The organism is Microbispora cellulosiformans (genome assembly GCF_008728085.1).
Classification (GTDB): Bacteria; Actinomycetota; Actinomycetes; order Streptosporangiales; family Streptosporangiaceae; genus Microbispora; species Microbispora amethystogenes.
Genome location: NZ_VYTZ01000016.1, coordinates 1 through 55,486, shown reverse-complemented (window position 1 = coordinate 55,486; position 55,486 = coordinate 1). Strand labels below are relative to the sequence as shown.

Here is a 55,486-nt window from a genome sequence, read left to right as displayed (position 1 = left end):
CTCGGCCGCGGCGTTCACGACCATGCAGCCGCGCCGGTCGCGGTCTGCCGCCGCGTCCTCGGCGTACAGCTCGACCAGGGCGCGTACGGCCGGCAGGGCGGGACCGGGCTGGGACAGCAGCTCCACGAGGCTCGGGTCGCGGGTCTGGACGTACCGCTCCAGGGCCTTCAGGTAGAGGTCGTGCTTGCCGCCGAACGTGGCGTAGATGCTGGCGCGGCCGATGCCGAGATGCTCGACCAGGTCGGCCATCGACGTGGCCTCGTATCCGCGCCGCCAGAACAGGTCGAGTGCCCGCTCCAGCACCGCGCCGGGGTCGAACTCCTTGGTCCTGGCCATGACCCCGACCCTAGAACATTCGAGAACGACCGGTCAATTAAATCGCGACATGGTCGTCCCAGGCGATGCGGTGGTCGCGCAGCCAGGCCAGGGCGTCGCGCTTCTCGACCTGCCGCAGGACCACCGGGAGGAACAGGTCGCGGACGAAGGCCCCGGCGACGCCCGGCGCCTTGCCGTCGCCGTTGCGCTTGCCGTGCGCCACGACCCGCTCGACCCGCTCGCGCCGCAGGCGCTCGAAGGCGGCGAACGCACTCCGCGTGTCCGGCACGTCGCGCAGGCACCTCGCCAGCACCACGGCGTCCTCGACGGCCATCGACGCGCCCTGCCCGGAGGACGGCGAGGTCGCGTGCGCGGCGTCGCCGACGATCACCATGCGGTCGCCGGACCAGGTCGGCACGGTCGGGAAGTCGTAGGTGTTCCAGGCCGGCAGGATGTGCGGCGTCGCCGCGACGATCTCCCGCATCGGCCCGGCATCGCCCACGAACAGGTCCAGGAGCCTCGCCCGCCACTGCTCGGGCGAGATCGCCGCGAGCTCCTCCGGGGAGAGCTCCCGGCGGCTCGGCGGGTTGGCGAACCACCACACCTGCCCCTCCGGATGGATGAGATAGCCGAAGAAGCACCGCCTGCCGAAGACGAAATAGGACACTCCCGGCCGGCCCGGCACCTGGACGCCGTCGGCGAAGCCGCCCGTGTTCAGCAGCCCGACATACCGGGGGCGCGGCGCGTGAGGGTCGATGAGGGCACGGGTGCGCGAGCCCAGCCCGTCCGCGCCGACCAGCAGGTCGCCCTCGGCCTCGCTGCCGTCGGCGAAAATCGCGCGGACACCGTCCCGGGTGACCTGCGCGTCCACGAGCCGCCTGCCGTAGTGGACCCGCACGCCCCGCCGTACGGCCTCGTCGCGCAGCGCCCGGTAGAGATCGGCGCGCTTGAGCGTGCGGCTCGGCTGCCGCACGGTGGCCAGATGCCTGCCCCGCGCGTTGCGGATCTCCATGATCGGCGTGTCCATGCCGAGATCGCGGACGAGGTCGTGCAGGTCGAGCACCCGCAGGGCCTCCAGTCCGTTGACCGCCAGCGTGAGGAAGGCGCCGACCCCGTCGGCTCCCCGGTCGTACGCCTCGAAGACCTCGGCGTCGAGGCCCGCGCGCCGCAGTGCCATGGCCGTGACGGGACCCGCGATCCCGCCGCCGATGATGATGGCTTTCTTGGTCATGCAATGACTATACATATTATGACTATGAGCCGACAAGAATACGATGGAGCCCATGCCTACGCGCCGATCTCCCCTGGCCATGGCGCTGTTGTCGCTGGTCTGCGAGGCGCCGATGCACGCGTACCGGATGCAGCAGATGATCAAGGAGCGGCACAAGGACGACGTGGTCAACGTCGCGCAGCGCAACAGCGTCTACCAGACGATCGAGCGCCTGCTCCGCGACGGGCTCCTGGCTGTACGTGAGACGGCCCGCGAGGAGAACCGGCCGGAACGCACCGTCTACGAGGCCACCGAGACCGGCCGCGAGACGCTGCGGCAATGGATGCACGCCATGCTGTCCACCCCGGCCCGCGAGTTCCCCGAGTTCCCCGCCGCGCTCGCCTTCCTGCCCGTGCTACCGCCCCAGGAGGCGCTGGCGGCGCTGCGGCAGCGGATCGACGCGCTGGAGGCCCGGCTGTCCGCGCTCGACACCGAGATCGCGGACGGCCGGACCTACCTCGCCCCGCTGTTCCTCGTGGAGAGCGAGTATCAGCGGGTTCAGATCGGGGCCGAGCTCGACTTCGTCCGCGGCCTCGCCGACGATCTCGGCGAGGGCCGCCTCGACTGGGACTACCGCATCTGACTCGGCCGAGACCGGGCGCGCTCAGAAGTTCGAGATGACGTGGGTCAGCACCCCCGCGATCGAGTTGGGGTCGCTCGCCTCGTACGCGCGGGCGTGGGTGGCCTCGGCGATCTGCCGCAGCGCGCCGGTGTCGGCCTTGCCGCCGTAGGCGATGGTGAACACGCGTACGGGATTGTCCAGGCCGCCGATGGCGCGCACGAGTTCGTCGAGCGTGGGACCGCCGGCGGTCTCGTTGCGGCCGTCGGTCAGCACGACGACGGCGTTGATGGCCTTGTCGTCGTAGTGGTCGCGCAGCGACTTCACGGCGTCGCCGATGGTCTGGTACAGCGCGGTGGCCGCTCGGGGACGAAGGGCCCTGATGTGCGCTTCGAGGTGCTCGCTGTGAGTCCTGCCGTCGGCGGCCCGGGCGCCCATCTCGGCGATCTCGTCGTCGACGACGTGCGTGCTGGAGAAGTGCCACAGCCCGACCCGGTCACGTTCGGTGAACCCGTCGAGCAGGGGGCCATGCGCCTTCTTGACCAGGTCGAGCTTGCTCGGCTCGCCGGGCGCTCGATTGGGATTGTCCTTGGCGTCGTAGTTCATCGAACCGGAGGTGTCGATCAGCACCAGCACGTTGGCCGACTTTCTCAGCTCCCGCCAGGCGGTCAGGAGCCCGTCCACGAAGTCGGCGGGGGGATCGGCGAGCGGTTTGGGCAGGGGGACGCCCGGGGCGCCGTTCTCCTTGGTGATGTTCTCGGTGAGCTCGTGGGACGGGCCGCGGAACCCCAGCTCGGTGAAGCGGTCCCGGGCGCCCGCCCACGTGGTGAGAACGTGGAGGAAGTCCGCCGCCACGGCGCTCTGCGCGGAGGACAACCCGTTCAACGGGATGTAGGGGTGGTCGGAGTACATCGTGCCGACGTCGCTGCCGTCGCTGGGATCGATGTCGGTGGGATAGAAGGCGACGAGCTGTTCTTTCGGCGCTTCTCTCTTCGCGCAGCCGGGCTCGTCCGACCGGCTGCCGCAGGGGTAACCCTCGTTGTAGGCGACGACGCTGTTCTCCTCGACGGTGACCGCGGAGATGTAGCCGGCCGCGTGCCCGGCGTCGTCGGCGCGGCGCAGGTTGGCGAGGAAGGTCAGGGTCGTGTCGCCGTAGTGGACCACGGCCTTCTCGATGGCCTGCACCTTCTTCCGGTTCTCCCGGTCGGTGAGGTCGCCCGGGACCAGTTCCGCGACGGTGCCGACCCGCGTGTAGAACGCGGCCACGGTGGCGTTCAGGCCCGAGGTGGAGTATTCGGGGTTGGTCTTGCCGAGCGTCAGTGGGTGGTCGTCGTCCCCGGCCAGAGTGGCCAGGTCCTTCCAGCCGATCTTCCTGTCGGGCCAGCCGAGGCCCTGGGCGGTCTTCTTGGGCATGGCGATGGTCAGCGGGCTGGTGACGATCGAGTGGTCCGCGGACTCAGGAAGCAGCTTCAGGGAGTCCTTCCCGGCGGCCCGCTGCCGGGCGACCTGCAGCCACAACCGCGCGGCGGGCGCCCACACGTCCGGGCGCGGGCCGTCGGTCGCGGGATTCCACCCTCGGGCCAGCGCCCGCATGGCGATGCCCGAGTCGACGCTGTCCACGACGACGGTCACGCAGCCGCCGTGGCTGGAGCGTGGCCCATAACGCTGCGCGATCTCCCGGAGGATCGCGGACTTGTCGGTCGAGGAGGCGATCCGCAGCTGTGCGGTGGGCTGCCCGCAGGCCGCGAGCGCCGAGTTCGGCGACTTGGAGTCCGGCGACACCGGGACCACCGATGTGGAGACCCGCGCCGCGGCGTCGTCGCCGTGCGCCCGGAGGCTGATGACGGTGACGGTGACGGCGACCACCACGACCAGCCCGGCCGCGACGCCCGCCGTCCACCACAGCCGCGACGCCCGGCGATCGTCGTCTTCGTCTTCGTCTTCGTCCTCGTCCTCGTCCTCGGGGGAGGCGGGAGGGGTCCAGGAGGCGAGGAGGTCCTCCGCGGTTCCCACCTGCTGTGCGGCGAACTGCTCCGGCAGGCCGGCGGTGCACAGCTCGACGAAGGCCTCCGCGAACCGCCGGCGCTCGTCCGTCCCCTCACCGGCCTTCTCGTTGTCGGCCTTCTCGTTGTCGGCCTTCTCCTTGTCGGCCTTCCCCGCGAGGTCGCGCAGCCGCTCCCACGGCCCGGTGTCCTCGACGCCGTAAAGCTTGAGATACAGCTTCATCGGTTCCAGAGACGGCAGATCCCTGCCGTTGGTCAGCCGGGAGACCCTGCTCTTGTCGTACCGGATGAGGCGGCCGATCTCCTCCAGAGTCCGGTAGCCCTTGTGCCCACGTGGGGGACGCAGGACGAACAGGGCCCACGCGAGCGCCACGAGCGGGCCCCTGTGCGGGTCGAGGTGGGGGGCCGGACGACCCCGGCCGGCCTGCTCAGGGCTCATCGCGCTTCCCGGCCGGGAAGCAGAGGGCCGAACACCTGGCGGATGACGTGCCCGGCGGCGAGGCCGGTGCCCACGACCACGGCCAGCGTGGTCGGCAGGTCGTAACCCGCCGCCAGCAGGACGACCACCACGATCTGGATCACGACGAACACGCCCGCCCGCCAGTTCGGCGACACGGCGGCAGACTCCCGTACGTCGTTGTGCTGTGCCTTGCTCACGACGAACTCCTCAGGTCCGGACTGCGCTGCGGTGAGCCGCGGGCCGTATGCGGCGGCCGGGAGCTGCAACTCCCGGCCGGGCCCGGCGGATGCCTCAAGAGTGGGCCACGGCGCCACCACACACGAGCAGTAAATCGTCAAAAGCAACATGTAGCGGGCGGTTCGCAATATCACGGGGCCCATCCGCCGGCGTCTCCTCGGCCGGTGGGCCTCCGGCCCGCGCCGTGGGCGGCACCTCGCCGTGACGACCGTCCGTCTTCCGGAATCACCGCAGGTCAGGCGGGAGGCGAATTGTTGCGGCCCCGTCGCGCAACAAAGCGCGGACCACATTCCACGACGGCTCGGCGACACTGGGAGCCGGTCCCGGCACGCCGGGACCGGTCACAGCGGAGGTCCTCTGGTCCGGACGCCGCGACGCCGGGGCCGGCCCGCCGCTGCAACGGAGGGCCGGCCCTCCACCCGTTCCGGCAACAATTCCCCGCGCCGCGCCGAGCGTGGACGTGCCGGTACTCGACTGGAGTCCACTCCAGGTTCCTAGGGTGGAGGGCATGGAATACGGACATCTCGGCCGCACCGGCCTGCTGGTCAGCAAGCTCTGCCTGGGGACCATGAACTTCGGTCCGCAGACCACGGAGGACGACTCCTTCGCGATCATGGATCGCGCGCACGACCTCGGGATCAACTTCTTCGACACGGCCAACGTCTACGGCTGGAAGAAGGGCGAGGGGATCACCGAGAACATCATCGGCCGCTGGTTCGCCCAGGGCGGAGGCCGCCGCGAAAAGACGGTCATCGCCACCAAGCTGTACGGCTCGATGGGCGACTGGCCGAACGAGGAGAAGCTCTCGGCGCTGAACATCCGGCGGGCCGCGGAGGCCTCCCTGCGCCGGATGCAGACCGACTACATCGACGTCTACCAGGCCCACCACATCGACCGGGACACCCCGTTCGAGGAGTTCTGGGAGGCCATGGACATCCTCAAGCAACAGGGCAAGATCCTGTACGTCGGCTCGTCGAACTTCGCGGGCTGGCACATCGCCAAGGCCCAGGAGTCGGCCCGGCGCAGGAACACGCTCGGCCTGGTCAGCGAGCAGTCCCACTACAACCTGCTCGTCCGCGCCCCCGAGCTGGAGGTCATCCCGGCCTGCGAGGACTACGGCCTCGGCCTGATCCCGTGGAGCCCGCTCGCGGGCGGCCTGCTCGGCGGCATCCTCCGCAAGATCGACAAGGGGCGGTCCGCGGACGACCGCATCGTCGCACAGCTCGACAAGCACCGCGACAAGGTCGAGGCGTACGAGGCGTTCTGCGACGAGCTCGGTGAGGACCCGGCCAACGTGGGGCTGGCCTGGTTGCTGCACCAGCGGGCGGTCACCGCGCCGATCATCGGTCCCCGTACGGTCGAGCAGCTCGACGGGACGCTGCGGGCACTGGAGATCAAGCTGGACGACAAGGCGCTCGCCCGGCTCGACGAGATCTTCCCCGGCTTCCGGACCGCCCCGGAGGAGTACGCCTGGTGATCAGGGCGCTGATCAGGCGTTGTTGAGCAGCGCGCCGACGATCACGATGAGCACGAGCAGCGCGAGCACCGTGGGCAGCAGCCAGCGACGAGGACGATCCACGTCATGGAGCCTAGCCGCGGACCGCCAATGCGTACGCCTCGACCTGTTCGTACCGCACGGTCGCGCCGGTGTGGCTGCGCACGAGGTGGACCGACGACGCCTCCCAGCGCCGCCCGCCGAAGGCGCCCAGCGCGCCGCCGACCAGAGGGCGCAGGTCGTCGCCGTGGCCTGAGCGGGTCCTTGAGCGGGCCAGGGTGAGATGGGGATGGAACCGCTTGCGGTCCGTCTCCTCCGCCCCGGCCCGCCGCGCGCCGGCCGCCACCGACTGGGCCAGTCTCGTCAGCGCCGGGCCGGCGTCGAGGCCCAGCCAGAAGATGCGGCCCCGGGCCGGGGAGGGGAAGGCTCCGGCGCCGCCGAACGACACGGTCTGCGCGGAGTGCCGGGCCGCCGCCCGGGCCAGCCGTACGCGCAGCTCGGGCAGGACCTCGTCGGGCACCTCGCCGAGGAAGGCCACGGTCACGTGCCACAGGGCGGGATCGACCCAGCGCAGCCCGGGCCACTCGGCCCGTACGGGCTCGACCACCGTGGCGATCTCCGCCAGCGCCTCAGGCGGCGGCAGCAACGCCACGAACAGTCTGCTCACGCGTCGATTCTTCCCTGCGCTCCACCCGGGCCGCGACCATGCGGGTGACCAGCACGGCCAGGCAGACCCCGCACATGCTCAGCGCGCCCGCGGCGGAGACCGCGAGGCGGGGACCGGTCACCTCGGCGAGCCGGCCCACCAGCGGCGCTCCGATCGGGGCTCCCCCGGTGAAGACCAGCACGTAGATGCCCATCACCCGGCCGCGCATCTCGGGTGAGGCGCCGAGCTGCACGATCGTGTTCGCGGTCGTGTTCACGGTGATCATCGCCATGCCCGCCGGGACCAGCAGCAGCAGGAAGGCCGGATAGCCGGGGGCGAGCCCGGAGGCGATCTGGAACAGCCCGAAGCACAGCGCGCCGGCGATCAGGAACCGGCGGCTCGGCTTGACCCGCCGGGCGGCCAGCAGCGCGCCGCCGAACGCCCCGACGGCGAAGGCGCTGGACGCGATGCCGAACGAGGACGCCCCCGCACCGAACACCTGCTTGGCCATCAGCGCGATGCTCGTCGAGAAGCTCTGCGCGAAGATCGCCATGAACGCCACGATCAGCAGAGGCAGCAACAGGTCGGGCCGGCCGCCGACGTACCGCAGGCCCTCCCGCAGCTGTCCCTTGCCCCGCGGCACCGGCTCCGGCGAGCGCAGCTCCGAGGAGCGCATCAGCGCGAGCCCGGTGATCACGGCGGCGAACGACACGGCGTTCAGCACGAAGATCGGGCCGGTGCCCATCCAGTAGATCAGCAGCCCGGCCAGGGCCGGGCCGACGACCCGCGCGAGGTTGAAGGTCGAACTGTTCAAGGCGATCGCGTTGGGCAGGTCGCGCCTGCCCACCATCTCGACCACGAACGACTGCCGCGTCGGCACCTCGACACAGGACACCAGACCGAGCGTGAACGCCATGACGTACACGTGCCAGACCTGGGCCGTCCCGGTGAGGACCAGCGCGCCCATGGTGAGCGCGAGCAGGCCCATGAGCGTCTGGGCGATCATGAGCACCCTGCGCTTGGGATAGCGGTCGGCGATCACGCCGCCGAACATCCCGAACAGCATCGTGGGCAGGAACTGCAGCGCGACGGTCACGCCGAGGGCCGTGCCGCTGCCCCGGGCGAGGTCGAGGACGAGCCAGTCCTGGGCGGTGCGCTGCATCCAGGTGCCGACGTTGGAGACGACCCCGCCGGCGGCGAACAGCCGGTAGTTGTGGTTCCGCAGCGAGCGGAACATGCCGCCTACATCGTCGACAGCTTCTCCAGGATCGGCGCCGCCGCCCGCAGTGCCGCCCTCTCCTCCGGCGTCAGGTCCCTGAGCCGCTGCGCCAGCCAGGCTTCCTTCCTTCGGCGCTCCTCCTTGAGCAGCGCCGCCCCCTGCGGCGTCACGCTGACCGTCACCTGCCGGCGGTCGGTCGGATGCGGAGCGCGTTCCAGCAGGCCCCGGGCCTCCAGCTTGGCGATCACGCGGGTCATCGAAGGCGGCTGCACCTTCTCGTGCTCCGCGAGCTCGCCGGGGGTCATCGCGGTGTGGCGCTCGACGGCGACGAGCGTCGCGAGCTGTGTGGGCGTCAGTGAGTGGTGCGCGGCCTGCTTGCGCATCCTCCGCGTCAGCCGCGCGAGGGACACGCGCAGGGCGGACGCGAGAGCGGCGTCGCTGCGCAAGTTCTGGGTGTTCGTTAGCATGAGTCATTACCTTTGCTAACTATATGTCGCATGTCGCCATTCCTCCAAACGGTCCCCATCTGGGGTGATTCACGTGGACCGACCGTACCGGCACCGGACCGGTGTTGATCACGAGCCCGGCCGTGGAGGACGCAGTCTGTCAGGTGGACGGAGAGGCCCGGCCCCCATACCGGGGACCGGGCCTCCACGAGCCGTGCCGTCGTGCCGTCGTGCAGTCCTGCAGTCGTCAGGCGAAGTCCTCCGGCGTGAACCGCCTCGGCTCCACGAGGACGAGCCAGTTGCCCTGGTTGTCACGCATCACGGCCTCGATCCCGTACGGCCGCTCCGCCGGCTCCTGCAGGAACGTCACCCCCTTGGCCGTGAGCTCCTCGTAGGTCTTCCGGCAGTCGTCCACGGCGAGCCCCAGCCCGCCGGCCTGCCCCTTGTCGAGTTGCCTGCGGTGGAAGTCGGCACCCTCCTCGTCCAGCGGAGGCCCCGGCTTCATGAGCGTGATCTCCAACTCCGGACGATCGGGAAGGCCGACGGTCAGCCAGCGATATCCGTCCAGCGTGACGTCGGTCCTCGCGACGAAGCCGAGGACGTCCACGTAGAAGTCGCGGGCCTCGTCCTGGTCCTTGCAGTAGACGGTGACCAGAGAGACGTTCGTAATCATGCGAAAACGCTACTGCCGCCCCGCTGACCTGGGCTTCTCCAAAATTGCAGAGTCGGAGACGCGGTGCGCGGCGAGGTCGAGCACGCCGGACATGAACAGATAGCAGCCGGGGACGTGGGGGCCGCCGCGTGCCGCCCACCTGTCGCGGTACTCGCTCGGGCTCTCCCCCACCAGCCGCCGGAACTTGGCCGAGAACGACCCGAGGCTGGTGAACCCGACCGCCATGCAGATCTCGGTGACCGTCAGGTTGGCCCCGCGCAGCAGTTCCTGCGCGCGCTCCAGCCTGCGCCGGGTGAGGTAACGCATCGGCGTCTCGCCGTACGCCGCCTCGAAACAGCGGACGAAGTAGAACTTGGAGATCCCGGCGACCGCGGCGAGCCCGTCGAGATCGAGATCGCTCCGGTAGTCGCGGTCGATGCGGTCACGGGCCAGGCGCAGCCGGGGCACCAGGTCCGCCGGCACCGCCCCGCCTCCCCTGAGCGCCACGTCACGACACTACCGCCCCAGCGTCTTGCACCACTCTTTCTAACAACGTTAGATTCAGCCTAATGATGTTAGAAGGGACTGCTTGTGAGCCCGGCTGCCCGTATCGACGCCGAATCGGTCCTGCGCGCCGCGCTGCAGGTCCTCGACGAGGAGGGCGTCGCGGCGCTCTCCATGCGCACGATCGCCGCCCGCCTCCAGGTCAGGGCGGCGTCGCTCTACTACCACGTGCCCAATAAGGCCGCGCTGCTCCAACTGGTCGCCGACAGGGTCGCCGAAGAGGTGATCGCGTCGGTCGTTCCGGGCCGCGGGTGGCGCGACCTGCTCGCGGACGTCGCCCAGGGGCTGCGCCGGACATTGCGGGCCCACCCCGGCGCGGCCGCCGTCGTCGCCGTACGGCACGCGTCTCCGCAGGTGTTCGAGCGGGCCGTCCCGACGGTGCTGGCCGCCATGAACACGGGCCTGCGGGTCACCGACGAGGAGGCGCTGTATCTCGTGCAGTCCCTCTACGTCCTCGTGACCGGCCACGCCCTCGCCGAGTTCGGCGACACCCCCGAGCCGCCGGCCGCGCCCACCGCGTACTACGACGCCTGGTTCGACATCGCCGTCTCGACGTTCCTCGCGGGCGTCGAGGCGCGCTACGGCGCCTGAACCCCCTGCCGTACGGAAAGGAAGCGCCGTGGTCTCCGTCGCGCTCGTCCTGCTTGTCCTGGCCGACGCCTACTTCGTTCTCACCACGCTCGTGGACCTGTTCCCGTTCAACAATGTGCGGGAGGCGAGGCGGTCGGAGCAGGTCGCCGAGGTGGCGATCAACGCACCGGTCATGGCGCTCCCGGCCGTGTTTCTCGCCTGGGCGGCCGGCGCCGGGCTGCCCGCCCTGGCGTACGCCGGCGGGGCGCTGGAACTGCTCGCCGCCCTCAACGGCCTCGCGCTGTGGTGGCTTCCCTACCTGGCCGCCGTGACGGTCCCGTGGGCGACGGCGGGCACCGGGGAGAGCTGGGCCGCGTTGCACGCCCGGACCTACGCCAAGACCGTCATCGTGCTGCCGCGCCGCGGCGATCGCCCGCGCCCCAACCTGGAGCACATGATCCTCCACGCGCTCATGCTCGCGGCCGCGATCTGCACGTTCGCCGCCGCCCGTACGCTCTGAGACGCGAAAGAGGCCGCCGCGGCCGGGTGGTCGCGGCGGCCTCTCGGGACCGAACCGGCGGTCAGCTCAGACCGAGCAGGTTCTTGATGGGCTCCAGGGCGAAGTAGACGACGAACAGCGCCCCGACCAGCCACAGCAGGGGGTGGAGCTCCCTCGCCCTGCCGCGGAAGACCTTGATCACGATGTAGCTCACGAAGCCCGCGCCGATACCGGCGGTGATCGAGTACGTGAACGGCATCAGCACGATGGTCAGGAACGCGGGGATCGCGGTCTCGAAGTCGCTGAAGTCGATCTCCTTGACCTGCGTCATCATCAGGAAGCCGACGACCACGAGAGCCGGGGTCGCCGCCTCGAACGGCACGATCTCCGTCAGCGGGGCGAAGAACATGGCCAGCAGGAAGAGCAGGCCGGTGACGATGCTCGCGAGACCCGTACGCGCGCCCTCGCCGACACCGGCCGCCGACTCGATGTAGGTGGTGTTGGACGACACGCTCGCCGCGCCGCCCGCCGCCGCCGCGAGCGAGTCGACCAGCAGGATCTCCCGGGTGCGCTCGACCGTCCCGTCCTCCTGGACCAGGTTCGCCTGCCGGCCCACGCCGACGATGGTGCCCATGGTGTCGAAGAAGTCGGCGAGCATGAGCGTGAAGACGAACATCACGGCAGCCAGGCCGCCGATCTTGGCGAAGCCGCCGAAAAGGCTGAACTGACCGAGCAGCGACAGATCGGGTAGCTCGATGAACCTGGCCGGCCAGGCGGGCACGTTGAGCGACCAGCCGTCGGGGTTGGCGGGCTGACCCGGAGCCACCTGCGGCCCGATCTTGCCGATCGCCTCCACGATCATGGCCAGCACGGTGGTGCCGATGATGCCGATCAGGATGGCGCCCTTGACCTTGCGGGCGACGAGGAAGGCCGTGATGAGCAGGCCGACGACGAACACGAGGGTCGGCCATCCGGTCAGCGAGCCGTTGCCCAGGGCGCCGAGCTTGACCGGGACGGTGGTGCCGCCCGCGTCGGGTATCCGCCGGACGAACCCGGCGTCGACGAACCCGATCAGTGCGATGAACAAGCCGATGCCGACGCTGATCGCGGTCTTGAGCTGCGCCGGGATCGCATGGAACACCGCCACTCGGAAGCCCGTCACCACGAGGATCGCGATGACGATACCTTCGAGCACCACCAGGCCCATCGCGTCCTCCCACGACATCTGACTGGCGATGCCGAAAGCGAGGAAGGCGTTCAGGCCGAGCCCGGTGGCCAGGGCGAACGGCACCCGGCCGAAGACGCCCATCAGGATCGTGAGGATGCCCGCCGCGAACGCGGTGGCCGCGGCGACCAGCGGGATGTTGGGGTTGGAGCCGTCACCGAGGAACTGGCCCGTCTTGTCGGCGACGGTGCCGATGATGAGCGGGTTGAGCACCACGATGTAGGCCATCGTGAAGAACGTGGCGAAGCCGCCGCGGACCTCCTGGCCGACGGTGGAACCACGAGCTGAGATGGAAAAGTATCGATCGAGGAAATTTGGGGAATTCATAGAGTTCGTTTTCACGCGCGCAGAGTCGCAGGCCCCTACCATCGGCGGGAAGAGCCAGGGGAGCAGCGTTGTCCTTTCGTGACGGGTTTGTCATAAAAATACCGGGTCGCTGCCCTGCCCTTCTAAGCTGGCCTACGTGAGCGAACGCCGGCCGGACCCCCCGCCCCTCAGAACCCGGGACACCCTGACGATCCTGACCGGAACGGTGTTGTGGGCGGTCGCCCTGGTCGTGGTGCTGCTGGTCGTGCGCCCCGCCGACACGCGGCTCGTCTGGACCTGCGTGGCCGGCGTCGGCCTCGGCCTGTTCGGTCTCCTCTTCGTCCGCCGCCGCGACGCCCGCGTACGCGACGCCGCCCCCGCATCCGGCCTGTCCGGATCGGAGCCGCACCATCCCTGACCCGCGGCCCCGTACGGCGGGTGCGCTCAGGGAGCGTCGGTGAGGAGCATCGCGATGCCGTCGAGAAGGCGCTGCAGGCCGAACTCGAACAGCTCGTCGATGTCGAAGTCGTAACCGCTCGCGCTGAGGGCCTCGAACATCGGCAGCCGGCGGCCGGCCATGATCGCCTTGAAGGCGGGCTCCTGGGCGTCCATCCACTCGTCGACGCTCATCCCCGTGATCGCCTCGGCCTCCGCCTCCACCTCCAGGTTGACCGCCGTGCCCCGGACGTGGTTGAACACGGTGATGTACGCGGTGAAGACCGTCCCCAGGTCGAGACCGAGACCGTCGAGTGCGGTGAGCACCCACTCGGTGAAGGGCAGCGCGGCGGCGATCGGCTGGGGCCGTGTCACCGACATGGCCGGCGCGAGCCACGGATGCCGGCGGAACGTCGACCACAGCAGACGCGCGGCCAGTTCGACCCGGCCGCGCCAGTCGCCAGGCGGTTCGCCGGGGAACCGCATCCGGCCGAAGACCTCCTCCATCATCCGCAGCACCAGGGCGTCCTTGTCCGCGACATGGCGGTAGAGGGACATGGTCGCCACCCCGAGCTCGGTGGCCACCCGGCGCATCGAGACCGCCCCGAGCCCTTCCGCGTCGGCGACCGAGACGGCCGCCGAGGTGATCCGCGCCGGGGTGAGCGCGCCGTCCGGGGCGCCCCGCCGCCGGGAACCGGCCGGCGCACCCGGCTGCCCGGCGGAGGGCTCTCCCGCGCCCGGCGACCTGGCGGAAACCGGACCACCGTGAGCGACCTTCCCCTGCGGCGAAACGGCGGCTGACGACCGGCTTCCGGTGTCGACGACGGCGTCGACGACCGTGCCGACGCCGGGCACGGCGCGGACGAGTCCCTCCCGGCGCAGCTCGGTGAGCACCTTCGTCGCGGTCGCCATGGCGACGCCCCATCGCCGGACGATCTCCCGGGTGGACGGCACCCGGTCGCCCGGCCTGAGCTCGCCCGCCTCGATCCGCCTCCGCAGCTCGGCGGCGATCTCCTGGTAGCGTCCCGCGCCCGAACCGTCCACGCCGACCTCCCGCACTAGTGCACCACTGTAGCCCAGCACGCTGCCACGACGGCCCCGACCCGAGCCGATCCCACCTCAGCGCACTAGTGCTCCAAAGATATCTACCCAGCTTATCGCCTTGCCTGCACTATGCGTACGTCGTACAGTGCGGTGTATGCAGAACACCGACATTCTCATCTCCGGCGGCGGCATCGCCGGGCCCGCACTGGCGTACTGGCTGGGCCGGGCGGGTTTCACCGTCACCGTCGTCGAGCGCGCGCCCGCGCCCCGCCCGGGCGGCCAGACCGTGGACCTGCGCGGCGCGGGCCGCACCGTGGCCGCCCGGATGGGCCTGCTCGACCGGGCCCGGGAGGTCTCCGTCGAACAGAACGGCGTCGCCCTGGTAGACGGGAAGGGCCGCTTCACGGCCACCCTGCCGGTCGACGCCTTCGGCGGCGAGGGAATCGTCTCCGAGATCGAGATCCTCCGCGGCGACCTGGCCGATCTCCTCTACCAGGCGTCCCTCCCCGGCACCGAGTATCTGTTCGACGACACCGTCACCGCCCTGGAGCAGGACGACGACGGGGTGACCGTCACCTTCGAGAAGTCCGCGCCGCGCCGGTTCGGGCTGGTCGTCGGCGCGGACGGGCCGCACTCGGCCGTACGCGCGCTGGCCTTCGGCCCCGAGGCGGACTTCGTCCGCCCGCTCGGCGTCTACACCTCGTGGTTCACCGCCACGCTGCCGCTGGACCTCGGCGGCTGGTACCAGATGTACAACGCCCCGGGCGGCCTGGTCGTCTCGGCGCGGCCGGGCCGCCTGCCCGGGGAGATCAAGGCCGGCCTGAGCTTCCGGTCGGGGCCGATCGCCTACGACCGGCGTGACGTCGCCGCGCAGAAGCAGATCATCGCCGACCGCTTCGCGGGCGCCGGATGGGAGACCCCGCGGCTGCTGGCCGCGATGGCGGGCGCGCCGGACTTCTTCTTCGACCCCATGGGACAGGTGTGCCTCGACCGGTGGTCGCGCGGCCGGGTGGCGCTCCTGGGCGACGCGGGTTACTGCGCCACGCCGCTGACCGGCCTCGGCACCAGCCTCGCCCTGGTCGGAGCATACGTCCTGGCCGGCGAGCTGGCCGCGACCGGCGACCACCGGGCCGCGTTGCGCCGCTACGAACAGGTCATGCGGCCCTACGTGACGGAGGCGCAGAAGCTGCCGCCCGGCGGCGCCGGCGGTTTCGCGCCGTCTTCCGCGCTCGCGATCCGGCTGCGGGCCGCCTCGATGCGGTCCATGACCCGCTGGCCCATGCGCGGCATCCTGGCCGCCCAGTTCGCCAAGGCCGGGAACATCGCCCTGCCCGACTACCCCCTCCCCGCCATGCGGTGAGGGGTCAGAGGGACGTGACGGGGTCGAGGTCGGCCTCGGCGAGGAGGAGGGGGACCCGGGCCGGGTCGCGCAGCAGCGCGGCGACGGCAAGGCGGTCGCCCCACTGGCCGGACGCCCAGGCCAGCCCTCTCGCCAGCCCCTCCACGCCGGTGGCGTGGACCACGCCCTCGGAGAACCGCCACGGCACCGGGGTGCCGTCCACGAGAAGCTCGTCGTGCTCGACATACGTCGCGGGGGCGCCGGGCAGCAGCGAGCGCACCTCGGGCGGCACCGGCTTCTCCGCGCCGTGCGAGGTGACCACGCCGGTGACCGTCTCTCCGGCCAGCGGCAGGTCGAGCACGTCCGACAACGCCTCGGCGAGGTCGAACGGCGCGAGCACCAGCGGGCGGTCCTCCACCAGGGGCAGCAGGTCGGGCGCCTCCACCACGACCGGGCCGTCCTCGACGTCCGCGACCGTGACCATGCCCTTCCGCACGGCCCGTACGGCCTCCGGCGGGCCGACGCGGTCCGGGTCGACGGCGGCGAGCGCGATCCACAGCGACCGCAGCTGGGCGCGGTCCACCTCCAGGGACGCGTCGGCCAGCAGGTCGAGCAGCTCCTCGGGGCCGCCGCGCGCGTCCAGCAGCCCGGCCAGGGTCGACCGGACGCCCATCATCGTGAGCGCGTCCTCGTCGATCCCCGCCGGCGCCTCGGCGTACAGGCCGAACAGCAGCGGGTCGCCCGTCGGGAGCCGCAGCTCGACCGGCCTGCGCCCGCCGAGCACCGGGTGCCGCGACAGCCACCAGGCGGTGTACGACGGCACCTCGACGGTCTCCCCCGCCGCGAGCACCCGCATCGGCCGCAGCGCGGCGCGCAGCGGCGGCCGCGACAGCAGCGCGAGCGCGTTCGGCCAGTCCGCGACGTACTCCAGGTCGCGTACGGCGGTGAACTCCCGGACCACCGGGGGCACGTCGAGGTCCGGCAGCAGGTCGAGCACCGCCTCCAGCCACTCGTCCTCGAGATCGAGGTCGTGGTCGCACTCGGCGGGGTCGAGCAGCACGTCGGAGTCGTTGACCACGGCGAAGCCGTCGAGCACCCCGGTCGCCGCGAGCACGTGCGGCCCGTACTTCTCGACCAGGTCGGGCGCGGCGACGCCGAACGGCACCTCCGGGTCGATCAACCCGGCCAGGGAGCCCTGGGCCAGCAGCAGCTCACCCGCGGCGTACCGCTCGCCGTCCGCGCCGCGCAGGGCCAGCTCGGCCAGCCAGGGCGCCTCTCCCGCCGTCAGGCCGGCCGCGTCCACCAGGGCCAGCACGGCCTGGGCCACCGGCTCGGGGTCGGCGCTGTTCAGCGACTCGGCCACGGCCGCGTGGGTGAGCGGGTCCTCCAGCACCGTACGCGGAGTCGCCTCGGCCGCACCCAGTCGCAGCAGCAGCGGGTGGACGGCGTCGGGGTGGACGATCCGCAGCCCGAGCGGGGCCAGCAGGGCGGGGTCCAGCGAGCCCGGGCCGGACCCGCCGCCCGCACCGCCGGACAGGAGGGTGGACGACAAAGCCCCGGACGAGGCGGTGGACGTGGCGGCGCCGCCGTCCGGTGACAGCACCAGCGTGCCGCGCGGGCCGCGAACCAGGCGGCCGTCGGCGAGCGGCACGGGGATCGCCCCGATCGCCTCCGGGTCGTCGGCGGGCAGCGCCTTGTACAGCGACCGCCACCACGCCGGGTCCTTGTCCTCCACGGCCTCGCCGGACAGCATGTCCACGACGTCGGCCAGCTCGACCCGGCGTACGCCGAGCGTGGTCAGGGCCGGATGCCGGGAGGCCCACCCGGCGGGCAGCAGCCCGGGGACGATGCCGGCGATCTTCGCCAGGAACTCGGCCGGGCCCTCGACCGCCCGCGCCTCGTTGCCCGGAATGACGCCGCCCGAGACGCCGCCGGCGTCGTCGGAGATCGACGGCAGCAGCGGCGTGTCCGGCAGCGCGGCGATGATCTCCCGCCTGATCGCCGCGTCGAGCGCGCCGCTGCCCATGAGGCCGGGGACGAGATCGAGCAGGGCGGGGGTGGCCGGAAGCTCCCCCAGCAGCCGCACGTACGCCTCGGCGGCCCTGGCGACCAGGAAGTCGGTGAGCGGCCCCGGCGCGACGTGCCGCCGGTCGGTGGTCATCGGGAACGACGCGATCAGCAACGCGGGCAGGTCGAGCGGCTCGTCGCTCGGCGTCGGCGCGTGGACCACCCGGGGGACGCCGTCGCGGCGGCCGGCGGGGACGGCCCAGCGGACCTCCCAGTAGGGCCGGGCCCGCTCCTCGGTCGGCCGGTCGGCGAACAGTTCGCTGACCTGCGCGGGGGTGAACGTGCCCGACTCGGCGACGACGTGCCAGCCCTCGGCCGAGATCGTACGGCTCCGCCCGTCGACCTCGATCTCGACGGTCTCCAGCGCCGGCATCGACAGCGGCAGCGCCGGCCCGGCCTCCTCCAGCATCCGCCGTACGGCCTCCTCGGCGGCCTGGTCGCGCAGCGGCAGCCGGACGAGCGTGTCGTAGCCCTCGGGGACGCCCGGGGCGTCGTCGCCGAACGGCAGCCGCAGCAGCGGGACGTGGCCCTCGCGGCCCTTCAGCTCCCCCGCCAGCGCCGGCGTGGCGGCGACCAGCGCGGCGGTCTCCGCACGCGACCAGCGCACTCCCCGGATCTCGCCGGACGGCAGCCGGGAGGCGACCGACGGCTCGTCGGTCACCGACACCACGGCGGCGAAGCCGACGCCGAACCGTCCGGCCGCTCCCGTCTCGTCCTTCTTGCCGGAGACCCGCAGCGTGCTCAGGCCCTCGACGCCGGCCTCGTCGAGCGGAGCGCCGGTGTTGGCGGCGAGCAGCACGCCGTCGGCGAGCGTCAGCCGCAGACGGCCGGGCACGCCCGCCCGCAGCGCCGCGTCGGCGGCGTTCTGGGCGAGCTCCACGACCAGCCGGTCGCGGTAGCCGCCGAGGGCGAAGTCCTCCTCGGCGTTGGCGTCCTCGCGGAAGCGGGCGGGCGAGGCCGCCCAGGCCGCGAGAACCGTGTCACGCAGGCGCGCGGTGTCGAACATGATCAGGCGTGGCCCAGGGGTTCGGAGCTCGCCTCATCGGCGGAGCCGGACTCGGTCAGGTCGTATTCCAGGTCGTCGAGGATCGGCGGCGCGGCGTCCGTGACCATGGAGGGCACGGTGGTCGCCTCGGAGTGGGCGCCGCAGCCGTGGTCGGCCGACACCACCCGGCCGTCGTCCGGCGCGTACTCATTGGCGCAGACGCCGAAGCCCAGCCCCAGCGTCCCGGCGAGCGGCCAGTAGAAGCCACAGGTGGAGCATTGCGCGGGCGCGGCGTGCGCGATGGGGGCGTGCGGGCCCGGCTCGCCGGACCGCCAGCGGTGCGCGGCGAGGTCGCGGCCGAGGGCCGACAGGACGCGGGCCCGGCCCAGGCCGAGCTCGAGGACGGCCTGCGCGTCGATCGCCTCGTCCGGGGAGGCGAACCCGGGCACGAGCCGGTCGTCGTCGGCCTCGGTCGGCAGCAGGTCGCCCACGCCGAGGTCACCGGGGAGCAGCCGCTCGTTCCACGGCACCCAGCGGGGGGCGAGCAGCGCGCGGGCTCCGGGCAGGAGCACGGTCTCGCTCACGGTCACCACGCGGGCGCGGGAGGCCCGGGTCACGGTGACCGCCCAGCGCCAGCCCAGGTAGGCCCGGTCAAGGCACTCGAAGTAGTGGGTGACGACCCGGTCGCCCTCGTTGTCGAAGCCCAGGTGCTCTCCCACCTCCCCCGGGCGCGCGATCTCTTCCGCCGCGCCGCGGGCGAGGCCGACCGCCGCCGCACAGGCCTGGTCGACTGGAGTGCTACGGATTCGGGTACGACTCACACTCTCCATTTTCACCCACGCCGGGAGCGGACCGCACCGGCTTGATGGGCAAATCATGAGAGGACCCTCGGGGCCTATGGTGAACATTTGGGCGAACGTTATGCATGTTGTGGGCGCGCCCGCCCGGGCGACCCGCCGGCTCACGCACGCCCAGGGAGCGGACCGCACCGGGCTCGGCCGCCTGATCGAGCTGACCGCCGCCCACTCGGCCGGGGACGCGCTGGTCACGGTGGCCCTCGCCGGGGCGCTGCTGTTCCGGCTCCCGGTCGGCCAGGCCCGCGGGCAGGTCGCGGCATATCTGCTGGTCACGATGCTGCCGTTCACGGTCGTGGCGCCCTTTGTCGGGCCGGTGCTCGACCGGCTGCGCTCGGGCCGCCGCTACATCATGGCGGGCACCCTGCTCGCGCGGGGCCTGCTGTGCTGGGGCATGGCCGGCGCCGTGCACACCTCCGACGCCGTCACGCTGTTCCCGTCCGCGCTCGCCGTCCTGGTGTTGTCGAAGGCCTACAACGTCTCCCGTGCGGCGATCATGCCGAGCCTGCTGCCCGCCGACATCCCCCTGGTGACCGCGAACGCCCGGGTGGCGTTGTTCGCGCTGGTGTCCGCCGGGGCCGGGGCGGGCCTGGCCACCGGCCTGTCCGCCGCCGCCGGGCCCGACTGGGTGCTGCGCGCCGCCGTGCCGGTGTTCCTGCTGTGCGGGGTGTTCGCCGTACGGCTCCCGCGGCACGTGGACGCGCCCGACCCCGAGGACGACGAGCCGCGCCCGCGCTGGCGCACACTGCTCGGCCTGCGCCCGGACGCGGGCCGGGCGGCGCATCCTGGCGCGGAGCCGGGCGTGGGCGAACGCGCGGGCGCGGGCCGTGCGGCGCATCCTGATGCGGAGCCGGGCGTGGGTGAATGCGCGGGCGCCGACACAGGTGCGGGGCCGGGCGTGGGATCCGTGGTGGGCTCGGTGGTGGGCGAGGCCATGGGCGCCAACGCCGCGATCCGGGTCCAGTCGGGCTTCCTCGTGTTCTTCCTGCTGTTCCTCGTCCAGGACGGCCACCTGCGCGGCCTCGACCCCGCGGTGGCGCTGGCGCTGCTGGCGGCCGCCGCGGGCGCGGGCGGCCTGGCGGGGGCGGCCGCCGGATCCTGGACCCGGTCCCGCTCGCCGCAACTGACCGTGTTGGCCACCCTCGCGCTCGCGACGGTCGCCACCGTCGCGGCGGCGTTCGTCTTCACCATCTGGACCGCCGCCGCCGTCGCCCTCGTGGGCGCGTTCGCCCAGGGCCTCGGCAAGCTCGCCTTCGACGCGATCGTGCAACGCGAGATCGGCGAGGAGGTGCGCTCGTCGGCCTTCGGGGTCGCCGAGACGCTGCTGCAGATCGCCTGGGTGTCCGGCGGCCTGCTCGGCCTGGTGCTCTCCCTGTTCGTGGCCGGTCCCGCCGGGCTCGGCGTGATGTCCGCGGCCCTCGCGCTGGCCTTCGGCCGCCTGCTCACGCTGCGCCGCCGAAGGCTCGCCGCCCGGCCCGCCGCCGCCTAAGCCCGCCGCCTAAGCCCGCCGCCTAAGCCCGCCAGAGCACAGCAGCCCCGCCAGAGCCACGCCTGAGAAGAGCGCCGCAGGTCCCAGCCCGAGCCTGCGGCCCGACGCCCGGCCCCTCGGCCGCACCTCGCGCCCGTACGCCCTACGCGTCGAGGTCGTCGGCGACCGCGCGCAGCACGGTCGCGACCTTCTTGGCGTGCGGCACGTCCGGGTGCTTGCCCCGCTGGTAGGAGTTCGAGATGTCGTCGAGCAGCTTGATCAGGTCCTCGACGATGACGACCATCTCGTCCGGCTTCTTCCGCTTCGCCTTGGGCTTCACGGTCTTCGCCAGCGTCGGAGGCTGGTCGATCACCCGCACCGACAGCGCCTGCTGCCCCCGTCGGCTCTCCGCCACCCCGAACTCGACCTTCTGCCCGGGCTTGAGGGCCTCGACGCCTTTGGGCAGCGCGGAGGAATGGACGAAGACCTCACCGCCGTCGTCGCGGGTGAGGAAGCCGAAACCCTTGTCGGCGTCGTACCACTTGACCTTGCCACTCGGCACAGGGGTGACCTCGTTCAGACTGTCGTGAAGGTGATGGATGTAGGTTATGCCCACAGACAGGCCCCGTGGACCCACTAAGGGGCCACTGAAGCGTCGCGTCTCCGGATTCCCGTGGATCTTCCGTCAACCCCTGCCGCGCGGGCGGTCCCGCGATCCCCAAGAGGCGTCCCCCTACCATGGAGACGATGACGGGCACCGACTTCAGCGAGTGGCTGCGCGGCCGTTCCGACGAGCACCTGCGAGCGCTCGTGACGGCACGGCCCGAACTCGTCACGCCCGTTCCCGCCCACCTCGACGGCCTCGCCGCCCGCGCCTGCAGTCCGTCCGCCCTCGGCCGGGCCCTGGACCGGCTCGACCGCTTCCAGCTCGCGGTGCTGGAGACGCTGGCGCTGCGCGAAGGCCCTTCCTCCCGCGCGGCCCTGTTCTCCATGATCGTACGCGCGGCGCCCGGCACGGCCGCCGAGGAGGAGATCGGGGCCGCCCTCGACGCGGCGCTCGACACGCTGGTCATCCGCGGCCTGGTCTACGGGCCGCCGGACGCCCTGCTGCCCGCGCCCGGAGTGCCCGCGGCCCTCGAGCCCCCGGCCGCGCTCGGCCCGCCGGCCGCCGAGGTCTTCCGCCACCATCCGCCCGAACGGCTCGACGTCCTCCTGCGCGACATCGACCCCGCGTACGACGGCGGCGGGCAGGCGGACGCGGGCAGGCCGGCCAGGCAGCGGCTCTCGGCGCTGCTGTCCGACCCCGCGACCGTCGCGCGCCTGCTGGAGGAGGTGTCTCCCCAGGCGAGGGCGGCGCTGGACGAGCTCGTCTGGGGTCCGCCGAGCGGGCGGCTGCCGAGCGCCCGCCGGGAGGTCGACACCGCGACCGCGCAGTCGCCCATCGAACAGCTGCTGGCCCGCGGGCTGCTGGGGGCGACCGGGGAGGAGAGCGTCGCGCTGCCCCGGGAGGTCGCCCTGGTCCTGCGCGGGGGCCGGGTGCACCGCGACCTGTCCCCCGGGCCGCCCGCCCTGGACGGGCCCGTGCGCGACCAGGAGCTGGCCGACCGGACGGCCGCCGGGCAGGCGTTCATGTTCGTCCGCATGGTGGAGGAGCTGTGCGAGCTGTGGAGCGTCGACCCGCCCGGCGTGCTGCGCGCCGGCGGCCTGTCCGTACGGGACCTGCGGCGCGCGGCCCAGCTTCTCGACCTGCCGGAATGGGCGGCCGGGCTGGTCGCCGAGGTGGCGCACGCGGCCGGGCTGGTCGCGGCGGGCGAGGGTGAGTGGCTGCCGACCGGCGGCTACGACGGCTGGCGGATCAAGGCGACCGAGGACCGGTGGGCCGTGCTCGCCGCCGCCTGGGCCGCGATGGACCGCGCGCCCGGCCTGATCGGCGAACGCGACGACCGGGACCGCCCGCTGAACGCGCTCCACCCCGACCTGCGCCGGTCCGGCGCGGCCCAGACGCGGGCGCGCACGCTCGCCGTGCTGGAAGCGGCGCCGCCCGGCCTCGCGCCGACGCCCGAGTCGGTGCTCGCCCGGCTCGCCTGGGAGCAGCCCCGGCGCCGGTCCGCGCCACGGGAGCCGCTCGTCCGGTTCGCCCTGCGCGAGGCCGAGCACCTCGGCGTGACGGGCCTCGGCGTGCCGGCCGCGCACGGCCGCGCGGCGGCCCGCGGCGACGGCCGGGCGGCGGCGGACCTGCTCGCGCCGCTGCTGCCGCAGGCGGTCGACCACGTGCTGTTGCAGGCCGACCTGACGGCCGTGGCGCCCGGGCCGCTGACCACCGACCTCGGCCGGCGGCTCGCGCTCACGGCCGACGTCGAGAGCAAGGGCGGCGCGACCGTCTACCGCTTCTCCGAGCAGTCGGTCCGCCGGGCGCTCGACGCCGGGCACTCCGCCGGCGACCTGCTCGCCATGCTGGAGCGCCACTCGGCCACGCCGGTCCCCCAGCCGCTGGCCTACCTGGTGACCGACGTCGCCCGCCGCCACGGCCGCATCCGGGTCGGCGTGGCGTCGTCCTACGTCCGCTGCGACGATCCGGCCCTTCTCGACGAGGTGCTCGCCGACAAGCGGGCCAACCTGCTGCGGCTGCGGCGGCTCGCGCCCACCGTGCTCGCGTCCAAGACGTCCCGGGCGGCGCTGGTCGACACGCTCCGGGCGATGGGATACGCGCCGGTCGCCGAGTCGCTGGAGGGCGACGTCGTCGTCGCGCGGGCCGACTCCCGGCGGACCGAGGGGCCGCCCGCCGCCCGCGCGCCCGCGAACCCCGGTCTCGGCTCCGAGGCGGCCGCCGGGGCCGTACGGGCGATGCGCGCGGGAGACTCGGCGCACCGGTCCCGCCGCCCGCCCGCCGAGACGCCCGAGGGGCAGGTGCCTCGCTCCCCCAGCACCGCGACGATCAGCGCGCTGGAGGAGGCCATCCGGCAGGGGTCGCGGGTGTGGATCGGCTACACCGACTCGCAGGGCCACGCCACCAGCCGTATCCTCGAACCGGCCCGCATGGAGGGCGGTTACCTCACGGCGTACGACGAGACCCGGGCGACCGTCCACCGCTTCGTCCTCAGCCGCATCACCGGCGTCGCCGGCTACGACTCCGAGCGGTCCGAGACGCCCGGGGAGCGCGCCGCCGGAGTCGACTGAGGGGCGTCCCGCGACACGGCGGGCGACCCGGTCTCGGTGAAACGGGACTCATCGGGCCTGGTCTCTTGTTGGATAAGGGACAGCCGTACCAAGGGAGCAGGCATTGAGTGACGGGCCGCTGATCGTTCAGTCGGACAAGACGCTGCTGCTGGAGGTGGATCACCCGAGGGCCGGCGAGTGCCGCAAGGCGATCGCCCCGTTCGCCGAGCTCGAACGCGCTCCCGAGCACGTCCACACCTACCGGGTCACCCCGCTCGCGCTGTGGAACGCCCGCGCCGCCGGGCACGACGCCGAGCAGGTCGTCGACGCCCTCATCGGGTTCAGCCGCTACCCCGTGCCGCACGCGCTGCTCGTGGACGTCGCGGAGACCATGGCGCGGTACGGCCGCCTGCGGCTGGAGAAGCACCCGGTGCACGGCCTGGTGCTCACCACCAGCGACCGCGCGGTGCTGGAGGAGGTGCTGCGGTCCAAGAAGATCCAGCCCCTGGTCGGGGATCGTCTCGGCGCCGACTCGGTGGCCGTGCATCCCTCCGAACGCGGCAACATCAAGCAGACGCTGCTCAAGCTCGGCTGGCCGGCCGAGGACCTGGCCGGATACGTCGACGGCGAGCATCACCCGATCGACCTGCGCGAGGACGGCTGGGAGCTGCGGCCGTACCAGAAGGAGGCGGCGGACGCGTTCTGGCACGGCGGTTCCGGCGTCGTCGTGCTGCCCTGCGGCGCGGGCAAGACGATCGTGGGCGCGGCGGCGATGGCGCACGCGCGGGCGACCACGCTGATCCTGGTCACCAACACGGTCTCGGCCCACCAGTGGAAGCAGGAGCTGCTGCGGCGCACCTCGCTGACCGAGGACGAGATCGGGGAGTACACCGGCACCAAGAAGGAGATCCGCCCGGTCACCATCGCCACCTACCAGGTCATGACCACCCGGAGGCAGGGCACCTACCGGCACCTCGAACTCTTCGACGCCCGCGACTGGGGGCTCGTCGTGTACGACGAGGTCCACCTGCTGCCCGCGCCGATCTTCCGGATGACCGCCGACCTCCAGGCGCGCCGCCGTCTCGGGCTGACCGCCACGCTGGTGCGCGAGGACGGCCGGGAGGGCGACGTCTTCTCGCTCATCGGGCCCAAGCGGTACGACGCGCCCTGGAAGGAGATGGAGAACCAGGGCTACATCGCCCCGGCCGAGTGCGTGGAGGTCCGGGTGACGCTCCGCGACGACGAGCGACTGGCCTACGCGATGGCCGAGAGCGACGAGCGCTACCGGTTCTGCTCCACCACCCCCGCCAAGATCAGGGTCACCGAGGCGCTGGTGCGGCGGCACGAGGGCGAGCAGGTGCTGGTCATCGGGCAGTACATCGACCAGCTCGACGAGCTGGGCGAGCACCTCGACGCGCCGGTCATCAAGGGAGAGACCAAGGTCAAGGAGCGCGAGCGGCTGTTCCAGGCGTTCCGCGACAAGGAGATCCAGGTGCTGGTGGTCTCCAAGGTCGCCAACTTCTCCATCGACCTGCCCGAGGCGGCCGTGGCGATCCAGGTCTCCGGCACGTTCGGCTCACGCCAGGAGGAGGCCCAGCGGCTCGGCCGGGTGCTGCGCCCCAAGGCGGACGGCGGAGGCGCGCTGTTCTACTCCGTCGTGAGCCGGGACACCGTCGACCAGGAGTTCGCCGCGCACCGGCAGCGCTTCCTGGCCGAGCAGGGATACGCGTATCACATCATTGACGCCGACGACGTGGGCCAGGAGGACCCGGCGAGGTGATCTCGCCGGGTGGGCGCCGTGTCCCGGGGCGCGTTTCCCCGGGACCACGTCCACGGTGAAGATCGGCCGTCTGGAGCCGAACGGTGAAGATCGAACGGTGAAGATCGACGGGCACCTGTCAGATCCAGGAAATGCCTGCGGGCCGTGTCACCACATCACCCCCTCGCTCCTATACCGACATCGCGGTGCCGTGATGGCGGCAATACCCACTCAGTACGGCGAATCACGCAATATGCGCATTTTTCACCTTGTCCCTGGTTTGTCGCAAAAAAGCGGAGAGTGTTACCAATTCTCCGGTGAGTGAGCAAATCGCTACCGAACGCGGTTATATAAACGCGACACACAGCAATAAATCACCCCGGCATCACCGCGCCTGAGCAGCGCAACGCGCAGCACGTAAGGCAGCACCGTGCCGAGCACGCTCAGCAGCACCGTGCCGAGCACGCTCAGCAGCACGGTGCCGAGGCACGCTCGGCAGCACAGCGCCCGGCATGCTCGGCGGCCACAGTGGCCAGGCGCCTCACAGCACCGTGTCCGGCGCGCCGGAGACGCCAGGCAGGCATCCGGGGCACAGCGCCTCAGAGCCTCCGTCGGTCCGGGCGCCCGCGGCTCAGCGGACGGCCAGGCCGCCGAAGAACAGCACCGCCAGCGCCGCGATCCACGCCGCCACGGCCACGCCGTACAGGGACTCGCGACGGGCGAACCAGGCGAACCCCGTCGTCCCCGCCGCGACGAGCGCGACCAGTTCGGACAGCGAGGCCACCGACGCCAGCCGATCCGCGCAGTCCGGCGCCGGTTCCAGACCGGCGCAGAAGGCCAGCCGGCTCCAGCCGCCGAAGACCGCGAAGCCCCACAGCGTGGCGAGCAACAGGCTCACCGCCGCCGGGATCGCGGGAGGAACCCAGGTGCGCGTCACCCGCGTAGAGATACCCAGGCAGGCGAACGGCGACACGCTAGAGAAATACCGTTTCGGCATCTGGGCGCCCGTCGCTAAGCTCTTGTCCTTCCGCCTCTCGTCCTTCCCGTCCGCAGCCTGTCCGCTGCCCGTCTTCAGTCCTGTCCTCGGTCCTGTCTTCGGTCGGTCCTTGTCGTGTCCTCGTCGTGTACGGAGGAGTTTTCCGCATGCCTGAGAATGTGCTCGAAGCCGAGCGCGCCCATCTCGCGGCCTCCCGCGCCGCGTTGCGGGCGATGCGCGAACACGCGCAGTCGCTGTCCGCGGACGCCGCCGCCGACTGGGTGTCGCAGCAGGTGCTCCAGGGCCTGCTCGACCAGCGCGTGGCCGCCCTGGCCGACCACCCCGACACACCGCTGTTCTTCGGCCGCCTCGACCGGACCGCCGGCGACGACCTGCCGGACACCATCCACGTCGGCCGCCGGCACGTGCACGACGACAACAGCCGGCCCCTCGTCATCGACTGGCGCGCGTCGATCTCCCGCGCCTTCTACCAGGCGAGCCCGTCCGACCCGATGGGCGTCGCGTTGCGCCGCCGGTTCGGCTACCGGGGCGGCGACCTCACGGCGTACGAGGACGAACCGCTGGACGGCCGGGCGCTCGGGCAGAGCAGGCTCCTCACCGAGGAGATCGAGCGCCCCCGCACCGGCCCCATGCGCGACATCGTCGCCACCATCCAGCCCGACCAGGACGAGATCGTCCGCGCGGACCTCGGCGTGACCGTCTGCGTGCAGGGCGCCCCCGGCACCGGCAAGACCGCCGTCGGCCTGCACCGCGCCGCCTACCTTCTGTTCACCCACCGCGAGAAGCTTGCGAGGTCGGGCGTGACGATCGTCGGCCCCAACCGCGCCTTCCTCGCGTACATCTCCTCGGTCCTCCCGGCTCTCGGCGAGGTGAAGGTCGACCAGACGACCGTGGCGGGCGTCCTCGGCGAGCACGCGCATCCCGAGGACCCGGCGGTGGCGGCCGTGAAGGGTGACGCCCGGATGGCCGAGGTCCTGCGCCGCGCCCTGTGGCTGCACGTCGTCAAGCCGGTCGAGGGCGTGCTCGTCACCAAGGGCGTGAACCGCTACCGCGTGCCCGACCACGAGGTCCGGGAGATCGTCGCCTCGCTGCGCGGCACGACGCGATACGGCCCGGGCCGCACGATGCTGGCCCAGCGGCTCGCGCACGCCGTGCTCGTGCAGATGGAGCGCCGCGGTGAGTCGCCCGACGACCGCACGCAGGACGCGGTGGCCCGCTCGAAGCCGGTCAGGGCCGTCCTCGACGCCGTCTGGCCCAAACTGACTCCTCAGCAGGTGCTGCACCGCCTGCTGTCGGACGCCGAGTTCCTCGCGAAGGCCGCCCGGTCGGATCTCACCGCGGAGGAGCAGGAACTGCTCCTGTGGCGCAAGCCATACAAGTCGCACCGGTCGGCGAAGTGGACGGCCGCCGACGCCGCCCTGCTGGACGAACTCGGCGACCTCGTCGAGCGCACCCCGTCCCAGGGCCACCTGGTGGTGGACGAGGCGCAGGACCTGTCGGCCATGCAGCTGCGCGCGCTCGGGCGGCGCTGCCGCACCGGTTCGGCGACCGTGCTCGGCGACCTCGCCCAGGGCACCACCCCCTGGTCGGCGCGGTCGTGGAAGACCGTGCTCGACCACCTCGGCCAGCCCTCGGGGGAGGTCACCGAGCTCACGCTCGGCTTCCGCGTGCCCCGCGAGATCCTCGACTTCGCCGCGCGGCTGCTGCCCTCCGTCGCGCCCGATCTCGCCCCGCCCCGCTCCCTGCGTCCCGGCGCCGGATCGCTGTCCGTACGGCATGTGCCCGACGTCGCCGCGGCCCTTCCGGAGGCCCTGCGGCGGACGCTCGACCGCGAGGGCTCGATCGGTGTTATCGCGGCGGACGCCGCCGTACCGGCCCTCTCGGCCGCCCTGGACACCGCAGGCGTGCCGCACGCGGTGCTCGGCCCCGACGCGACGGGCGACGACCGGGTGCTGCTGGTGCCGGCCACACTCGCCAAGGGACTGGAGTACGACCACGTGATCGTGACCGAGCCCGCCGGCATCGTGGCCGCCGAGGACCGGGGGCTCGCCCGCCTCTACGTCGTCCTCACCCGGGCCGTGACGTCCCTGACCATCCTGCACGCCCACGATCTTCCCGAGGAGTTGATATGAGATGAGCGAGGTCATCCTGCGGTACGGCGGTCTCGACGACGTCGAGGCCGTGCTGCGGTTCTGGCTGGAGTCCGCGGAGAACACCGACCGGCACGACGACGCCGCCAAGGTGACGGCGCTGGTCGAGCGTGACCCCGAGGCGCTGATCATCGCCGAGATCGACGGCCGCGTGGTCGGCACGCTGATCGCGGGCTGGGACGGCTGGCGGGCGAGCCTCTACCGGCTCGCCGTCGACCCGGCGGAGCGGCGCAAGGGCATCGGATCACAGCTGATCCGGGCCGCCGAGGAGCGGTTCCGGAAGTACGGCGCGTTCCGGGTCGACGCGATGGTCCTCAACGACAACGCCCTGGCGCACCACGCCTGGTCGGCGGCGGGATACACGATGCAGACCGACTGCGCCCGCTGGGTCAGGCGCCTCAGCTGAGCCGCGGGGATCGACGTCAGGCGGTGACGGCGGAGCCCGGCCGCCCGTGGGACCCGAGGCGCGCGGGGAAACGGGGGCGCACAAGGAAAAGGGCGGCTCCCCCGAGGGGGAACCGCCCTTCCTGGTGAAGCGGGAGAGCAGGACTCAGAAGTCCATGTCGCCGCCGCCGGGCATGGCGGGGGCCTTCTCCTTCTCGGGCTTCTCGGCGATGACGGCCTCGGTCGTGAGGAACAGGGCCGCGATGGACGCCGCGTTCTGCAGCGCCGAGCGGGTGACCTTGGCCGGGTCGATGATGCCCGACTCGAACATGTTGACGTACTCGCCGGTCGCGGCGTTGAGGCCCTCGCCCGCGGGCAGGTTGCGGACCTTCTCCACCACGACGCCGCCCTCGAGGCCGGCGTTGACGGCGATCTGCTTCAGCGGCTCCTCGAGCGCCTTGCGGACGATCGCCGCGCCGGTCGCCTCGTCGCCGTTGACCTCCAGCTTGTCGAACGCGTTGGCGCCGGCCTGCAGCAGGGCCACGCCACCGCCGGGGACGATGCCCTCCTCGACCGCGGCCTTGGCGTTGCGGACGGCGTCCTCGATGCGGTGCTTGCGCTCCTTGAGCTCGACCTCGGTCGCCGCGCCGGCCTTGATGACGGCGACGCCGCCGGCCAGCTTGGCGAGACGCTCCTGGAGCTTCTCGCGGTCGTAGTCGGAGTCGGTGCGGTCGATCTCGGCGCGGATCTCGTTCACGCGGCCGGAGATCTGCTCCGCGTCACCGGCGCCGTCGACGATCGTGGTCTCGTCCTTGGTGACGACGATCTTGCGGGCGCGGCCGAGCAGGTCGAGGGTGGCGTTCTCGAGCTTGAGACCGACCTCCTCGGAGATGACCTGGCCGCCGGTCAGGATCGCGATGTCCTGGAGCATGGCCTTGCGGCGGTCGCCGAAGCCGGGGGCCTTGACGGCCACGGACTTGAACAGCCCGCGAATCTTGTTGACCACCAGGGTCGCCAGGGCCTCGCCCTCGACGTCCTCCGCGAGGAGGACCAGCGGCTTGCCGGACTGCACGACCTTGTCGAGCAGCGGGAGCAGGTCCTTGTTCGCCGAGATCTTCTGGTTGGCGATGAGGATGTAGGCGTCCTCGAAGACCGCCTCCATGCGCTCGGGGTCGGTCACGAAGTAGCCGGACACGTAACCCTTGTCGAAGCGCATGCCCTCGGTGAGCTCCAGCTCCAGACCGAAGGTGTTGCTCTCCTCGACGGTGATGACGCCTTCCTTGCCCACCTTGTCCATCGCCTCGGCGATGAGCGCGCCGATCTCCGGGTCGGCGGCGGAGATGGAGGCGGTGGAGGCGATCTGCTCCTTGGTCTCCACGTCCTTGGCGAGCTTCGACAGCTCCTCGCTGACGCGCTCGACGGCGGCCTCGATGCCCTTCTTCAGGGACATCGGGTTGGCGCCGGCGGCGACGTTGCGCAGGCCCTCGCGGACCAGCGCCTGGGCGAGCACGGTGGCCGTCGTCGTGCCGTCACCGGCGACGTCGTCGGTCTTCTTCGCGACTTCCTTGACCAGCTCGGCGCCGATCTTCTCCCACGGGTCCTCGAGCTCGATCTCCTTGGCGATGGAGACACCGTCGTTGGTGATCGTGGGGGCGCCCCACTTCTTCTCCAGCACGACGTTGCGGCCCTTGGGGCCGAGGGTCACCTTCACGGCGTCGGCGAGCTGGTTCATACCGCGCTCGAGACCGCGCCGGGCGTCCTCGTCAAACGCGATCATCTTGGCTGCCATTAGGCTAGACCTCCCAGTAGCAGGGTGTCTTCAACGGACCGAGCCGACGCCCGCGACGGCGTGGACCCGCTATCCCTGCGCGAGCCCCATCGCCCCGATCCCGGTTGTTGTCACTCTCGACCTCAGAGTGCCAAACAAGTATTTAGCACTCTACCCCCGAGAGTGCAAGCGGAAGCCACTCTGACCAGCTTGGACGAGGTTCCCGAACACCCTTACGAGGACAAACGAGGACCGACGGGCACGGACGAGCCGAAGGCCCGGTCCGCGGATCGCGGACCGGGCCTCCAATGGTCGCTTGACGGGATCAGGCGACGGCCCGTACGGCCTCCGCCTGCGGGCCCTTCTGCCCCTGCGTGATGTCGAACTCAACCCGCTGACCCTGCTCGAGGGCCTTGTAGCCGTCCATCATGATTGCCGAGTAATGGACGAACACATCCTTCCCACCGTCTACCGCGATGAAGCCGTAGCCCTTGTCCGCGTTAAACCATTTGACGGTGCCCTGCGCCACTTCCGACTCCTCTTGCTGGGCTGGGGACCACACCCAAGAAGCCCCCGGTTTCGTCGATCGTCTTCGACCATACCCGTGTCAAGGCGTAGAACAACAGAGTCAATCCGCAAACTACTACGTCGCGTTCGCTCAAAGCGGTACAGACGATTATTCACTTTTCTACCGAAAGGTTGAGCGCTTCACCTTTCGCCGCCGCGACGCCCCACTTCCCCGGTGAAAGAAGCGCATGTCAGGTGCACGGCGGCGGTGCCGCGGCTCAGCCCCCGGCGACGGCGGGGATGACCGAAATCTGTACCCCGTCCGGCGTGGCGGTGTCCAGCCCATCGGCGAAACGGACGTCCTCTTCTCCGACATAGACGTTGACAAAACGCCGAATCTTGCCCGTCTCATCCAGGATTCGACCTCCGATGCCCGGATAGTCCGCATCCAGCTTCTGCAGGACCTCGCGGAGCGTTCCCCCCTCCCCGCTTACCTCCGCGACGCCGTTGGTGTACGTCCGCAGAATCGTCGGAATCCGCACGGAAACGCTCATTGCTCACTCGCTTTCGTTGCTGCCGATGGGCCTGTGATAACGCTTTCAGTTGGCGAATGCCGCACGGAAGGCGTCGAGGGAGGGACGGATGACCGCGGACGGGCGAGCCTGCGCGGCCACCGCGTCAAGTGTCTTGAGACCGTCGCCGGTGTTCAGCACGACGGTTTCGGCCTCGGGGTCGAGGCGCCCCTCGCGCACGAGCTTGCGCAGCACGCCGACCGTGACGCCGCCCGCGGTCTCGGCGAAGATGCCCTCGGTCCTGGCCAGCAGGCGGATCGCCTCGACCACCTCGCCGTCGTTCACGTCCTCCACCGCACCGCCCGTGCGCCGGGCGATGTCGAGCACGTACGGGCCGTCCGCCGGGTTGCCGATGGCCAGCGACTTGGCGATGGTGTCGGGCTTGACCGGCTGCACCACGTCCTGCCCGGCCTTGAAGGCGCGGGAGACCGGCGAGCAGCCCTCGGCCTGCGCGCCGAAGATCCGGTACGGCCGCTCCTCGACCAGGCCGAGCTTGATCAGCTCGCGGAAGCCCTTGTCGATCTTCGTGAGCTGCGAGCCGGAGGCCACCGGCACGACGATCTGCTCGGGCAGCCGCCAGCCGAGCTGTTCGGCGATCTCGTACGCCAGCGTCTTGGAACCCTCGGCGTAGTAGGGCCGGAGGTTGACGTTGACGAATCCCCACTTCTCGCCCAGCTCGTCGCCGATGAGCTCGGAGCAGAAGCGGTTCACCTCGTCGTAGGTGCCGTCGATGCCGACCAGCCGGCCGCCGTACACCGCGGCCATGGTGACCTTGGCCGCCTCCAGGTCGGCGGGGATGAACACGCAGGAGTCCAGCCCGGCCCTGGCCGCCGCGGCGCCCACCGCGCCGGCGAGGTTGCCGGTGGACGAGCACGACAGGGTGTGGAAGCCGAAGGCGCGCGCGGCCTCGACCGCGATCGCGACGACCCGGTCCTTGAAGGAGTGGGTCGGGTTGCCGGAGTCGTCCTTGACGTGCAGCGACCGCAGCCCGAGCTCGGCCGCCAGCCGGTCGGCCCGCACGAGCTTGGTCCAGCCGGGCTGCAGGTTGGGCTTGTCCGCCACCCCGGCGGGGACGGGAAGCAGGGAGCGGTATCGCCAGATGTTCGTCGGGCCCGCCGCGATGTCCTCCCGGCGGACCTCTCCGAAGTCGTACGCCACCTCAAGGGGGCCGAAACACTCCGTACAGGCGAAGACCGGGCCGAGCTCGTAGTGAGCGCCGCACTCCCGGCAGGACAGACCGGTGGCGGGGCCGAAGTCGGTGGTGGTGGGGGCCGCAGTGTTGCTGTGCGCCATGAAGCGAGGCCTTTCCCTCATCTTCGCTCGCGACCACCCTGGCCGCGAGCCGGAATTGGCACCTGTCCCGGCCGGGCCTCGTGGGCACGAGTTCGACACCGGGGAGGTTGCCGGGGCTTCGCAGGGCCGGTCCCTCCACCCCTCTGGATGAGCATCTTCAGTTGTGGGACCTTCGAAAAAGGTCCTCCAGCACTGTACCCCGGCGTCCCCTGTGTCCGTTCCGTTGTCTCAGATGGTGAGAAGGTTTGTATCAGCCGTAGGCCTCGCCGAGCGCGCTCTGCACGTATTTGCGTGCCTGGTGTATCCGGGACTTGACGGTGCCGAGGGGAATGCCGAGCTGCTCGGCGACCTGGGAGTAGTCGAGCTGGCAGATGTCGCGCAGCACGAGCGCCTGGGCGAGGTCGGGCCGTTCGGCCTCCAGCGCCTCCATCGCGTCGAGCAGGTCGAGCCGCGACCCGGCGATGACGCTCACCCGCCGCGGGTCCGGCCGCTGCTCGGGCAGCTCCTCCGCCTGCTCCGACGAGCGCCGCTTGAGCGACCGGTAGGTCGTCCTGGCGCAGTTCACGGTCACGATGTGCAGCCACGTGCTGAACTTGGCCCGGCCCTCGAACCGGGCGATGTTGCGGGCCACGGCGAGCAGCGTGTCCTGCGCCGCCTCTTCCGCGTCCTGCCGGTACGGTAGAAGCCGCTCGCAGTGCCGCAGCACGTCGGGCTCGATGCGCCGCAGCAGCTCGCCGAGGGCGCGGTGATCTCCCCGGGCGGCCGATCCGGCCAGCTCCTCGGTGACGTCGTCCAGTGCCATCCCGTTCCAGCCCTCCCGCGATCGGTTGACATCCTATTGATGGAGGTCCGCTTTTATTAATCTTCCGGCATGCGCGCCCGCTCTGATCGAGGGGAAACCCCAATGAGCAGCTCCGTTCTGATCGCGTCCAACCGGGGCCCGGTGTCCTTCACCCTGTCGGAGGACGGCGGCCTGACCATGCGCAGGGGCGGCGGCGGGCTCGTGTCCGGGCTGTCGGACGTGGTCAGGGACACCGACGTGCTGTGGGTCTGCGCGGCGCTGTCGGACGGCGACCGCGGGGCGGTGCGGCAGGCGCCGGGGGGCCGGCTCGACGAGGCGTTCGACACGGGGCCCATCCGCATGCTGGACATCCCGCCCGCGGTCTTCCACCGCGCCTACAACGCCGTGGCGAACTCGACCCTGTGGTTCGTCAACCACCTGCTCTACAACACGCCCTTCTCCCCCGAGTTCGGCACCCGGTTCGCCCGCGAGTGGGAGTCGTACCGCACCTACAACGGCGCGTTCGCGCTGGCGCTGGCGGAGGAGGCCACGGCCCGGGCCCGGGTGATGGTGCAGGACTACCACCTGACGCTCACCCCCGCGATGCTCCGGGTCGAACGGCCCGACCTGCGCATCGCGCACTTCTCGCACACGCCCTGGGCCCCGCCGGAATACTTCGCCCTGCTGCCCGAGGACGTCGCGGCGGAGGTGCTGTCGGGCATCCTCGGCGCCGACCACGCCGGCTTCCTCACCGCCCGCTGGGCGCGCGCCTTCATGGACTGCTGCGCCGCCCTGCTCGGGGCCCAGGTGGACCACGCGGACCGTACGGTGACCTGGGCCGGCAGGATCACCCGGATCGGCGTGCACCCGCTCGGGGTGGACGGCGAGGCGCTGCGGGCGCGGGCGGCCGAGCCGGACGTCGAGTCGCACATGGCGGCGATCAGGGACCACGTCGGCGACCGCAGGCTGATCGTGCGGATCGACCGCACGGAGCTGTCCAAGAACATCGTCCGCGGCCTGCGGGCCTACCAGGCGTTCCTGGCGGGGCATCCCGAGTGGCACGGACGGGTGGTCCACCTGGCCTTCGCCTACCCCTCCCGGCACGACCTGCCCGAGTACCGCGAGTACACGGCGGCCGTGCAGCGGTGCGCCCAGGAGATCGAGGACGAGTACGCCACGGAGGACTGGGACCCGCTGATCCTCAACGTCAACGACGACTACCCGCGCTCGCTCGCGGCGTACCGGCTGGCCGACGTGCTGCTCGTCAACCCGGTCCGGGACGGCATGAACCTGGTAGCCAAGGAGGGCCCGATCCTGTCGCCCCGGTGCGCGCTCGTGCTGTCCCGCGAGGCGGGCGCGGCGGCCGAGCTCGGCGCCGACTCCCTGCTGGTCAACCCGTTCGACGTCACCGCCACGGCGGCGGCGCTGCACGAGGCGCTGACGCTGCCCGAGGAGGAGCGCCTCAAGCGCGGCCTGCGGCTGCGGGAGGCGGCCACCGCGCTGCCGCCCCGCCGCTGGTTCGACGACCAGATCGCCGCGCTGCGCTGACCGGCCGCGCCGGAGGCGGTGGTCAGCCCCGAGTGGTCAGCGCCAGGTGGCCTTCTTGAGGATCCCGTCCAGGCCCGGGGTGTTCCACTGGTCGACGATCAAAATCTTCGACGTGGGCAGATACCATTCGCGCTGGCTGTAGCGCATCTTCACCCTGAATTTCTTGTCGACGCAGGTCGCCGCCCATGCGTGGTAGTCCGCCCGGTGACCCGCCCCGACCTTCCGCAGGCCCTTGCCCGCGAGCTTCATGGTGCCCTTGTACAGGCGCACGGTCCTCGGGCAGACGCTGACGTCGGTCGCGGGGTCGAACCCGTACCTCGGGTTGTAGTACTGGAACGTGTGGTTGCCGATCTTGAGGGCCTTCGGGCCCAGCACCCAGAAGCCGTGGCATCCCGCGTCGCGGAAACCGAAGTCCATGGTGCCGAGGCTGGGACACGAGCCGGTGACGACGCGGGTCCAGTCCGAGCCGGCCTGGACCGCCTTCCACGACGCGGGGATGGTGAGGGTCAGGCCCTTGCGCAGGTGGACCTGCTTGGTGCCGCTCGCGGACGCCGCCGAAGGAGCCGCCAGGGTGGTTGTCAGCACGGCCAGACCGGCCGCCGTGGTCGCAATGGTCTTTCCGATCATGTCTTGTACGGTATTCCCTGCCACTTGGAGACGGCTTGCGGAGCGGTGCCTGGCCAGATCAGCGCCAGCACAGGTCAGTGCCAGGTGGCCTTCTTGAGGATCCCGTCCAGGCCCGGGGTGTTCCACTGGTCGACGATCAGGATCTTCGACGTGGGCAGGAACCACTCCCGCTGGTGGTAGTGGGCCTTCACCTTGAACGTCGTCATCGTCACGCACGTCCCCGCCCAGTCGCGGTAGTAGGCCTTGTGCCCCGGCCCGACCTGGCGCAGCCCCTTCGCGCCGAGCTTGGACTGGCCGATGTAGAGGTTCTTCCGCACCGGGCAGGGCCCGACGTCGGTGGCGGGATAGAACGGCCCGTCCGGCGTGTACGCCTTGAACAGCTCATGGCCGATCTTGATGGCCTTGGGACCCAGGACCCAGAAGCTGTGGCACCCCGAGTCGCGGAAACCGTAGTCCACGGTGCCGCGGGTGGGGCACGAGCCGGTGATGACGCGGGTCCAGTCCTTGTGGGCGGTGTCGACCCGCCACGACGCGGGGATGGTGAGCGTGAGGCCCTTGCGCAGGTGCAGCTGCCTGGTGCCGCCGAGGTCGCTCGCGGAGGCCGCCGCGGGAGCCGCCAGGGTGGCGGCCGCGAGGGCGGCGGTCAGCACGGCGAGCCCGGCCGGGATCGTCTTCCGGTTCATGCCACGGACGTTAGACCTGCCCGCTTGCAGACCGCTTGCCAAGCGATTCGACCAGGTCGCCGAGAAGGGCCACGACGCCGTCGGGGCCGTCCACCACCAGGTCGGCGCGTTCCGCCAGCGCCGTCACCTCGGTGGACCCGCTGCACACCCGCACGCCGGGCAGGCCTGCCTCCTCGACAGCGGCGAAGGCTGCGAGGTCGCCGAGGTCGTCGCCGACGAACATGACCGAGCGGGCGCCGCGCTCGGCGAGGAAGGCGGAGAGGGCCTGGCCCTTGTCCATGCCGGCGGGCCGCAGTTCCAGCACCATGCGGCCCGGCTCCACCGCGAGCCCGGCCTCCGCGGCCAGCGCCGCGACCGGTTCGCGCAGCGCCTCCAGGGCGGCGGCGGGGTCGGCGCACCGCCGGGTGTGCACGGCGACGGCGTGGCCCTTGTCCTCGATCCACGCGCCCGCGAGGCCGGCGGCGATCACGGGCAGCCGGGCCCGTACGAGGTCGAGCCCCGGCGGCGGTGGCGGGGCCGTCACGCGGCCGTCCTCCCAGCGTTCGAGGCCGTAGTGGCCGAGGATCACCAGGCCGGGCACGTCCCCGAGCGACGGCCCGCCGGGCACCTCTCCCAGGCCGATGGCCGTGAGGGGAGGCCGGCCCGTGACGACGACCACGGCGCGTACGAGCGGGGCGAGCGCGGCCAGCACGCCCGGCACGGCGGGGTGCACGCGGGCGGCGGCGGGGTCGGCGACGATCGGGGAGAGCGTGCCGTCGTAGTCGAGCCCGATCACGGCGCCTGCCGGATCGGCGACGATCGCGTCGAGTCCTGGGTGCGCGGGCAGAGTCATGGCCTCGTTCCGGAGAGGTGGGCGGGACGCCCGGGCGGTGCCGGGCGGACGACCGATGATCGGAGCCCCGGCTGTCTCGTCCGGGGACGCGGCTGTGTGGAAACCGGCGGGGGTAGCCACGGCAGGGGGTCTCAGGAGTGCATGCCGAACCTGCGGGCGGAGCGGTCGCGCCGCCGGCCGGCCCTCATCCGGCGCAGCCGCTTGACCAGCATGGGGTCGTGCTCCAGCGCCTCCGGCCGGTCGATCAGCTCCCCGAGTAACTGGTAGTACCGGGTGGCGGAGACGTCGAAGGCCTCCCTGATCGCCTGCTCCTTGGCGCCCGCGTACCGCCACCACTGACGCTCGAACGCGAGCATCTCGCGGTCGCGGTCGGAGAGGTCGAGCCCGTCGCCGCCGGTCGGTTCGGTGTCCATCCGCTCCTCCTCGATCGGCCGCGAGCCCGCCCCTCATGGTAAAGGGACGCACGACGTTGGACGACCCTGGGTGTGCAGAGGGACGGAGGCCGACGTAGTGTCACGTGGTGTGAGCTCTGTAATCACGCTTCTGACCGACTACGGGCTGGAGGACGGCTTCGTCGCCGCGTGCCACGGCGTGATCGCGGGCATCGCACCGCAGGCTCGGATCATCGACGTGGGCCATCTCGTTCCCGCCGGGGACGTGCGGCGCGGCGCGGCCATCCTGGCGCAGACCCTGCCCTATCTCCCGGCCGGCGTCCACCTCGCCGTCGTCGATCCCTCCGTCGGCGGCAACCGCCGCCCGGTCGCGGTCGAGGCGGGCGGGCGGGTGTTCGTCGGCCCGGACAACGGCGTCCTGTCGTGGGCCGTCCGGGCCGCGGGCGGCGCCGACGCGGCCTACGAGATCACCAACAGGGAGCTGTTCCTGGCCAACGTCTCGCCGACCTTCCAGGGACGCGATCTGTTCGCACCAGTGGCCGCGCACCTGTGCGCCGGCCGGGCGGTGGCCGACGTGGGGCCGCCGATGCCGGTGGACCGCCTGGTGAGCCTGCCCGCGCCGACCTGCCGTCTGCGGGACGGCGCGGCGGAGGGCGAGGTGCTGTCGGTGGACCGGCACGGCAACGTCCAGTTCTCGATCACCGCGACCGACCTGGCCGAGATCGGCGTACGGCTCGGCGACACCCTGGCCGTGTGGCTGGGGCGCCGCCAGGTCGCGGTGCCGTACCGCGAGACCTTCACCGCCGTGCCGCCCGGCGACCTCGTGGCGTTCGCCGACTCCGCCGGCCTGGTCGCGATGGCGATCAACGCCGGGGACGCCGCCGACCGCCTGGGCCTGCCCCCGGGCGCGCACGTACGGCTGTCGCCCGGGCGCTGACCCGGCGGCGGGGCTCCTATTCGGCGTTGACCACGTCGCGGACCTCCGCGAAGTGGCAGGCGCTCGGATGCGCGCTGCCCGGGCGGACCTCCAGCGCGGGCTCCTGCTCGGCGCAGACGTCCTGCGCCTTCCAGCAGCGGGTGCGGAAGTGGCAGCCCGACGGCGGGTTGGCCGGCGAGGGCGGGTCGCCCTGCAGGATGATCCGCTGACGGGTCTCCCGGCCCTCCGGGTCGGGCACCGGCACCGCCGACAGCAGCGCCTGCGTGTACGGATGCGTCGGGTTGTCGTAGATCTCGGTGTCGTTCCCGAGCTCGACGATCTTGCCGAGGTACATCACCGCGATCCGGTCGGAGATGTGGCGGACCACCGACAGGTCGTGCGCGATGAAGATGTAGGCGAGGTTGAACTCGTTCTGCAGCCGCTCCAGCAGGTTCATCACCTGGGCCTGGATCGACACGTCGAGCGCGGAGACCGGCTCGTCGCAGATGATGATCTCCGGCTGGAGCGCCAGGCCGCGGGCGATGCCGATGCGCTGGCGCTGGCCGCCGGAGAACTGGTGCGGGTAGCGGTTGATGTGGTCGGGGTTGAGGCCCACGACCTCCAGCAGCTCCTGCACCCGCTGCCGCCGGCCGCCCTTCGGCGCGACGTCCGAGTGGATCTCGAACGGCTCGCCGACGATGTCGCCGACCGTCATCCGCGGGTTCAGCGAGGTGTACGGGTCCTGCATCACCATCTGGATGTTGCGGCGCATCCGCTTGAGCTCGGCGCCCCTGGCGGTGGTGATGTCCCTGCCGTTGATCCGCACCGAGCCCGACGTGGGCCGCTCCAGTGCCATCAGCAGCTTGGCCAGCGTGGACTTGCCGCAGCCCGACTCGCCCACGACTCCGAGCGTCTCGCCCCTGCGCAGGTCGAAGGAGACGCCGTCCACCGCCTTGATGGCGCCGACCTGCCGCTTGAAGACGACGCCGTAGTTCAGCGGGAAGTGCTTCACCAGGTCGCGGACCTCGAGGATGGACTCAGTTGGAGCCGTCATCGAGAACCTCCCTCCAGTAGTGGCAGGCGCTGCCGCGGGTGTCGCTGACCGTGTACAGCGGTGGGGCGTCGGTCACGCAGTTCTCCTTGCGGTACGGGCACCGCGGGTGGAAGGCGCAGCCGGTGGGCATGTCGAGCAGGTTCGGCGGCATGCCCTTGATGGCGTACAACTCCTGGCCCTTGAGGTCCACCCGGGGGATCGACTCCAGCAGGCCCTTGGTGTAGGGGTGGGCGGGAGCGCGGTACCCGTCGAAGACCGAGGCGTTCTCGACGATGCGCCCGCCGTACATGACCGCGATCTTGTCGGCCACGTCGGCGACGACGCCGAGGTCGTGGGTGATCAGGATCAGGCCCATGTCGCTTTCCTGCTGCAGCTCCGCCAGCAGTCCCATGATCTGCGCCTGCACGGTCACGTCCAGGGCGGTGGTGGGCTCGTCGGCGATCAGGATCTCCGGGTCGAGCGCGATCGCCATCGCGATCATGATGCGCTGCCGCATGCCGCCGGAGAACTGGTGCGGGAAGTCGTCGACCCTGGACTTGGCGCCCGGGATCCTGACCCGGTCCATGAGCTCCACGGCCTTCCTGCGGGCGTCCCGCTTGGACATGCCCTGGTGGACGCGGAACATCTCGCCGATCTGCCAGCCCACGGTGAACACCGGGTTGAGCGCGGACAGCGCGTCCTGGAAGATCATCGCGATCCGCCGCCCGCGGATCTGGCCGCGGGCGTCGTCCGGCATCGTGAGCAGGTCGGTGCCGTGGAACCGGACCTCCCCCTTGGGGATGCGCGCCGGCGGCATGTCGAGGATGCCCATGATCGCCTGCGCGGTGACCGACTTGCCGGAGCCCGACTCCCCGAGCACCGCGAGCGTCTCGCCGGCGTCGACCGAGTAGGAGACGCCGTTCACGGCCCGTACGACGCCCTGGCGGGTCTGGAACTCGACGTGCAGGTTGTCCACGGCGAGCAGGGGTTCGTCGCCCGCGCGCTCCGCCGGGAGCAGATGCGTGTCGACAGATGGGTTCTTCACTTGCCGCCCCTCTTATCGAAGCTTCGGGTCGAGCGCGTCGCGGACGGCGTCACCCAGCATGACGAACGCCAGCACGGTGATGCTCAGGAAGATCGCGGGGAAGATGAGCGGTTCCGGCGCCTCCAGGAACCGGCGCCGGGCGTCTCCGATCATCAGGCCCCACGAGATCGTCGGCGGCTGGACGCCCACCCCCAGGAAGGACAGGCCGGCCTCGGCGGCGATGAACACGCCGAGGTTGAGGGTGGCCGTCACGATCACCGGGGCGATCGCGTTGGGCATGATGTGCCGCAGCATGATGCGCCCCGGCCCCGCACCCAACGCCCGGGCCGCGGTGACGTAGTCCTGGTTCTTCGCCGAGATGACCGCGGCCCGCATGATGCGCAGGATCAGGGGCCAGGCGAGCACGGCGAGCGAGAGGACCACGGTGAAGGCTCCGGCGTTCTCCCGGCCGATGGCCGACAGGAACAGCAGCGCGCCGAGCACCGAGGGGATCGCGAAGAAGATCTCGGCGAGCCGCGACAGCAGCACGTCGACCCAGCGGCTGTAGTAGCCCGCCAGCAGTCCGAGCCCGCCCCCGACGACGGCGCTGATCAGCGAGGTGGCGATGCCGACGATGACCGAGACCCGGGCGCCGTAGATGACCCGGGAGTAGGTGTCGCAGCCGAGGTTGTCGGTGCCGAACCAGTGCTTGGAGGTGATGCCCTCCCGCGCGTTGCTCAGGTCGCACGTGGAGGGGTCGTAGGCGTTGACGGAGGAGAACAACGACGGGAAGGCCGCCATCAGGAGCAGGATCAACACGAGGATCGACCCCAGGATGAAGACCTTGTTCCGCCGGAGGTCGTGCCAGGCGTCCGACCACAGGCTGGCCGGCCGGCGGGCCTTCTGCGGCCTGGCGTCCTTGTCCTTGGCCGATTCGGCCACAGTCGCGTTACTCATAGCGGATCCGGGGGTCGAGGACGGCGTACAGCAGGTCGACGATCAGGTTGGCCAGGACGTAGACCAGGACCAGCACCGTCACGATACCGACCACCACCGCGTTCTCGCGCAGGTAGACGGACTGGAAGAGCTGCTGGCCGATGCCGGGCAGGTTGAAGATGGTCTCGGTGATGATCGCCCCGCCCATCAGCGTGCCCAGGTCGGCGCCCAGATAGGTGATCAGCGGGATGAGCGAGTTGCGCAACGCGTGCCGGCCGAGCACCCGCCGGCGGGACATGCCCTTGGCCACGGCGGTGCGGATGTAGTCGGCGCGGAGCGTCTCCATCAGGCTCGTCCGGGTGAGCCGGGTGAGGTAGGCGATCGAGAGCCCGGCCAGCACCAGGCCGGGCACGAGGTAGCTCCGCATGCCGTCCTGGATCCCGGCGACGGGGAAGAAGTCGACGCCGGTGTTCTGCTTCAGCTTCACGCCGAGCACGAGCTGCAGGACGAACCCGCTCACCAGCGTCGGGATCGAGACCAGCAGCAGGGTGACCGCGAGCACGGCCTGGTCCTGCCACCTGCCCCGGCGGAGCGCCGCCCACAGGCCCAGCCCCACGCCGATGACCGCCTCGAACACGAGGGCGGTGATCGCGAGCTGGAAGGTCACCTGGAACTTGCCCTCGAACAGCGAGGACACCGGCACCCCTCGGAAGGTGGTGCCAAAATCACCGGACAGGATGTCGCGGATGTAGTACCAATACTGGACGAGCAGCGGATCGTTCAGGTGGAACTGCTCGCGCATGCGCGCCACAAGCTGGGGGTCGAGACGCCGGTCCCCGCCCAGGGCCGCGATGGGATCACCCGGCAGCGCGTAGACGGTGGCGAAGAGCAGGAACGTGGTCCCCACCAGTACAGGGATCGCCTGCAGTAGGCGTCTGATCACGTAGCGACCCATGAGGTCTCCCGGTCATGAACAGGGGCAGCCCATTCTGTCGTCATGGACTGCCCCTGAGGATGGTCGACTACCGGGGGGAGATCAAGGACCACCCCCCGAATAGCTCGTCGGTCAGGCCCGCTCGACGTTGAAGACGTCGATGCGCTCGAACGGGTCGATCTTGACGTTCTTCACGTTCGAGGAGAACGCGCCGTTCGTGGTGTAGAAGTAGATCGGCACGTACGCCATCTCCTTCAGCGCCAGGTCGTCGGCCTGCTGGTAGAACTGCACGCCCTCGTCGAGGGACGCGGCCGAGTCACCCTTGTTGAGCAGCTCGTCGAACTCCTTGTTGGAGTACTGGACGTAGTTGGAGCTGCCGCCGGTCCCGAAGATCGGGCGGAGGTAGTTCTCCGGGGACGGGTAGTCCATGATCCACGCCATCCGGAAGGCGCCCTTGACCTTGCCGTCACCGAGGTCGTTGAGGATGTCGGCGAACTTCTCGTACGGCTTGACGTTGACCTCGACCTGGAGGTTGGTGCGGATGTTGTTGGCCACCGCCTCCATCCACTCCTTGTGGGCGCCGTCGGCGTTGTAGCTCAGGTCGATGGACTTGACGTCCTTGCCGCCGTTGGACTCCCAGAGCGACTTGGCCTTCGCGGGGTCGAAGGTGCACGCCTCGCCGCAGGCGCCCTTGCGGTAACCGGCGACGACCGGGCTGATGTTGTCGTCGGCCGGGACGCGGGTGCCGGAGAAGACCTTGTCGGTGATGGTCGCCCGGTCGATCGACATCGAGATCGCGGTGCGCAGCTCGCGGCTCTTGGCGTACGCGTCACCGGTCTTGATGTTGAACCCGAGCCAGCCGATGCCCGAGGACGGCTGCTCGATGTAGCGGTCGCCGAACTCGGCCTTCGCGCCGCCGATCTGCTCCGGCGGCAGCTGGTCCATGATGTCCAGGTTGCCGGCCCGCAGGTCGTTGTACGCGGTGTTCAGGTCCGTGTAGATCTTGTACTGGAGCGCGTCGACCTTGGCCTTGCCCTCCTTGAAGCCGTCGAAGCGGACCATCTCGACCGTCTGGTCGGTGCCGCGCTTGTACGGCTTGCTCATCTTGAAGGGGCCGTCACCGATCGGGTTCGAGCCGTAGTCGGCCTTCATCTTGCCCTCGGACTCGAAGGCGGCCTTCGGCAGCGGGTAGAAGGCGGTGTAGCCCAGCATCGTCGGGAAGCCCGAGTAGGGGTGGGTGAGCTCGACCGAGATGGTCTTGTCGTCGACCGCCTTGAGTCCCGACAGCGTGGTCGCGGTGGGCTCCGCGGCCTTCTTCGGGCCCTCCTCGCCGTCCGGGTCCTGCGGGTTCATGGCGTCGTAGCCCTTGAACACCGAGAAGAAGTAGTTGGACTGCTGCTGGTTCGGCCCGTAAGCCGTGAAGTTCCAGGAGTCCACGAAGTTCTGGGCGGTGACCGGCGTGCCGTCGTGCCAGGTGTAGCCGTCCTTGAGCTTGATCGTCCAGGTGGTCTGGTCGGTCGACTCGATGGACTCGGCGATCCGGTTGACCGGCTTCTTCTGGTCGTCGTAGTCGACGAGGCCGATGAAGAGCGCGTTCAGCACCTCCGCGCCGCTGGTCTCACCGGTGTTGCCGGGGATCAGGTCGTTCTGCGGCTCGGCGATCTCGATGCGGACCGGCTGCGCGGCGGAGCCGGAGCCTGAGCCGGAGTTGTCGGACCCTCCACCACCGCCACAGGCGGCCACGGCGAGCGCCAGCAGCGCTGCTCCGGCGGTAATCCTTACGCCCCTAGTCACACGCATAGTGGATCTTGGTCCTCCCTCTAGGATGGGCGTTCACGCTGGTGTGACCCCGGGTTTGCGGGCACCGTCAAACCAGCTGACGTCCTGCCAGTCGTCCGGAGCATCCCTTACCGCTCGCACCAGAGGTATCTCTGGCGCGTTGCAGTTCGGTCACACGTGCGCGAGTCGGGCGTCACACACGCAGTCCCGCGAGCCAACCCTAAACGCCCAGCAGGGCACTAAAACCCCCTTTAGCGTACATTCACCAGCGGAGTGCGAGTCCTTGACCCGCGGTGTCGGCGACACTCCTTCCCCGGTCCTCCTGTCACGATGTCCTGGGCTACCTTTGACCAGTCGCAGCCACGTCCGGTGCGACAGCCGTCCCACCGACCTCCATCCAATAGAGTCACTGCCATGAGCCAGCCGGAATCCGCGGTCGCGGAGGCCCAGGGTGGCGGCCGAGCCCCGGAGTCGCTGGCCGCGCTCGCCGAGCGTCACGGACTACGACGCGCCATCGCACGCCCCAGCATGCCCGCCTACCTGCGCCAACTGTGGGACCGGCGGCACTTCATCCTCACGTACGCCACGTCGCGCAACGTGTCGAAGTACTCCGAGTCGATGCTCGGTCAGCTCTGGCAGGTGCTGACGCCTCTGCTCAACGCCGCGGTCTACTGGCTGATGTTCGGCGTGATCCTCGGGCAGAGCAAGTCGATCCACAACTACCCCGCGTTCCTCATCACCGGGGTCATGGTGTTCACCTTCACCCAGCGCACGGTGATCAGCGGCGCCAAGTCGATCTCCTCGAACCTGTCCCTGATCCGCGCGCTGCACTTCCCCCGCGCCTCGCTCCCGCTCGCGTACACCATGCAGGAACTGCAGCAGCTCGGCTACTCGATGGGCGTGCTGCTCCTGCTGGTGCTCGTCACGGGGGAGCCGATCACCTGGCTCTGGCTCCTGGTCCCGGTCACGCTGGCGATGCAGACCGTGTTCAACATCGGCCTCGGCCTGTTCATGGCCCGCGTCGGCGCGTTCATGCGGGACATGAACCAGCTCCTGCCGTTCATCACCCGCACCTGGCTGTACGCCTCGGGCGTCTTCTACGCGATCGACGACAAGACCCGGGAGCTCCCCGACATCCTCCGCTGGGTGCTGGAGTTCAACCCGGCGGCCGCCTACATCGAGTTCATGCGCGACCTGCTGATCTACCAGCGTTTCCCGGAGCGCTGGGCGTGGGTGACTTGCGTATTCTGGGCAGTGTTCGCGGTGATCGTCGGCTTCTGGTACTTCTGGCGGGCCGAGGAGAGGTACGGCCGTGGCTGAGCTGACCGAGGAGCTGTCCCAGGTGGCGCCCCAAGACCCCAAGACGCAGACCCCCTCCGAGACCCGGGAGCCCGAGTCGCACGACTCCACGACCGGGACGCCGACCGTCATCGTCGACGACCTCCACATCGTCTACAAGGTGTACGGCTCGGCCGGCGACGCCGAGAAGGGCAACGCGGCCAACGCGCTCATGCGCCTTCTGCGGCGCCAGGGACGGCCGCAGATGAAGGAGGTCCACGCCGTCAAGGGCGTGAGCTTCGTGGCCCACCACGGCGACGCCATCGGCATCATCGGGCGCAACGGCTCGGGCAAGTCGACCCTGCTGCGCGCGATCGCCGGTCTCCTGCCGCCGCACAAGGGCGCCGTCTACACCAACGGCCAGCCCTCCCTCCTCGGCGTCAACGCGGCCCTCATGAAGGAGCTGACCGGCGAGCGCAACATCATCCTCGGCTGTTACGCCATGGGGATGACCCCCGCCGAGGTCCGCGAGAAGTACGACGAGATCGTGGACTTCTCCGGCATCGGGGAGTTCGTCCAGTTCCCCATGTCGACCTACTCGTCCGGCATGGGCGCCCGGCTGCGCTTCGCCATCTCGTCGGCCAAGACGCACGACGTGCTGCTGATCGACGAGGCGCTCGCGACCGGCGACCGCGAGTTCAAGCGCAAGAGCCAGGACCGCATCAAGCAGATGCGCCAGTCCGCCGGCACCGTCTTCCTGGTCGCCCACAACCTCGACGTGATCGAGGAGACGTGCAACCGCGTTATCTGGCTGCACAAGGGGAAGATCAGAATGCAGGGCGACCCCCAGGAAGTCCTGGAGGCGTACAACAAAGCCTGAGAGAAACGGAGGGGTGACCGTGCCGACGCCGCCACCGATCCCGTACGACCACCTGCCCGAGGTGCCCGCGCTGACCGTCGAGAGCGACGACGTGCGGGACGGCGAGAGGCTGCCCGAGGCCCACGTGTTCGACGACTGGGGCATGGGCGGGCAGAACGTCTCCCCGCACCTGCGCTGGTCGGGCGCCCCCGAGGGCACCCTGAGCTACGCCGTCACCTGCTTCGACCCGGACGCCCCCACGGGCAGCGGCTTCTGGCACTGGGTGCTGTTCGACATCCCGGCCTCCGTCACGGAACTGCCGGCCGGAGCGGGCAACGGCCCCGACTTCAAGGGCCTCCCCGAAGGCGCCAGGCACGCCCGCAACGACTTCAGCACGAAGGAGTACGGCGGCGCGGCCCCTCCGCCCGGACACCCGCACCGCTACCTCTTCGCCGTGCACGCGCTGAGCGTGGAGTCCCTCGGCGTGGACGGCGACACGCCGCCCGCCGTGGTCGGCTTCAACGTCACGGCCAACACGCTCGCCCGCGGCTACATCGCACCGGTGTACGAAACCTGATGCAGGAGGGCCCGGCGTTCCACTATGATTCGAACGGAGATTCGACATAGCGGAGGGCCGGGATGAGCGACCTCGCGTCGGCGATCGACAGTCTCGCCGCCGAAGATCCCTCGGAGCTGCCCGTCGGGCTGGTCGCCGAGCAGCTCATCGACCTGCACTGGCAGATGGCCCGCCTGCAGGCCCAGATCGCCCGGCGCACCTACCTGCGCGTCTCCTCCGAGTCGCCCAACTGACGCGAACGGCCGGCGCCCTCAGCGGGTGCCGGCCGTTCTCCGCGGCCGAAGCCGGAGTGTTCGATTCGTGGGTCAGTTGCCGTACCCGCGCATGCGCCCCGACGGGACGGCGCCGGACACCAGGCCCGGGGCGGACGACACCGCGCCCGACAGGGCCGCGTCGGCGGTGACGGCCACGGAGGAGGCGGCCTGGGACGCCGTGGCGGCAGCCGCACCGGTCCCCTGCGCCGGCACGCTCGTGACGGTCCCCGTGGCCCCGACGACCGCGCGGACGTCCGCGTTCACGCGGGCCGCGGCGTCGACGGCCGTCGTACGGGTGCCGCTCGTGAGGCCGCCGGCCGGGTCGGCGCAGGCGCACGGAACCAGCGTCAGCAGGCCGCCCGCGCTGCCGGCCGTCGCCGCGGCGGCGCCGTTCAGGTTGAGCAGCGCCTTGAGCCTGGCGGTGACGTCGAGCGCGGCGCTCACGTCGGCGCCCGCGGCGGCGACGGCCGCGGCCGAGGCGTCCACGGCGTCGGCGGCCCGGCCGGACGTCGTGACGACCGGCCGGCCGACCTGGGCGGTGAGAGCCGCGGCGGCCTTCGCCTTGGCGCTCACGGCCGCGTCCACGGTGGCCGTGGCGTCGACGACCGCCTGAAGGGCGGCGCGCAGGTGCGCCTCCAGTGCGGCGACCACGGTGGCGTCGACGGTGACCGTCGCGTCGGCGGTCGCGGCGGCTGCGGCGTTGGCGGCGGCGTCGGCCGCGGCATCCGCCGTGATGTCGGCGGCGATATCGGCCGCGATGGCGGCCGCGGCGTTGATCTGCGCGTTCGCCTTCGCGGTGAGAGCGGCCGTGGTGGTGCCGGCGAGGTCCGCGACGGCGACGAGGTCGGCCCGGAGCGCGGCGGTCACGTTCACCGCCACCTGGGCGGCGGCGTCGGCCTGCGCGACGGCGTCACCCGCCGCGGCGCTCGTCGTGCTGCTCGTCGTGCCGCTTGCCGTTCCGCTCCTCGTGCCGGCCACCGCACCGGCGACCACGCCGGCCCGCAGGTCGGCCAGCAGGCTCGCCACCGCCGCGACCCGGGTGTTCGTGCACTTGACCGCGCACCCCTGGGCCTGCGCCGGCGCGGCGACCATGCCGGCGACGCCGACAGCGACGGCGACGACGGCTGTCCTAACCAGTCGTTTCATTTGACTTGCCCCCGGTTCATATTCCTTTTCACGAGAGTGGGAATGACGAACCCAAGAACCCCCGTGCGTCGGCGGGCACGCCGACAAAGACGTCGGCATTTCTATCACCGGGGTTCGCGGCGGAAGGCCCGGTGAAGTGGGGGATCCAGGCCGGACGACGCACCGGAAAATTCCGGATATCGAGCATCGGACGACCACTTCACGGTCGCCCCAATCCCCTCGCAGCAGAAAGCTACGGTAAACACCGCGCCCGGTCGCGGCGGGGAATTTTTCCGCGCGCTTTTGGCGACGCGCGCGTGGCGTCCGTGACAACCTCCGCCTGGCGCCCCCGGCGGGCGCCGGTCCGCAACCCCTCGGACCCGCTGTTCCCGACCGGCGCTATCGCGACATATCTCGTTAAGAGCTACGCTGTCGAGGTGACCTACCTCACCCCGTACGCGGGCGACGACCCCGCGCAGCGCGCCTCCGACGCGGACCGCGACAGGATCGCGGCCGTGCTCGGCGAGGCGCTGGCCACCGGCCGCCTGACGAGCCTCGAACACGCCGACAGGCTCGACGCCGTCTACCACGCCGTGACGCTGGGCGAGCTCGTGCCGCTGATCAGGGATCTGCCGGACGTGTCCGGCCAGGCGTCCGCGCTGCCCACCGACCGGCTCCGGATCTCGGCGGTGTTCAGCAAGATCATACGGCGCGGGCGCTGGATCGCCGGGCGGCACACCGAGCTCACCGCGGTCTTCGGAGCGCTGATCGTCGACCTCGACGAGGCGGTCCTGCCCGGCCGGGAGGTGACGCTGGAGGTGAACTCGTTCTGCGGAAAGATCATCATCACCGTCCCCCCGAACGCCAGGGTGATCGACCAGGGCGGCACCGTGTTCTCCAAGCGCGCGATCAGCGGCGGGGACGGCGCCGAGGACGGCCCGCTGATCCGCCTCACCGGCAATGCGCGCTTCGGCAAGATCGTGGTGTACCGGGGGACGCGCCGCTGACGGCCTACGATTCGGCCATGCAACCCACCGGCCGTGCGCTGCCCGTGGCCCTCGACGCCATGGGCGGCGACCACGCGCCCGGCGAGATCGTCGCGGGAGCCGTGCGGGCGGTGCGCGAACGCGGCGTGCCCGTCGTGCTCGTCGGCCATCCCCGGGTGCTCTATCAGGAGCTGGCCGGGCACGACGCGGTCACCGAGATCCCCATCGTCCGCGCCGAGGAGGCGCTGGCGATGAACGAGGGGGCGCTGGCGAGCCTGCGGCGCCCGCGGTCCAGCATCGCCGTCGCGTGTCACCTGGTCCGGCGTGGCGACGCCTGCGCGGTGGTGTCCGCCGGTTCGACCGCCGGCGTCGTCGCCACCGGACGGCTGCGCCTGCGGGCCCAGCAGGGCGTCGTACGGCCCGCCATCGCGGTCGGCCTGCCGACGCTCCCCCAGCCCACCGTGCTGCTCGACGCGGGGGCCACGGCGGACGCCAAGCCGGAGATGCTGGTGCAGTTCGCCCACCTCGGGGTGGCGTACGCCGAGGCCGTGCTCGCCACGCGGCGTCCGCGCGTCGGCCTGCTCACGATCGGAGCCGAGCCCGAGAAGGGCAACAAGCTCGCCAAGCGCGCGCACGAACTGCTCGACGCCACCCCCGGCATCGACTTCGTCGGCAACGTCGAGGGGCACGACCTGCTCACCGGGAAGGCCGACGTCGTCGTCACCGACGGGTTCACCGGCAACGTCGCGCTGAAGACGGTGGAGGGCACCGTACGGTACGCCTTCGACCAGTTCCGGGAGGCGATCTCGGACAGCCGCCTCGCCCGGATCGGCGGGATGCTGCAACGGGCCCGGCTGCGCGAGCTGGCCGGCCGGCTCGACCCCGAGGCGCACGGCGGGGCCGTGCTGCTCGGGCTGAACGGCACGGTGGTGATCGCCCACGGCTCGTCGCGGGCCCGCGGCGTGGCCGCCGCCTGCGAGCTCGCGGCCCGCCTGTCGGCCCAGGGGGTCGTCGCCAGGATCGGCGAGCGGATCGCCTCGGGCAACCGGTCGCACCGCCGCCGCTGACCGTGCGGGCGACCGTCAGACGAGCGGCGGGCTGACGGCCGATTCTGGCAGGCGGGCGTGAGTCGCGCGCCGATAAGCTTGACGCATGACCGACCCGCAGCTCGTGCTCACCGAGCGGGTCCAGCAGGCGCTGGGCTCCGCCTTCGGCTCGGAGTACGCCACCGAAGACCCGCTGATCAGGCCCTCACAGTTCGCCGACTACCAGGCGAACGTCGCGCTCAGCCTGGCCAAGCGGCTCCGACGTGCGCCACGGGAGGTCGCCCAGGCCGTCGCCGACCACCTCGACACCTCCGACGTGAGCGTCGAGGTCAGCGGGCCCGGGTTCCTCAACCTGACGCTGCGCGACGGCTGGATCGCCGAGCAGGCCGGGCAGCGGCTGCTCGACGACCGCCTCGGCGTGCCGCAGGCGGCTCCGCAGACGGTGATCGTCGACTACTCGGCGCCGAACGCCGCCAAGGAGATGCACGTCGGTCACCTGCGCACCACGATCGTCGGCGACACCCTCGCGCGTACCCACGAGCACGTCGGCAACCAGGTGATCCGGCAGAACCACCTCGGCGACTGGGGCACGCCGTTCGGCATGCTCATCGAGCACCTCCTCGACATCGGCGAGGAGCAGGCGCTCGGCCGCCTGGCCGCCGGCGACGGCAACGCCTTCTACCAGGAGGCGCGGCACAAGTTCGACACCGACAAGACGTTCGAGGAGCGCTCCCGCCGGAGGGTGCCGCTGCTGCAGGGCGGCGACCCGCCGACCCTGCGCCTGTGGCACGAGTTCATCGAATACACCAAGCGTTACTTCAACAAGGTGTATCGCGCGCTCGGCGTCACGCTGACCGACGACGACATCGCGGGCGAGAGCAAGTACAACCCGATGCTCGCCGACGTCTGCGACGAGCTCGAGCGCATGGGTGTGGCCGAGATGAGCGAGGGCGCGCTGTGCGTGTTCCCGCCCGGCTTCACCGGCCGCGACGACCAGCCGCTGCCGCTCATCGTCCGCAAGAGCGACGGCGGGTACGGCTACGCCACGACCGACCTCGCTGCGATCCGCTACCGGGTCCGCGACCTCAAGGCCGACCGCGTCCTGTACGTCGTGGGCGCGACCCAGTCGCTGCACTTCCAGATGGTCTTCGCGGCGGCCCGGATGGCCGGCTGGCTGCACGACGAGGTCAGGGCGGAGCACGTCCAGATCGGCAGCGTGCTCGGCAGCGACGGCAAGATGTTCAAGACCCGCAGCGGCGAGTCGGTCAAGCTCACCGACCTCCTCGAAGAGGCGGTCGTCCGGGCCGAGGCGGTCATCGCCGACCGCGGCTACGAGCCGGAGGCCCGGCGGCAGATCGCCCGCCAGGTCGGCATGGGCGCCGTCAAGTACGCCGACCTGTCGGTCAGCCACGACAGCGAGTACGTCTTCGACTTCGACCGCATGCTCGCGCTGACCGGCAACACGGGGCCGTACCTCCAGTACGCCACGGCCCGCATCCGGTCGATCTTCCGCAACGGCGGGATCGACCCGGAGTCGGTCACCGGCCCGATCGTGCTGGGTCACCCGGCCGAGCGGGCGCTGGCGCTGCAACTGCTCGGCTTCGGCACGGTCGTCGCGGCCGTCGCCGACCTGTCCGAGCCGCACCGGCTCTGCAACTACCTGTTCGACCTCGCGCAGGCGTTCACCTCGTTCTACGAGGGCTGCCCTGTCCTCAAGGCCGAGGACGAGTCCGTACGGCAGTCGCGCCTGGCCCTGGCGGCTCTCACACTGCGCGTGCTGCTGCGCGGCCTCGACCTGCTCGGCATCGAAGTGCCCGAGCGGATGTGAGGGGCGTGCCCGAACCCGCTCCGGCGTGCCTTACCCCTCGTCAGCGCGCCGAGCGTCTAGTCTGGCGCGGGCAAGGGAGTGCCAGCCGATCCCTCGGGGAGCGTTCCGCGTGAGCATGGATCTGACCACGAGCCCGGACCCCGGAAACGTGGCCGACGCCACGGAGTTGCACCGCTACGCCGAAGCGCTGCTCGTCAGCCTGGCGGCCGACGGGACCACGCCCGAGCTGCCGCCGGGCGTCACGGACGTGCCGGGCTACTGGCTCGCGCCCGCCGTCGAGACCCTCGTGCTGATCCTGTCGGGCGGGGACGCGCTGGAGCCGCTGGCCCTCGCCTCCCAGCTCGACGAGCGGCGCACCGCCCTGTTCCTGTGCCTCGCCCTCGCCGTCTGCGGCCAGGGCGACCGCATCCACGCGTCCTGGCTCGGCACGGCCTTCGGCGACCTCTCCGAGGAGCATCCGGTGGCCCCCGGGCAGCGGGCCCTGTGGCTCGCCGCCGCGCGGGGGGCGTACGGGCCGGTCGGCAAGATCTTCGTGCTGCGCAAGCTGGACGCGGTAGACGTGCCGGCCGGCGACGACCGCTGGCTGAAGGCCATCGTGCCCGGCCGGCCGGAGACGTCCGTGCCCCCCTCACTGGAGCCGTTCCCCGAACTGGCGAAGGTCGCCGAGATCGAGCGCTCCCTGCGGGCGTCGGTGACGCTGCAGCGCCTCCGTGAGTGCTGTGACGCGATCACCGCCACCCGGCAGCCCGGCGAGGTCACCAAGGTCGTACGCGGCACCGTGTGGGCCGACGACGAGCCCCTGGCCGTGCTCCGGGCGCTGATCGGGCAGGGCGGCCCCGACGGGCCGCTGAGCTCGCTCACCGGCCATCTGCTGGAGGACCTGCGCCCCGACGCCGATCCGCACCTGGCCGCACTCGCCCTGCACGTCGCGGCGCCCGCCGTCCGGGCCGCCGCCGAGGCGCTCGTCGACGTGGTGCGCGAGCCCCCGCCGGACGCGCTGGACGTGCCGATCCTCGGCTACCCGGTGCGGCTCCGGCCGGAGGGTCCCGACCAGGGGTCGATGGCGGCGGCCGAGCAGCGCCTCGTCACCGAGTGCGTGCCCAAGCGTGGCCGGCCCTGGCCGGCGTACCTGCTCCTGGTCGTCGCCGCCGCCGTCTTCGTCTGGGGTTTCGTGGTCAACCCGCCGCTGGCCCTCGGCGGCCTGGTGATCGCCGCGGTGGGCGGGCACCTGCTGTGGCGGCACCGCATCCAGGAGCACTCGGACGTGAGGTACGTCCAGTCACGGGCCGGAAAGCTCGGCGATCTCGCCGACAAGGCCGTCTGGGCCCTGCACGAGTACGCGAGGGAGTCCGAGGAGCGGGCCACCATCGCCGCCCGCGACCTGACGGAGATCACCACCATCCTGCGCCGGGGCCCACGGGCCGCCTGACGCCGTTCCGCCGTACAGCCGAAGGGCCCTCTCCCATGACGGGAGAGGGCCCTTCGGTCCGATTCACGGGAGCCGGGCGCCGGTTCAGGCGCTGGAGACCTCCACGTTCGCGGGGGTGATCAGGAACACCTTGTCCGCGATCCGCTCGATGCGGCCCTCACAGCCGTAGGCGAGGCCCGCGGCGAAGTCGACCATGCGGGTGGCCTCCGCGGTCGACATGCCCGCCACGTCCATCACCACGGTGTGGCCCTCGCGGAAGTGCCGGCCGATCGTCAGGGCGTCGTCGTACTTGTGCGGGCGGACCATCACGATGTGGGCAGGGTCGGCATTGGGCTGCCAACGCTTGGCGGCGCGCTCGGCCGCCGGCATCCAGTCGTCCTCGTACTCGTCCTCGTCGGTGTAGGCCTCGTCGTACTGCTCTGCCCCACCCAGGCCAAGGTAGCTTGCCACCTTGCGCACAGCCCCCATCGGCTCGTCCTTTTCCGGCTTGTCCTTTTCCGGGCTTGTCCCAACACACGGGACCGTAATCGACGATTCAGCGATCCCCCACCGACACGCCCGGCCGTTTAAGGGTTGTTGGTTGGATAATGTAGAGGCCGAGTGCGTATGTCTTCATCGTCAATTCTGTTTCAGCCCTTCCAGGGTAACTCTCGAACCCGCCTACCCCACGGAACCCTTCGCAAACATTTTTCCCGGTCATCAGGAAGGACGTCGTTCCCTCAGTAGATCACAACGGACGCCGCCGATGAAGGGTTCCGGAAATAAGATCTTGCTGGTAGAGCCGCCGTGGGCGGGTGCCGGAGACGCGAATCGAACCTCCGGCGAAGGTGATCGAATTGTGTGGCGGACACCTCGTCCGAGGGCCGGGAATTCGCATTTCGAAAATATTTGCGAGAACGGTCGCGGGCGTCCACACCACCGCAGGCCGCAGCCCGGGGCCGGCCGGACGGCCTCCGCTGGGAGATCCTGGGAGTCGGCCCAGGAGCCGACGACACGCATTGCCACACGAAGAGTTAGAGGCGCACAGACGGCCTTAGGTTCCCGGAGGGCCCGAACTTCCCGAGGTTCGCGGAGGACTCGAACTTCCCGTCTCCGCCTCGTCCAGCCCCCGCAACCGATTCCCGCTGCCGGGTACCGCCGTCGGCCCTGGGCCGGCCACCGCCCGCGGGGGTGGGAGGCACGGGTGGCGGTGACGGGGACAGTGGCAGGCCGCACCACGGCGAGCCCCGGGCCGCAGAGAATCCGGGCACAAAAAAAGGGGGGCCATCCCGACCGGGATGGCCCCCCTCAAAAAATTGTCCGGCGGCGTCCTACTCTCCCACACCGTCCCCGGTGCAGTACCATCGGCGCTGGCGGGCTTAACTTCCGGGTTCGG

Annotated in this window: 53 protein-coding genes, 1 rRNA gene and 1 riboswitch (1 of these 55 cut by a window edge); of the genes, 21 read left to right on the top strand and 33 right to left on the bottom strand. The window is 71.1% G+C overall.

The features are described from left to right. A protein-coding gene (locus F5972_RS31375) for a TetR/AcrR family transcriptional regulator (RefSeq protein WP_150938805.1) crosses the window boundary here: on the bottom strand, positions 1 to 336 show its 5' portion. Its footprint begins 246 nt before the window's first position; only the first 336 of its 582 coding nucleotides appear in the window; its start codon is at positions 334 to 336; the stop codon falls past the left edge of the window. 37 nt (positions 337 to 373) lie between these two features. Next, the gene (locus tag F5972_RS31370; protein WP_150938803.1) at positions 374 to 1,546 is read right to left on the bottom strand and encodes an FAD-dependent monooxygenase; all 1,173 of its coding nucleotides are present in this window, start codon (positions 1,544 to 1,546) and stop codon (positions 374 to 376) included. 52 nt (positions 1,547 to 1,598) lie between these two features. On the opposite strand from F5972_RS31370, the gene F5972_RS31365 reads away from it, so the two are divergent. Next, positions 1,599 to 2,168 (top strand): PadR family transcriptional regulator, encoded by a 570-nt coding sequence (locus tag F5972_RS31365; protein WP_225312057.1) that lies wholly within the window; start codon positions 1,599 to 1,601, stop codon positions 2,166 to 2,168. 21 nt (positions 2,169 to 2,189) lie between these two features. Here the strand turns inward: F5972_RS31365 and F5972_RS31360 are convergent, their stop codons facing one another. Both F5972_RS31360 and F5972_RS31355 read right to left on the bottom strand, forming a co-directional pair. Beyond that, positions 2,190 to 4,586: a substrate-binding domain-containing protein gene (locus tag F5972_RS31360; protein ID WP_150938801.1), complete on the bottom strand. Its 2,397-nt coding sequence runs from the start codon at positions 4,584 to 4,586 to the stop codon at positions 2,190 to 2,192. Further along, entirely contained in the window at positions 4,583 to 4,804 is a 222-nt protein-coding gene (locus tag F5972_RS31355; RefSeq protein WP_150938799.1) for a hypothetical protein, read from the bottom strand. Before F5972_RS31355 ends, F5972_RS31360 begins: the two co-directional genes overlap by 4 nt. 548 nt (positions 4,805 to 5,352) lie before the next feature. On the opposite strand from F5972_RS31355, the gene F5972_RS31350 reads away from it, so the two are divergent. Continuing rightward, complete coding sequence (locus tag F5972_RS31350; RefSeq protein ID WP_150938797.1) at positions 5,353 to 6,321, top strand: aldo/keto reductase; 969 nt, start codon at positions 5,353 to 5,355, stop codon at positions 6,319 to 6,321. A 112-nt stretch (positions 6,322 to 6,433) separates the two neighbouring features. On the opposite strand, the gene thpR is transcribed toward F5972_RS31350, so the two are convergent. The 5 genes from thpR to F5972_RS31325 form a co-directional block, all read right to left on the bottom strand. Beyond that, positions 6,434 to 7,006, bottom strand: a complete 573-nt coding sequence (gene thpR / locus F5972_RS31345; protein WP_150938795.1) for an RNA 2',3'-cyclic phosphodiesterase — start codon at positions 7,004 to 7,006, stop codon at positions 6,434 to 6,436. Further along, positions 6,969 to 8,222: an MFS transporter gene (locus tag F5972_RS31340; protein ID WP_150938793.1), complete on the bottom strand. Its 1,254-nt coding sequence runs from the start codon at positions 8,220 to 8,222 to the stop codon at positions 6,969 to 6,971. Before F5972_RS31340 ends, thpR begins: the two co-directional genes overlap by 38 nt. A 5-nt stretch (positions 8,223 to 8,227) precedes the next feature. Next, a complete protein-coding gene (locus tag F5972_RS31335; protein ID WP_150938792.1) occupies positions 8,228 to 8,671 on the bottom strand; it encodes a MarR family winged helix-turn-helix transcriptional regulator in 444 nt (147 codons plus the stop codon). Positions 8,672 to 8,897: 226 nt separating this feature from the next. After that, a complete protein-coding gene (locus F5972_RS31330; protein WP_150938790.1) occupies positions 8,898 to 9,323 on the bottom strand; it encodes a VOC family protein in 426 nt (141 codons plus the stop codon). Between the two features lie 9 nt (positions 9,324 to 9,332). After that, the gene (locus F5972_RS31325) at positions 9,333 to 9,809 is read right to left on the bottom strand and encodes a helix-turn-helix transcriptional regulator (protein ID WP_225312056.1); all 477 of its coding nucleotides are present in this window, start codon (positions 9,807 to 9,809) and stop codon (positions 9,333 to 9,335) included. Between the two features lie 84 nt (positions 9,810 to 9,893). On the opposite strand from F5972_RS31325, the gene F5972_RS31320 reads away from it, so the two are divergent. Together F5972_RS31320 and F5972_RS31315 are read left to right on the top strand one after the other, a co-directional pair. Continuing rightward, on the top strand, positions 9,894 to 10,457 hold the full coding sequence (locus F5972_RS31320) for a TetR family transcriptional regulator (protein ID WP_150938788.1): 564 nt from the start codon (positions 9,894 to 9,896) through the stop codon (positions 10,455 to 10,457). 28 nt (positions 10,458 to 10,485) lie between these two features. Beyond that, positions 10,486 to 10,956: a hypothetical protein gene (locus tag F5972_RS31315; RefSeq protein WP_150938786.1), complete on the top strand. Its 471-nt coding sequence runs from the start codon at positions 10,486 to 10,488 to the stop codon at positions 10,954 to 10,956. Positions 10,957 to 11,017: 61 nt separating this feature from the next. Here F5972_RS31315 and F5972_RS31310 read toward each other — a convergent pair whose 3' ends face one another. Continuing rightward, the gene (locus F5972_RS31310; RefSeq protein ID WP_150938784.1) at positions 11,018 to 12,529 is read right to left on the bottom strand and encodes an NCS2 family permease; all 1,512 of its coding nucleotides are present in this window, start codon (positions 12,527 to 12,529) and stop codon (positions 11,018 to 11,020) included. Between the two features lie 94 nt (positions 12,530 to 12,623). Between F5972_RS31310 and F5972_RS31305 the strand changes: the two genes are divergently transcribed. Continuing rightward, positions 12,624 to 12,884: a DUF2530 domain-containing protein gene (locus F5972_RS31305; protein ID WP_225312055.1), complete on the top strand. Its 261-nt coding sequence runs from the start codon at positions 12,624 to 12,626 to the stop codon at positions 12,882 to 12,884. A gap of 26 nt (positions 12,885 to 12,910) precedes the next feature. On the opposite strand, the gene F5972_RS31300 is transcribed toward F5972_RS31305, so the two are convergent. After that, complete coding sequence (locus tag F5972_RS31300) at positions 12,911 to 13,945, bottom strand: TetR/AcrR family transcriptional regulator C-terminal domain-containing protein (protein ID WP_150938780.1); 1,035 nt, start codon at positions 13,943 to 13,945, stop codon at positions 12,911 to 12,913. Positions 13,946 to 14,099: 154 nt separating this feature from the next. On the opposite strand from F5972_RS31300, the gene F5972_RS31295 reads away from it, so the two are divergent. Further along, positions 14,100 to 15,305 (top strand): FAD-dependent monooxygenase, encoded by a 1,206-nt coding sequence (locus F5972_RS31295; RefSeq protein WP_150938778.1) that lies wholly within the window; start codon positions 14,100 to 14,102, stop codon positions 15,303 to 15,305. 4 nt (positions 15,306 to 15,309) lie between these two features. Here the strand turns inward: F5972_RS31295 and F5972_RS31290 are convergent, their stop codons facing one another. After that, positions 15,310 to 18,357: a sacsin N-terminal ATP-binding-like domain-containing protein gene (locus F5972_RS31290; RefSeq protein ID WP_150938776.1), complete on the bottom strand. Its 3,048-nt coding sequence runs from the start codon at positions 18,355 to 18,357 to the stop codon at positions 15,310 to 15,312. 2 nt (positions 18,358 to 18,359) lie between these two features. Continuing rightward, positions 18,360 to 19,157, bottom strand: a complete 798-nt coding sequence (locus tag F5972_RS31285; protein WP_150938774.1) for a DUF3027 domain-containing protein — start codon at positions 19,155 to 19,157, stop codon at positions 18,360 to 18,362. A gap of 100 nt (positions 19,158 to 19,257) precedes the next feature. Here F5972_RS31285 and F5972_RS31280 point away from each other — a divergent pair, with 100 nt between their 5' ends. Beyond that, positions 19,258 to 20,679 carry an MFS transporter gene (locus tag F5972_RS31280; RefSeq protein ID WP_191910401.1) on the top strand — a complete coding sequence of 474 codons (1,422 nt, stop codon included), beginning with the start codon at positions 19,258 to 19,260 and terminating at the stop codon, positions 20,677 to 20,679. A gap of 142 nt (positions 20,680 to 20,821) precedes the next feature. On the opposite strand, the gene F5972_RS31275 is transcribed toward F5972_RS31280, so the two are convergent. Beyond that, a complete protein-coding gene (locus F5972_RS31275; protein ID WP_150938770.1) occupies positions 20,822 to 21,220 on the bottom strand; it encodes a cold-shock protein in 399 nt (132 codons plus the stop codon). A gap of 185 nt (positions 21,221 to 21,405) precedes the next feature. Between F5972_RS31275 and F5972_RS31270 the strand changes: the two genes are divergently transcribed. Together F5972_RS31270 and F5972_RS31265 are read left to right on the top strand one after the other, a co-directional pair. Beyond that, positions 21,406 to 23,835 carry a helicase-associated domain-containing protein gene (locus F5972_RS31270; protein WP_150938768.1) on the top strand — a complete coding sequence of 810 codons (2,430 nt, stop codon included), beginning with the start codon at positions 21,406 to 21,408 and terminating at the stop codon, positions 23,833 to 23,835. Positions 23,836 to 23,938: 103 nt separating this feature from the next. Further along, positions 23,939 to 25,594 (top strand): DNA repair helicase XPB, encoded by a 1,656-nt coding sequence (locus F5972_RS31265; RefSeq protein WP_150938766.1) that lies wholly within the window; start codon positions 23,939 to 23,941, stop codon positions 25,592 to 25,594. 312 nt (positions 25,595 to 25,906) lie between these two features. Here F5972_RS31265 and F5972_RS37570 read toward each other — a convergent pair whose 3' ends face one another. Both F5972_RS37570 and F5972_RS31260 read right to left on the bottom strand, forming a co-directional pair. After that, positions 25,907 to 26,050 (bottom strand): hypothetical protein, encoded by a 144-nt coding sequence (locus F5972_RS37570; protein ID WP_191910400.1) that lies wholly within the window; start codon positions 26,048 to 26,050, stop codon positions 25,907 to 25,909. Between the two features lie 154 nt (positions 26,051 to 26,204). Continuing rightward, a complete protein-coding gene (locus F5972_RS31260; protein WP_150938764.1) occupies positions 26,205 to 26,510 on the bottom strand; it encodes a hypothetical protein in 306 nt (101 codons plus the stop codon). 206 nt (positions 26,511 to 26,716) lie between these two features. On the opposite strand from F5972_RS31260, the gene F5972_RS31255 reads away from it, so the two are divergent. Further along, positions 26,717 to 28,702: a HelD family protein gene (locus tag F5972_RS31255; protein ID WP_150938761.1), complete on the top strand. Its 1,986-nt coding sequence runs from the start codon at positions 26,717 to 26,719 to the stop codon at positions 28,700 to 28,702. A 1-nt stretch (position 28,703) separates the two neighbouring features. Further along, entirely contained in the window at positions 28,704 to 29,126 is a 423-nt protein-coding gene (locus F5972_RS31250; RefSeq protein WP_150938759.1) for a GNAT family N-acetyltransferase, read from the top strand. A gap of 144 nt (positions 29,127 to 29,270) precedes the next feature. On the opposite strand, the gene groL is transcribed toward F5972_RS31250, so the two are convergent. The 5 genes from groL to F5972_RS31225 all read right to left on the bottom strand — a co-directional run bounded on the left by groL (position 29,271) and on the right by F5972_RS31225 (position 34,046). Next, the gene (groL, locus tag F5972_RS31245) at positions 29,271 to 30,893 is read right to left on the bottom strand and encodes a chaperonin GroEL (RefSeq protein ID WP_150938757.1); all 1,623 of its coding nucleotides are present in this window, start codon (positions 30,891 to 30,893) and stop codon (positions 29,271 to 29,273) included. Between the two features lie 304 nt (positions 30,894 to 31,197). Continuing rightward, entirely contained in the window at positions 31,198 to 31,401 is a 204-nt protein-coding gene (locus tag F5972_RS31240; RefSeq protein WP_150938755.1) for a cold-shock protein, read from the bottom strand. 256 nt (positions 31,402 to 31,657) lie between these two features. Then, positions 31,658 to 31,933: a MoaD/ThiS family protein gene (locus F5972_RS31235; RefSeq protein WP_138461929.1), complete on the bottom strand. Its 276-nt coding sequence runs from the start codon at positions 31,931 to 31,933 to the stop codon at positions 31,658 to 31,660. A gap of 45 nt (positions 31,934 to 31,978) precedes the next feature. Further along, positions 31,979 to 33,244 carry a threonine synthase gene (thrC, locus tag F5972_RS31230; protein ID WP_150938753.1) on the bottom strand — a complete coding sequence of 422 codons (1,266 nt, stop codon included), beginning with the start codon at positions 33,242 to 33,244 and terminating at the stop codon, positions 31,979 to 31,981. Between the two features lie 14 nt (positions 33,245 to 33,258). Continuing rightward, positions 33,259 to 33,398, bottom strand: a riboswitch (SAM riboswitch). 96 nt (positions 33,399 to 33,494) lie between these two features. Beyond that, positions 33,495 to 34,046 carry an RNA polymerase sigma factor gene (locus F5972_RS31225; protein ID WP_150938751.1) on the bottom strand — a complete coding sequence of 184 codons (552 nt, stop codon included), beginning with the start codon at positions 34,044 to 34,046 and terminating at the stop codon, positions 33,495 to 33,497. Between the two features lie 102 nt (positions 34,047 to 34,148). On the opposite strand from F5972_RS31225, the gene F5972_RS31220 reads away from it, so the two are divergent. After that, the gene (locus F5972_RS31220; RefSeq protein ID WP_150938749.1) at positions 34,149 to 35,573 is read left to right on the top strand and encodes an alpha,alpha-trehalose-phosphate synthase (UDP-forming); all 1,425 of its coding nucleotides are present in this window, start codon (positions 34,149 to 34,151) and stop codon (positions 35,571 to 35,573) included. Between the two features lie 36 nt (positions 35,574 to 35,609). On the opposite strand, the gene F5972_RS31215 is transcribed toward F5972_RS31220, so the two are convergent. From F5972_RS31215 to F5972_RS31200, 4 genes are all read right to left on the bottom strand, one after another. Next, positions 35,610 to 36,200 (bottom strand): hypothetical protein, encoded by a 591-nt coding sequence (locus F5972_RS31215; RefSeq protein ID WP_150938747.1) that lies wholly within the window; start codon positions 36,198 to 36,200, stop codon positions 35,610 to 35,612. Positions 36,201 to 36,274: 74 nt separating this feature from the next. Beyond that, positions 36,275 to 36,883 carry a hypothetical protein gene (locus F5972_RS31210; RefSeq protein WP_150938745.1) on the bottom strand — a complete coding sequence of 203 codons (609 nt, stop codon included), beginning with the start codon at positions 36,881 to 36,883 and terminating at the stop codon, positions 36,275 to 36,277. Positions 36,884 to 36,893: 10 nt separating this feature from the next. Beyond that, positions 36,894 to 37,715: a trehalose-phosphatase gene (gene otsB / locus F5972_RS31205; protein ID WP_150938743.1), complete on the bottom strand. Its 822-nt coding sequence runs from the start codon at positions 37,713 to 37,715 to the stop codon at positions 36,894 to 36,896. A 131-nt stretch (positions 37,716 to 37,846) separates the two neighbouring features. After that, positions 37,847 to 38,128 carry a DUF3263 domain-containing protein gene (locus F5972_RS31200; RefSeq protein WP_150938742.1) on the bottom strand — a complete coding sequence of 94 codons (282 nt, stop codon included), beginning with the start codon at positions 38,126 to 38,128 and terminating at the stop codon, positions 37,847 to 37,849. Between the two features lie 109 nt (positions 38,129 to 38,237). Here F5972_RS31200 and F5972_RS31195 point away from each other — a divergent pair, with 109 nt between their 5' ends. Then, positions 38,238 to 39,044 carry an SAM hydrolase/SAM-dependent halogenase family protein gene (locus F5972_RS31195; protein ID WP_150938741.1) on the top strand — a complete coding sequence of 269 codons (807 nt, stop codon included), beginning with the start codon at positions 38,238 to 38,240 and terminating at the stop codon, positions 39,042 to 39,044. 16 nt (positions 39,045 to 39,060) lie between these two features. On the opposite strand, the gene F5972_RS31190 is transcribed toward F5972_RS31195, so the two are convergent. The 5 genes from F5972_RS31190 to F5972_RS31170 all read right to left on the bottom strand — a co-directional run bounded on the left by F5972_RS31190 (position 39,061) and on the right by F5972_RS31170 (position 44,750). Then, entirely contained in the window at positions 39,061 to 40,077 is a 1,017-nt protein-coding gene (locus F5972_RS31190; RefSeq protein ID WP_150938740.1) for an ABC transporter ATP-binding protein, read from the bottom strand. After that, the gene (locus F5972_RS31185) at positions 40,061 to 41,101 is read right to left on the bottom strand and encodes an ABC transporter ATP-binding protein (RefSeq protein ID WP_150938739.1); all 1,041 of its coding nucleotides are present in this window, start codon (positions 41,099 to 41,101) and stop codon (positions 40,061 to 40,063) included. The genes F5972_RS31190 and F5972_RS31185 overlap by 17 nt, the downstream gene beginning before the upstream one ends. A gap of 12 nt (positions 41,102 to 41,113) precedes the next feature. Continuing rightward, a complete protein-coding gene (locus tag F5972_RS31180) occupies positions 41,114 to 42,037 on the bottom strand; it encodes an ABC transporter permease (RefSeq protein WP_150938738.1) in 924 nt (307 codons plus the stop codon). After that, positions 42,030 to 42,959: an ABC transporter permease gene (locus F5972_RS31175; protein ID WP_263641876.1), complete on the bottom strand. Its 930-nt coding sequence runs from the start codon at positions 42,957 to 42,959 to the stop codon at positions 42,030 to 42,032. Before F5972_RS31175 ends, F5972_RS31180 begins: the two co-directional genes overlap by 8 nt. A gap of 123 nt (positions 42,960 to 43,082) precedes the next feature. After that, positions 43,083 to 44,750 carry a peptide ABC transporter substrate-binding protein gene (locus F5972_RS31170; protein ID WP_150938736.1) on the bottom strand — a complete coding sequence of 556 codons (1,668 nt, stop codon included), beginning with the start codon at positions 44,748 to 44,750 and terminating at the stop codon, positions 43,083 to 43,085. A 393-nt stretch (positions 44,751 to 45,143) separates the two neighbouring features. On the opposite strand from F5972_RS31170, the gene F5972_RS31165 reads away from it, so the two are divergent. The 4 genes from F5972_RS31165 to F5972_RS37565 all read left to right on the top strand — a co-directional run bounded on the left by F5972_RS31165 (position 45,144) and on the right by F5972_RS37565 (position 47,676). Next, positions 45,144 to 46,049, top strand: a complete 906-nt coding sequence (locus F5972_RS31165; protein WP_150938735.1) for an ABC transporter permease — start codon at positions 45,144 to 45,146, stop codon at positions 46,047 to 46,049. A gap of 109 nt (positions 46,050 to 46,158) precedes the next feature. Then, the gene (locus tag F5972_RS31160; RefSeq protein WP_373868725.1) at positions 46,159 to 46,887 is read left to right on the top strand and encodes an ABC transporter ATP-binding protein; all 729 of its coding nucleotides are present in this window, start codon (positions 46,159 to 46,161) and stop codon (positions 46,885 to 46,887) included. 19 nt (positions 46,888 to 46,906) lie between these two features. Continuing rightward, the gene (locus F5972_RS31155) at positions 46,907 to 47,443 is read left to right on the top strand and encodes a YbhB/YbcL family Raf kinase inhibitor-like protein (RefSeq protein ID WP_150938733.1); all 537 of its coding nucleotides are present in this window, start codon (positions 46,907 to 46,909) and stop codon (positions 47,441 to 47,443) included. Positions 47,444 to 47,505: 62 nt separating this feature from the next. Further along, on the top strand, positions 47,506 to 47,676 hold the full coding sequence (locus F5972_RS37565; RefSeq protein WP_191910399.1) for a hypothetical protein: 171 nt from the start codon (positions 47,506 to 47,508) through the stop codon (positions 47,674 to 47,676). 72 nt (positions 47,677 to 47,748) lie between these two features. Here F5972_RS37565 and F5972_RS37560 read toward each other — a convergent pair whose 3' ends face one another. Then, on the bottom strand, positions 47,749 to 48,843 hold the full coding sequence (locus F5972_RS37560) for a hypothetical protein (RefSeq protein WP_191910398.1): 1,095 nt from the start codon (positions 48,841 to 48,843) through the stop codon (positions 47,749 to 47,751). A 416-nt stretch (positions 48,844 to 49,259) separates the two neighbouring features. Here F5972_RS37560 and F5972_RS31145 point away from each other — a divergent pair, with 416 nt between their 5' ends. The 4 genes from F5972_RS31145 (at position 49,260) to F5972_RS31130 (ending at position 54,111) form a co-directional block, all read left to right on the top strand. After that, positions 49,260 to 49,829 (top strand): DUF1707 SHOCT-like domain-containing protein, encoded by a 570-nt coding sequence (locus F5972_RS31145; protein WP_191910397.1) that lies wholly within the window; start codon positions 49,260 to 49,262, stop codon positions 49,827 to 49,829. Between the two features lie 17 nt (positions 49,830 to 49,846). After that, complete coding sequence (gene plsX, locus F5972_RS31140) at positions 49,847 to 50,875, top strand: phosphate acyltransferase PlsX (RefSeq protein ID WP_150938732.1); 1,029 nt, start codon at positions 49,847 to 49,849, stop codon at positions 50,873 to 50,875. Positions 50,876 to 50,960: 85 nt separating this feature from the next. Further along, positions 50,961 to 52,682, top strand: a complete 1,722-nt coding sequence (gene argS / locus F5972_RS31135) for an arginine--tRNA ligase (protein ID WP_150938731.1) — start codon at positions 50,961 to 50,963, stop codon at positions 52,680 to 52,682. A gap of 115 nt (positions 52,683 to 52,797) precedes the next feature. Next, positions 52,798 to 54,111, top strand: a complete 1,314-nt coding sequence (locus F5972_RS31130; protein WP_150938955.1) for a hypothetical protein — start codon at positions 52,798 to 52,800, stop codon at positions 54,109 to 54,111. 84 nt (positions 54,112 to 54,195) lie between these two features. On the opposite strand, the gene F5972_RS31125 is transcribed toward F5972_RS31130, so the two are convergent. Next, positions 54,196 to 54,579 (bottom strand): cell division protein SepF, encoded by a 384-nt coding sequence (locus F5972_RS31125; protein WP_117409990.1) that lies wholly within the window; start codon positions 54,577 to 54,579, stop codon positions 54,196 to 54,198. A gap of 829 nt (positions 54,580 to 55,408) precedes the next feature. Then, a 5S ribosomal RNA gene (gene rrf / locus F5972_RS31120) occupies positions 55,409 to 55,486 on the bottom strand; the annotation flags it as partial.

What these genes read in the sequence shown, in the direction of transcription:
- F5972_RS31370 (WP_150938803.1), bottom strand. Translation starts at nt 1,546, where the DNA reads ATGACCAAGAAAGCCATCATCATCGGCGGCGGGATCGCGGGTCCCGTC.
- F5972_RS31365 (WP_225312057.1), top strand. Translation starts at nt 1,599, where the DNA reads ATGCCTACGCGCCGATCTCCCCTGGCCATGGCGCTGTTGTCGCTGGTC.
- F5972_RS31360 (WP_150938801.1), bottom strand. Translation starts at nt 4,586, where the DNA reads ATGAGCCCTGAGCAGGCCGGCCGGGGTCGTCCGGCCCCCCACCTCGAC.
- F5972_RS31350 (WP_150938797.1), top strand. Translation starts at nt 5,353, where the DNA reads ATGGAATACGGACATCTCGGCCGCACCGGCCTGCTGGTCAGCAAGCTC.
- F5972_RS31340 (WP_150938793.1), bottom strand. Translation starts at nt 8,222, where the DNA reads ATGTTCCGCTCGCTGCGGAACCACAACTACCGGCTGTTCGCCGCCGGC.
- F5972_RS31335 (WP_150938792.1), bottom strand. Translation starts at nt 8,671, where the DNA reads ATGCTAACGAACACCCAGAACTTGCGCAGCGACGCCGCTCTCGCGTCC.
- F5972_RS31330 (WP_150938790.1), bottom strand. Translation starts at nt 9,323, where the DNA reads ATGATTACGAACGTCTCTCTGGTCACCGTCTACTGCAAGGACCAGGAC.
- F5972_RS31310 (WP_150938784.1), bottom strand. Translation starts at nt 12,529, where the DNA reads ATGGTAGGGGCCTGCGACTCTGCGCGCGTGAAAACGAACTCTATGAAT.
- F5972_RS31295 (WP_150938778.1), top strand. Translation starts at nt 14,100, where the DNA reads ATGCAGAACACCGACATTCTCATCTCCGGCGGCGGCATCGCCGGGCCC.
- F5972_RS31290 (WP_150938776.1), bottom strand. Translation starts at nt 18,357, where the DNA reads ATGTTCGACACCGCGCGCCTGCGTGACACGGTTCTCGCGGCCTGGGCG.
- F5972_RS31280 (WP_191910401.1), top strand. Translation starts at nt 19,258, where the DNA reads ATGCATGTTGTGGGCGCGCCCGCCCGGGCGACCCGCCGGCTCACGCAC.
- F5972_RS31270 (WP_150938768.1), top strand. Translation starts at nt 21,406, where the DNA reads ATGACGGGCACCGACTTCAGCGAGTGGCTGCGCGGCCGTTCCGACGAG.
- F5972_RS31255 (WP_150938761.1), top strand. Translation starts at nt 26,717, where the DNA reads ATGCCTGAGAATGTGCTCGAAGCCGAGCGCGCCCATCTCGCGGCCTCC.
- F5972_RS31250 (WP_150938759.1), top strand. Translation starts at nt 28,704, where the DNA reads ATGAGCGAGGTCATCCTGCGGTACGGCGGTCTCGACGACGTCGAGGCC.
- groL (WP_150938757.1), bottom strand. Translation starts at nt 30,893, where the DNA reads ATGGCAGCCAAGATGATCGCGTTTGACGAGGACGCCCGGCGCGGTCTC.
- F5972_RS31235 (WP_138461929.1), bottom strand. Translation starts at nt 31,933, where the DNA reads ATGAGCGTTTCCGTGCGGATTCCGACGATTCTGCGGACGTACACCAAC.
- thrC (WP_150938753.1), bottom strand. Translation starts at nt 33,244, where the DNA reads ATGGCGCACAGCAACACTGCGGCCCCCACCACCACCGACTTCGGCCCC.
- F5972_RS31225 (WP_150938751.1), bottom strand. Translation starts at nt 34,046, where the DNA reads ATGGCACTGGACGACGTCACCGAGGAGCTGGCCGGATCGGCCGCCCGG.
- F5972_RS31220 (WP_150938749.1), top strand. Translation starts at nt 34,149, where the DNA reads ATGAGCAGCTCCGTTCTGATCGCGTCCAACCGGGGCCCGGTGTCCTTC.
- F5972_RS31215 (WP_150938747.1), bottom strand. Translation starts at nt 36,200, where the DNA reads ATGATCGGAAAGACCATTGCGACCACGGCGGCCGGTCTGGCCGTGCTG.
- F5972_RS31210 (WP_150938745.1), bottom strand. Translation starts at nt 36,883, where the DNA reads ATGAACCGGAAGACGATCCCGGCCGGGCTCGCCGTGCTGACCGCCGCC.
- otsB (WP_150938743.1), bottom strand. Translation starts at nt 37,715, where the DNA reads ATGACTCTGCCCGCGCACCCAGGACTCGACGCGATCGTCGCCGATCCG.
- F5972_RS31200 (WP_150938742.1), bottom strand. Translation starts at nt 38,128, where the DNA reads ATGGACACCGAACCGACCGGCGGCGACGGGCTCGACCTCTCCGACCGC.
- F5972_RS31190 (WP_150938740.1), bottom strand. Translation starts at nt 40,077, where the DNA reads ATGACGGCTCCAACTGAGTCCATCCTCGAGGTCCGCGACCTGGTGAAG.
- F5972_RS31180 (WP_150938738.1), bottom strand. Translation starts at nt 42,037, where the DNA reads ATGAGTAACGCGACTGTGGCCGAATCGGCCAAGGACAAGGACGCCAGG.
- F5972_RS31170 (WP_150938736.1), bottom strand. Translation starts at nt 44,750, where the DNA reads ATGCGTGTGACTAGGGGCGTAAGGATTACCGCCGGAGCAGCGCTGCTG.
- F5972_RS31165 (WP_150938735.1), top strand. Translation starts at nt 45,144, where the DNA reads ATGAGCCAGCCGGAATCCGCGGTCGCGGAGGCCCAGGGTGGCGGCCGA.
- F5972_RS37565 (WP_191910399.1), top strand. Translation starts at nt 47,506, where the DNA reads ATGAGCGACCTCGCGTCGGCGATCGACAGTCTCGCCGCCGAAGATCCC.
- F5972_RS37560 (WP_191910398.1), bottom strand. Translation starts at nt 48,843, where the DNA reads ATGAAACGACTGGTTAGGACAGCCGTCGTCGCCGTCGCTGTCGGCGTC.
- plsX (WP_150938732.1), top strand. Translation starts at nt 49,847, where the DNA reads ATGCAACCCACCGGCCGTGCGCTGCCCGTGGCCCTCGACGCCATGGGC.
- argS (WP_150938731.1), top strand. Translation starts at nt 50,961, where the DNA reads ATGACCGACCCGCAGCTCGTGCTCACCGAGCGGGTCCAGCAGGCGCTG.
- F5972_RS31130 (WP_150938955.1), top strand. Translation starts at nt 52,798, where the DNA reads ATGGATCTGACCACGAGCCCGGACCCCGGAAACGTGGCCGACGCCACG.
- F5972_RS31125 (WP_117409990.1), bottom strand. Translation starts at nt 54,579, where the DNA reads ATGGGGGCTGTGCGCAAGGTGGCAAGCTACCTTGGCCTGGGTGGGGCA.